Consider the following 47,371-nt stretch of genomic DNA (forward strand, 5'->3'; position numbering starts at 1 on the left):
GCTCACGACCAAGCGAAGGTTAGCTTCTGTAAGCATTTTCTTCGCTTCTTCATCGCCTTCTGCAATACGTTTAGCCAAAACTACTTCTTCTTCGGTGCTTAGAAGACCAACCCGGCCAATTCCCTTTAGATACATCCGCACAGAGTCATCTATCTTGACTCCTGGAGGTAGTAAATTAATATCTGCATCTGAATGAGTTTGCTCATTGTGTTCTTCGTTAGTCAAACTGTCGCCCCCCTAAAAGTATGCGTACGTATTCGAGCCGTTTTTTCCGGTATGTGAGTGAATTACTCATAATTGACAAAGAAAAAAGTCTATGATATGATTTATTTTAATTGCATGTAAAAATTAAGAGCACACACTATAGTAACATATACCTAGTAATTTTTCAATACTAATATTTGTATGTTGATCATACAATGAACCCCCCGGCATTCATGCCGGGGGGTTTTATGTTTCTCGTCTGTGAATTATGCTGCAAAGTGCTTATGATGGAGCTTTACGTTAATACGTGTCCGCCATCTACATGGATAACGGTACCGGTCACGAATGAATTCGTGAGTAGATACATCACGCTCTGCGCAGCATCTTCTGGAGTTCCTACACGCTGTACGGGAAGACGGCTTGCGATCGATTCATACAATTGCTGGCGTGCTTCTTCCGTCATCTTGCTTCGAGAAGGTGTATCCATGATTCCTGGTGATACAACGTTTACCCGAATTGGCGCAAGTTCCAACGCTAACGTCTTCCCCATATTGGATACAGCAGCATTGGCCGCGCCGAGAATAGATGAACCGATCATCGATTTATAGGCAACAACGCCGGAAAATAACACGATTGAGCCATTAGGAGACAGCTTTGGAGCGCCGTATTTGACTGCATAATATTGTCCCCAGAATTTATTCTCGAACAATTGTCTTGCCTGACTCGTATCCGTCTTCAGGAACGGGCCGCCAGACGTCTCTGCCGCACTTACGACAAGATGGTCAAATGATCCAATATTCTGAAAGAATTGCTCTACCTCATGTTCAATCGTGAGGTCAAGCTGTTGAACCGATGCTTTCATTCCAAGCTGTTCCTTGGCATGCTGCAGCTTGTTCTCGGAACGGCTTGCTATGACTACTTCAGCTCCATGAGCAATCGCTTGCTTAGCAGATTCAAGTCCGATGCCGGAGCTGCCACCGATAAATACAACCTTCTTATTGTGCAACATATTCATCTGTAAATACCTCCATTAAGTGCTGCTCAAGATTGGCAATATAGTGATCAATGTTCGGGTTCTTAATTACATCGTAGCAAGAAAAGCTTGGTAAAGGCTTCATACCGAGAAACTTGTGTATGCGATGAAGGTGACTTAGCACATTGTCCAAGCCCTCCCCTTCAAAGAATTGATCCTTTCTCTCAAATGCAGAGGATGGGGCGTTCCAAGTCGTGGAGAGCATGTATTTCTTGTCTGTCAGCAATCCACCTGCGCCATATTGTTCGGAACCAGTGAAGAATGTACCGTATGCATACACCTCATCCATATAGGTTTTCAGCAGACCTGGTACACTGAACCAATAGATTGGTGTCTGATAAATGACAACATCGGCCCAGTAAAATTTCTTCTGTTCTTCCTCGATGTTATAACCATTTTGGATAACTGTTGTATTGACATTATGGTGTGGACGTAACACACGAACCATGTTTTCCATTAAGGTGTTGTTCAGTTTCCCTTCAGAAGAACGGTATTGTTGATGACCGTTAATAATCAGAATATTTTTCATCAGATTCAGCTCCTTGAGTGTGAAGTATTGGCTGCAAGAACAGTATAATACTCAATAATTCCTTTAAGGAAGTACTGATATTTTATTCAGCTTATTTCCGTTAGGGAAGTATTGTGTTATGATGGGACGTAACATCTAAAAATTGTTGAGGAGGATCTTTCATGCTACATCCATCTGAACCTGTAACATTGACAAAAGGAACCCCTGGTCAAACCTGCCCCATCGCAAAAACGCTTGATATAATCGGTACGAAATGGACGTTTTTGATTATTCGTGACTTGTTGATCGAGGGAACAATGCGGTTTAGCGATTTATTGAAAGCAATGGATGGAATAAGTCCGAAGACACTCTCGCTTCGATTGAAGGAACTGGAGCAGCACGACATTGTGATGAGAAAAGTATACCCTGAGGTTCCTCCCCGCGTAGAGTATTCGCTAACAGAGAGAGGCAAACTACTGGAAGGGACATTCATTGAGCTGAAGAGATTCGGATTACAGTTATGAATGTAAATGAAGCCGGAGCAAGCACTGACTGCCTGACTCCGGCTATTGATGCAGAACTTCATTCGCGTCTGTTCACTTCAACGTGAGCTTCTTCTTCCATTTCCGTTCTTCACCAGCATCGTTGTGGAATACGAAGGTGACCTCACCATTCTCCCCCTTTAACTGTTCGTCATAGATAAATCCTGAAAATTGTCCATTTCCGCTAATATAGAAGCCATCCTCCCCATTTCCACCGTGTTCGATAGCTTGCTTTGTCGTATTGATAATGTTTGTCTTCTCTGATTTCCAACTCATCTCGGCTAGTGCATATCCTTTAGGGAGCTGCTCCACTTGAAAATAAAAGTGATGCTCGGATTGGCCTGGATTCGTCGTCTGATCGATGACGACCAAGATTGGATCTTTCTGCTTGACCTGCTCCTTCACGGCAGGCGTTGGTTGAACGTTCTTGCCTGAGTCTGCGGTTTCGGTTGTTCCGCATGCGGTCAGCAGTATAAACGATGCAAGACTAATAAGAAGCCAATGCGATTTAAACGTATTCATTATGGTCACCTACTTCACTTATTGATTGATCTACTGTGAAATAAAACAATACGCCATCCTTCGTGTTCTCTACCCCATACGAGCTGCCGTGCAGTTCAAGAATATGTCTGCATATCGCCAGCCCTAAGCCTGTTCCGCCAGATTTGCGATCCCTTGAGCACTCACCTCGGTAAAATTGCTCCCATACCCGTTGAAGCTGAATCCAATCATTTGAAACGCAATCGAGATACGCGCCTAGACATCATTATTCCGAGAGACATACATTGTCTTGACAATAGAATTATGACAATCGGAGCAGGCAAAATAATAATGAACTTCCACCCACGTATTTACTTATGTAGAACGACCATTGTTTTTGTCTATTGACGTTATGACGCGTTTCTGAGTTGTGTTCGCATAGGAGGTTATCGATACATGATGTCCAGTGAGGAACGTCTTTGTCGAAAGTTCGCAATGATCATTGGTGGCCAACCAGGATTTGCAGGTGGTAAATGCGTAGCTACGATATCTCGTCAGCAGATTCGGGCATTTATTTTAGGAAAGAAATTCGGCGTAACCTCTTCTTTTTCATTTGAATCCCTAAATAAGAGAACAGGCAGAGCTTTATGTTTAGGCAGAGTAGCCTTATTACAAAAAGAAACGAACCGCTTCCTATCCGCTATTCGCGAGCAAGGTATCCTCGTATCGTCTGTACACAGTGAATGGCTGTTTGAACGTCCACGCTTAGTCTATGTCAATATTGAGGCTGTTGAGAAACCATTGATCTTCGCAAGAAAGATCAGAAAAGCGTTGAATCTCAGCAAGCAGACTAGACTTGCACCAGCTAAGTAATGCAATTCCTTGTTGTAGGACGAGAGCCCAGTCCGCATGCTCATGGACTGGGCTCTCATAAGAGTACCTAACCTCGTGTATCTAAATTCTCGTGTATGGATGTCCAATTGTTCAGTATGTCCCGAAACACCTTCTGTACGATAAGCAGCTCATCTTCATTATAGGGATCTAGGATACCCAGAAATCGTTGTTCCAGTTCATGATGCACATCCTCATGCAGTACATTCAATTTCCTTCCCTTGGGATTTAAGCGGAAATAGACCTCTTTCTTGTTATCGCTTAGTTGGGTTCTTCGTATGATGTCCATAGATAAGAGCTTGGAGCATATTCGAGATACTGTCGCTTTAGATGTTCGTAATCGTTCCGCGAGCGCCGTCACATTAATAGGTTCATGCTCCCCAATACTGGATATAACGTGAAGTTCTGTGATATTCAGCTGCAGTCCCTCGTCGAATTCATCTCCTAGCTTTCTCATTTCATGAGCGATATGCTTCTGAATCAAATCCTCGTGCTGTTCCTGTTGATGAATAAGCTCAACAAATATGTTGTATATTGCGTGCTTGCCATAAGCTGAAGTTACCTGATCCATGCCCTTCCTCCAACTCGATCTAATGATTCTATTATACTCGATCAATCATCTGTAGAATAGCGAGGTGCATGCAATAGATCTGACTGGCAAGCTACGCTAGTTTTATGGTTCCGTGATTGGCATTCATCCTTTGTTGCAGCTTGGCAGCTCAAGGGCATCATGTTCAATAAAAAAGAGAGGGTATCCCCCTCTCTCAGACTCGACAAAATCCTGTCAAAAGTCTGACGCGACCCCTTAAGGGATCGCGTCTCAATCAATTAACTCTATAAATACTTTATCTCATTCACCATCTAGACAAGACGGAGCATCGCCTTCATATCTTCCTGCGCATCCCCGATAAGCTTCAGGCCGAACAGATCGGTCAGTACGTTCATCACGCCTTCCGAGATGAATTCCGGCGGCTTCGGCCCGATGCGAATATCACGGATGCCCAGACTGAACAAGCCAAGCAAAATCGCAACCGCCTTCTGCTCGAACCACGAGAGCACGATCGACACCGGCAGTTCATTGACACTACAGCCGAAGGCGTCTGCAAGCGCAGCTGCGATCTTGACCGTGGAGCCGGAATTATTGCACTGCCCCAGATCGATATAACGCGGAATGCCTGTATCCGCCACCGTACCGTAATCGACATCATTAAACCGGAATTTTCCGCACGAGGTCGTCAAAATAACAGTATCGTTCGGTAGTGATGTCGCGAGCTCCCGGTAATACTCGCCGCCCTTGCCTGGCGCATCGCAGCCCGCGATGACGAAGAAGCGCTTGATTTTGCCATCCTTAACGGCCTGAATAATTTCCGGCGCCAGCCCGAGCACCGTCTCGTGGTGATACCCCGTTGTCAATGTCTGCTCGCTCTCCACATCCGCCGCGGGCAGCACTAGCGCACGCTCAATCAGCGGCGAGAAATCGTCGTTCACGATCTTGGTCACACCTTCGAGTCCGGCCACGTCATAGGAGAAGATCCGATCGGCGTAGGTCCCCTTAATAGGCATTACACAGTTCGTCGTCGCAAGGATGGCGCCAGGATATTGCTCAAACAGACGGCGCTGGTCGTACCAGGCTTTGCCGATATTGCCTTTCAAGTGCGGATATTTCTTCAATGCCGGGTAACTATGCGCCGGAAGCATCTCGGAATGAGTGTAAATGTTGATTGCCTTGCCCTCCGTCTGCTTCAACAATTCCTCCAGCGCATACAAGTTGTGCCCTGTCACGACGATAGACTTGCCCTCTATCTTGTTCTGCGGGACAGTAACCGGAACCGGAACGCCGAAATGCTCCGTATGGGCCCGATCCAGCACATCCATAATGCGGATCGCCGCGCCCCCTACCTTCATCGCCATGTCCAGATGCTCCTGTAAGTTGAAATTCGAGTTAGTCAACGTCATATAAAGCGCTTCATGCGTAATCGCGTCAACCTCTTCATCGACATAACCCAACTGCCGCGCATGCGTCGCATACGCCGCGATGCCTTTCAACGCAAACACGATCGTATCTTGTAGACTAGCAATCGTCTCGTCCTTGCCGCACACTCCGACAACCATGCAGCCGCCCGACGGCGTCTGCTCGCATTGATGACAGAACATTGCGTTTCCCCCTGTCAAAATGATTTTCTATTTTCAACATACTACATGGGGAAGCACCCCCGAGTGCGTACGATCACATCAAATATTTCAAAATCATGAATATCGCGTCAATTTCACAATCTCGCCTCATGTCACAAAAAACAGCGCGTCCATAACGGATCACGCTGCCCATATGCGATAAGTGGGTATCCCTCTCTTTTATTGCTCTCGCTATTACAAATGTGATCCTCCGCTCGCGTCAATCAATTGTCCGGTTACCCAACGACTATCTTCTGAAGCTAGAAATGCGGCTATATCAGCTACATCTTCCGGTTCTCCCCATCTGTTGAAGGCCGACAGTCCAGCCGCATACCTCTGTCCTTCGGACTGGCTTAACGTGCCGGCGTTCATCTCTGTGTTAATGATCCCTGGCAGAATGGCGTTCACCGTAATTTGGCGTTTCCCAAGTTGCTTAGCGAGAGCGGATGTTAGTGTGTTGATCGCCCCCTTCGTCATGCTGTACGTAAAGACGACTGGCGACGCCGCTCGGGTGACAAAGGATGAAATATTAATGATGCGTCCGCCATCATTTAATCGCGGCAGCGCTTGTTGAATGACGAAAAAAGGCCCTTTGACATTGATGCTCATTACTTCATCGAACGATTCTTCCGTTGCCTCTTCCAGGCTCAATATTTGGCCGATTCCAGCGTTATTCACCAGAATATCGAAGCGATTATTCCCTGTATGCTTCTGCAGAGTGTCGTCTAGAGACCTATATAAATCATGAATCCCGCTCAATTGACTGATATCTGCGCCTATCTTAAAAGCCAAGCCACCCTGTTGTTGAATATGCCGTACCACTTCCTCAGCAAGTTCTTCTCTTCTCCCGAAATGCACCGCAACGAAGGCTCCTTCACGCGCAAGGCGCAGTGCAATGGCACGTCCGATTCCTCGACTAGCGCCGGTTACTACGGCGACTTTACCTTGTAAGCTGTTCATAGTTCATCTCCTTATGTATAGGGTCAACTATGTTATAGCACAAGGCATATTTTGAAATGTTGCTCTTTCATATATTCTGACCTAATGTCCGCTCATTGTTTATTTTCTTTGTACAAGACAGCTTTGACTGCGAAGCGCGGCAAAATCAATTGTCTCTTCCATCTCGACGGCTGATTAAGCAGCCGATGCAGCCATTCCAGATTCAGCTTCTGCCACACAGCAGGGGCTCTCTTGACCTTCCCTGCAACGATATCCAGACTTCCCCCGACGCCAATTGCTACGCGGGAATGGAGCTGATGCTTGTATTTATGTATCCACCGTTCAGCGTAAGGTGCTCCGAGTGCCACGATTAATACATCCGGCTTCACGGCAGCAATATCGTTGACTATCTTGGCTTCGTCCTCTGAATGGAAGAATCCATGATGCCTTCCTACAATATGCACATGAGGATAAGACTCCTGGATAACCTCAGCGGCTCTCTTACTCACAGTTTCTTCTGCACCAAGCAAGTAGAAAGACCACTTTCGCTGATTCCCTTCGCTTAAGAGATTGAATAATAAGTCACAGCCCGTCACCCGTTCAGGAAGCGGATTGCCCTTCAAGCGAGATACCATGACGATGCCGATACCGTCAGCTGTGAGCAGCCCAGCATCGTCAATGATTGCTCGCAGGTTCTTATCCTGTTGGCAGGCCATCGTAATCTCAGGATTTAGCGTCACTACATGGAACAATTGTTGATTCTCCATGCCCTCAGTATGAATGACATCGCTAATGATATGCACAGTCTCTGTCATCGTTATTTTAGGGACAGGTATTCCCATAATTCGAGTTTCATTCGACACAAAGATGCCTCCTTTTCCAAGTATATCCATATAGTAGCACAACTTCTGTACGGAATGCCGCAACATATGGAATATGATGGTATGATCCAGTCTTTTTGCATGGCGTCAACTTTTTTCAATTGCCCCTATTTATCTGACTTCGTGAAAAAAGGTTTCTATAGACCCACTCGATTTTCATCTGCTATGGTTGACTATGTTGGCAAGAATAAGTTGATGATAATGGTAAGGGTGATGATCTTGAACGGACAAAAGGTTGCATTTTTATCAGTTCTTAGCAATACAACTGTTGTGATATTAAAGCTGGTCGTAGGAATTCTGACGGGATCGATTGCCGTTATTTCAGAGGCGATCCACTCTTCCTTGGACTTGGCAGCGTCTGTAATTGCGTTTTTCTCCGTACGCATATCGAATCGTTCAGCCGATCGCAATCATCCCTATGGACATGGTAAGGTTGAAAATATTTCCGGTACGATCGAAACACTGCTCATCTTCGTTGCAGGCATTTGGATTATATATGAGTGTGTTCATAAGTTATTGCGGCCAGCAGAAATTGAGATGCCGTATCTTGGAATCGCGGTTATGTTTATTGGTGCTGGGATTAACTTGGTCGTTGCGAGGAAGGTTGGCAAGACCGCAGATGAGCTGCATTCTGTGGCGATGAAATCGAACGCACTGCATTTGCTTACTGACGTGTATACGTCACTTGGCGTAGGTGTAAGCTTGCTGCTCGTAACGCTGACAGGGTGGACAATCTTAGATCCGATTATTGGGATCCTTCTTGCGGTGTACATTATGAAGGAAGCATTCACGCTTATGAAGGAATCATTTCCTCCCCTGATTGATGCTAGATTGTCCGAAGAGGAAGAGCAGCAGCTTCAGCAGCTGATACTCTTGCACAAAGATAAGTATATTGAGTTTCACGATTTTCGTACGAGACGCTCCGGCCCTGTTGAATACGTGGACTTTCATCTCGTGGTACCTTCTGGAATGGATATTGCAACCGCGCATCATCTGTGTGATGAAATCGAGCATACGATTCAGGGCAGTTTCGAGCGGGCAGAAGTACTGATTCATATTGAGCCTGAGCATGAACGGAGAGATAGACTTGCTCAGCAATAAATAGATAGACAGGGCAGATCCCTTTCCCGGGATTGCCCTGTTTTTGTTTCATGCTTATTGGCGTATATCCATAAAATAAGTTATAGACTGACCTGAAAAATAGGAACAGCGACAGCTAAGGACAAGAAAATAAAGTCCTAGACTGTCGCCGTTCCATTGAACAGACGTGTCCCGTTAGAATGACAAATTTATGCTGGTTTTACCTCGTTTTAATGCGAGATAGTCGCTGGCTGCGCTGTTCAGTTAGCCAGTGCAGGGTTGTTGCCTGATTCCGCCTACTCAAAATACTTCGAGCGACCGAGCAGCCGTTAGGCTGCGATGCGTGAAAATGGTGTTATGCGATGGTCTGTTCTTCCTGAATCAACTACCAAGGCTCTATTCTTAAATCATTCCATTGCGCCTTCCATCGACTTACTTTCTTATCGTAGATCTCTTTAGTAATTTGTCGCTTATTTGGTCTTACAACTTTATTAAACAAATCATCCAATCCGTAAGGTGCATATACATCCCATTCATCGGAAGTTATTCTTATTCCTAAAGACGTAGCTGTCGTTGGCCATGTATCGATTGCTTCTTCCACTGACTGATAGGGCTTAATCTCATATCCAAACCGGCTCTTGTACCATAAATGAACTCTAGCTTCATTCTCTCACATCGATCTTAAATGGATAATTAGGAAACATCCTTTCTAGCTGTGATTTTACTTGATCTTCCTTCTCTTCAGATAAATCACTATCATCAAAATAGACTAAATCCACATCCTTAATTCCATGATCGAGGGGCAAATCACTTAAATAATTCCATGTTGTCTGAGTAATACATCCCGCGCCAACATAGTAATTATTTATCTTCAGTTCTTGAACTCTATCAAGAAATTCATATATAGCTTTATGTTTTCGTACGATTTGAGCTAGTTTTTCTACTTGATGATTTAATACATGAATTTGAATCACATCTTTCTTAATGGTCTTTGGCTTGTTTGTTCTAACAGACTTTTGCATACCGTCTTATTCACGAACTTCGTAAATAATTCCTTATGTAGGGTATTCGCGAAAACTTTGGACTATCCTGCTGGTATAGCTTAATGAAGTATCGTCAGTCTACAACTTTATTTTCTTTCAGAGAAGAAAGGGAAATAATCGAATTACTGCTTTGAACACCGATCATATTACTCAGCGTATGAGATATGAAATATTCCAATTCCTGCATATCTGCAACGAGTACCTTTAACTAAGTAGTCGTATTGGCCGGCTACATGATGACATTCGAGTACAGGCTCGCACGCGACAACTGCTTGCCTAACCATAAATACATAAATTTTAATGCTAGACTGTTTATTCATCTAAATTTATTAATTGAATCAGATATAAGTTGGCAATGTAGCTTAACATTTTAGTTGAAAAGGTTCATATAAAAAAGAACAGATTGGAAAGCACATTCTTTCCAATCTGTTCTTATCCAATTCCTATTCGGATTTAATGATTGCTAGAGGTCTATCGAGACCTACACATATTGCTTCATCCAGCCAACAATCCGGTTCAGACGCTCTACACGAAGCTCTGGGTGCCCGTTGCGCGATAGATCATGATTCGCATCAGGGAATCGCACGAGCTGCGTTGTCTTGCCCAGACGCTTCAAGGCCACATATAGCTGCTCAGCCTGCTCGATTGGACAGCGCAAATCCTGCTCTCCGTGCAAAATAAGGAGCGGTGTCTGCACATTGTCCACATAGGCGAGCGGTGAATGCTTCCAGAGCTTCTCCGGGTCTTCCCATGGCTGTGCACAGATCTGATACTCGGTAAAGAAATAACCGATATCGCTAACCCCATAGAATGAGAACCAGTTCGAGATCGAACGCTGTGTAACAGCTCCCTTGAAACGATTCGTATGGCCGACAACCCAGTTCGTCATGAATCCGCCATAGCTGCCGCCCGTAACGCCAAGTCTATCTTCATCGATGAAGTCGTAGCGGGCAATCGCCTGATCAACGGATTCCATAATGTCCTCGTAGTCCTTCCCGCCATAATCCCCACGGCAAGCATCCACGAACTTCTGGCCATAACCGAGGCTCCCGCGCGGATTTGAATAGAGAACCGCATAACCTTGAGCGGCAAGTAGTTGGAACTCATGCATGAAGGAATTCGCATACATCGTATGCGGGCCGCCATGAATTTCAACAATTGTCGGTACCTTATCGCCTGCTGACATTGCTGGTGGCTTCATGATCCAAGCTTGCACCTTCCAACCATCGGTTGTCTGGAACCAGAACGATTCCGGCTGGCTTAGCGTCAGTTCCGCTAGTAAACGTTCGTTCGGGGCTTCAATCAGCTGTTCTTGCCCTGTGCCCAAATTCTTGATGAATAGCTCTCCAGGCTGCAGCCTATCAGCCGAAATGAATACAATCTGCTCTCCGTCCTTCGTGATCGTAAATTGAGTTATCTCCCGATCACCGACCGTTACATATTCACAGCTACCTTCTAACGAGATCCGTGCGAGCTGTACATTGCCTTCAGCTGAGACAAGCGAGTATACAGCAGAACCATCTGATGTAAAGACGAGTGGCGAGGATCCAAGACCCTTCATATCGGTAACTGCTGCATTGCCTACGTACAGATCAAGGTCGGCAGTAACGCATTCAGGTGCTCCTCCTGCTGCTGGTACGGTGTATACCTTAAGCAGGGTGGCGTTCTCGTATTGTCGGTCATGTCCATAGAATGCAATCGATTGGCCGTCCGGCGAGAATGCAAGCTTCCCGATGACGAGACCAGATTCCGTTATACGGCGGCACACTCTATCCTCACAGTTTATGATATAAATGAATTGACTAAGAACCAGATCAGGGTCAACTTCTTTATCCTCAACACGATTCGTAGAAAAGGCCACTTCCTTCCCGTCTGGTGACCATACGGAATCATGGACATCATAATCTCCGGAAGTCAATTGAACGGATTGGCCTGTTTCGATATGATGAACAAATAAATGAGTGCGCTTGTCGTCCAGCAAGCCTCTTCCATCTGCCTTGCATCTTAACCGATCAACTACGATCACCTGCTTGGCTGACTTCTGACTGTCGTCCGCAAGCTGCTCCTTCTCTTCTTTCTTGGAAGAATCGATACTCGCTGTGTACAACAGTCGGGAACCATCCGGCGACCATGAGAATGCGCTTACTCCGAACTCCGCGCTTGTAATCGCCTCTGCTTCGCCGCCATCAGCTGCCATTGTCCATATCTGCTGGTGCTTATCCTTCTTGCGAAGAAAGGCCAGCTTCTGGCCATCCGGCGACCAGACCGGAGCGCTATCCTGCTCTCCATGGGTAAATACCTTGCTCTTCGTTCCATCTGCTGACGAGATATGTATGCGCGAGCGATAACCGCTCTTCTCTTCATTGACCTGCTTCGCTACATAAGCAATCGTTCCGTCTGTAGGATTGACATCCGGATCAGACAACCAGACGAACTGGTACAAATCTTCTGCTGTGATGGTACGACGTTCCATTGCAACACCTCCCATGATTGATATACATAGTATGGCATTCTTTTCCGGAAAAAGACAAGTGCATTCGAGCTAACTTCCGCCTATTGCTCCCAATCTCGCAACAGGCTAATAAACTCGACGTGTCTCTCTTTCCTCAACTAAATCGATATTGCTCCGACATTCCGTAAGAAAGCGTCAAGACGCCGCCATCCTTCACCAAGTCCGCTCCCTGCTCCTTCGCTTGGCAAATTACGTTGTAAATAGAGCTGACACTTATATATTGCTTGTATATGTCATCATCAAATTCTCCTGTACGGAAGCCCTCAAACAATGCAGCAGAAATCATAAAATAGCTGGCAAATTGAGTCCGATACACACGGAAGGATTCATCTCCCCTATACAAAAGCATCTCTTCGTTGTAAGTAAGCGTATCAAAAGCATGCTCTGCACAGATCTCAGGCAAAAAGGCGTATAGCTCTTGGGCTAAATCAGCATCCTGCAATCTCTCAGCCAATAAATCCGGGAAACTGTCGTACTTCTCCTGCGTATCGCACTCCATGAAGAGGCGTACCGCTGTATGCGTGGCATCCTCAATTTGCTCCGGCTGATATGGATACGGTGTATATGTGTCCTCCGACTGCTGTAAGAAAATAAACTGCTTCTGAGATGCAAAGCCTTCCACCTGCCAATTGTTTGCGATATCCGCTACCATTTGCCCCAGTTCCGGGCTCGAAATATCATTTATGCGGCATTCACCAGTAATGTCATCTCCGTGCTTTGCGGCATAGATTTTGATATAGCACAGCTTCTGATCGCCGATTCTCTTTGCGATTTCGTCCTTAAGCATTTCCCAATATGGGGATTCTTCCATCTCAGGTGATGATTCTCCCAGGCCGACGATATTGCTCTTATACGCCTTCCAGTGATGCACGGTGTCTCCGTAAGTCGTATGCAGCGTCTCAGGATTTCTGTCCTGCTCCATGGAGGCGATTCCTTCCATGAGGGAGAAGGCAAAGCCGCCTATTGCGGTACCGAATGCATTTTTTAGATTACTGCCGATGCCCGCCGTCGTTTCGAAAATATCGCGATCCCATTTCGGTGAACTCACTTGAAACTGTAGCATGACGGTCTGATCCGTCCACTTCGCCACATGAGGACGTATTGTAAGTTCCCATTTCGGGATGATGATACAGTCCCCTTCTATCATTTCCTCAGCCTCAAAAATTCCTCTCATCCCTTGATGAAGCAAAAAATGTGCGGGGTCATCAATTTTTTCTTCTTCCCAATCCAGCGCGATTTCTTGTTCTCTCGTCATCTTGCAGCTCCTCCCTTTATGTCTGCTTGCTCATATGCTTTATCAAAGGATACCATATTTCAGGGCTGTCGAGTGACACACAAAAAGAAAACAGCAGCATCGCTGATGCTGCCTCTATCCGTTTCACCTGTTTAATTTTTTGCTGCAACTATTTTTCAAAGAAAATATCCTCTAGCGTAACTTGCTTCGGCTCCAATTTATAAAGACGCACTTTGTTGTCCACCAACGTTTGCACGATATCAGGGATGGCTTCCTCATCAGTGATTGTGCAAGTGATTTCCCTTTCTGAAACAGCGAGGTTCTCTGCGATATCGATGAGTTGCTTTTTTATATTTTCCCCCTGCTCGGAAGACAAAGGACTGATTTTGCAGAATAATTCGATATGCTGCTGATATTCCTTTCTTAAGTCTTCCATCGTGCCGTATTTGGTAATGACGCCCCGTTCCATAATGGCGATTCTACTGCATAACATCTCCACTTCGTGGAGATTATGGGAGGTTAAAAAAATCGTCTTGCCTTGGATATGAAGGTTTCGAATGATTTGCTGAATATCGACTGCCGATTCGGGATCTAGTCCAGAAGTAGGTTCATCAAGGAAAATAAGTTCCGGGTCGCCGAGTAACGCTTGCGCTATACCGAGCTTTTTTTTCATGCCAAACGAAAACCCTCTTACCTTGCTTTCTTCATGTCCTCGCAAACCCACGCTTCCCAAGAGCTCAACGAGTTCATCCCGTTTCAATTTTGTTCGTTTCAATTCAGAAAAATAAATCAGGTGCCCAAGTGCGGTCATGTCATAATAATAATTAGCCGCATCCGGCATAACGCCAATCTTGCTTTTGATTTCGTTAATCCGGGCATGATTCTCCCCCAGTATATGAATACTGCCTTCCGTCGGACGAACAATACCGGTCAGCATATTGATAGTCGTTGACTTCCCCGCTCCGTTTTTGCCAAGAAATCCGAACAATTCCCCACGCTTTACTTCAAATGTAACCCCCTTAACGACATATGTATCTTTATATTTCTTTTTCAGACCATGTACCTCGAGCGCATTCATTATAAGTCCTTCCTCCTGAAAATGAAAATGGACACATATACAAACAGGATGGAAATCACGAACGGAAAATAGGACTTCCAGTTCGATTCAATGAGATAAAAATAAGGAGTTGCATATTTAACGAGCTGAGATGCTTGATTTTCCGTAAAAACGCTCCACATTCCAGCGGCTGGTAACAGTAATCCACACAGCAAACTCGCGAAAATCGAATAACTACCTTTGGGAATGATTGTGGATAACAGCATGTTCACTCCGACGGCAAATGAAATAAACACGATTAGTCGAATATATTCTAAAACATAAAGCTGCCCGATACTTAGGAAAATGACTATGAATGAACAGGCCAGACATACTGCCCAAAACAATAAAATGCCGAGATATTTCCCGAAAACGATGGATGTCTTCGGTACTTTAGTCACGACAAATCGAATGGTTTGGCTCTCCACTTCCCGATTAATCGTATCGTGGGAAAGGGTTAAGACAAATAAAAAACCAAGCCCCGTTACAAGGAAACGAATACCTGATACATAGGGATTTGATTCCTCTCCGAACATCAAACCTGGATTATTTTTCACGAAATTCGATATTGAGAAAGCAACGACACAAAACAATAGCACTATCGCAACAGATTTAAAGCTTTTGAATAGCGTCAAAAATTCCCTCTTTGCAATTGCGTACATGCCGGTCAGGCCGCCCCCTTTTCTTTATTTGTCATGATGCTCAACCTGATCTGCGCCTTTCTTTTTTCTGTTCCCCATGAACGCCATAACCAAGCCAACGATCATAATAACGACAAAAATATACTGATAAGGCGTGCTTGAGCGAAACACGATGTAACCAATAAGGCCGATAAGTATAATTAGATGCGCCATGTTATCTCCTCCCTTTTATTTCTTTTTCTGTTTGCCTGCCATCCAAATGCAATAATAATGAACACGTCAATGATTATATGAAAGTTGTAAATGAGAACTAACGCTAACAGGCATAATGCACTGTATAACGCAACTAGTTTCAACCTATGTACTTTTGAAATAGGGGGACTTGCAATACGGAATCGGGTGCCGATCAAATAGCAGAAATTTAAGTAAAGAAGGCTTTTTGCCAATACAATGATTGAAATGTCCATAAGCATGTATCTGTAAATGAAGCCGATTGATCCGAATAAACAGACAAACAGCAGCCCGCAGCTCTGTACGATCCTTCTTTCCACAAATGTGGAAACCGGAAAAAAACGCAGCAGCGAGTGCTTTTCAAGTAGAAAATTCAATCGAATCTCACTGAAGAAGTAAATACTCATAATATAGGCCATTACCATGAAGTTTATCGAGCTGTTCGTGTCCTCTCGCAGCATATAGCTAAACGTAGAATATGCTACGGTCAATGATGCGATAAGAGCATACTTCGATAAAATTTGAATATTTCGTACGTAAGCCAATAATTGATATCCCATAAGCGATTTCCATTGCGAAGGCATGACATAGATGTGGGAGAGCTTAGACATTGAACGGCTTAACCGAATTACGGCAGCGGGGACAGACTTTTTTTGAGCTACTAGCAATTTGGACACAATGATGGGGCAAATGATGGCGGTCAACACAAATCCAGATATTATTATTATATCGAAATAATGGATGAAAATCACCTGTATGTGATACTGAAGTTGTTTTGCATTGCTGACGAGTAAGCTGATAACCAGCAAAAGAACCGGAAACGCAAAATGATAAAGAAATTTTTCTTTATAAAATATGTAAACATACTCAATCGTCTGAGCTATAAAGAGCATGATGAACAGCCTTGTAAACAAAATCAGCACGTCTACCCACGCAACCTGGCACAAAAGAAAAACAAGAATGAAAACTGCATATAACAGCATTTGATCAAGATTTAAAACTTTGCATACATAATTCATCCTAATAATAAGTGCTTTTCTTAGAGGTGTCGTCTTTAGAAACGAAAACAAGTGGCCCATGTTCCCTTTTTTCGGGTCTTCCATAAAAATTGCAATGACGTGCAAAAAGAAAAGTATGGAAGGAATGGATTTCAAAACAAGCTCTGTATCTGTTACATACAATAAGGCTACGAACGCCAATCCACCTGCAATTAGAGCGCTGATAATCGACAGCGCCCACGAAAACGAATACCCAAGTATTCTCGAATAAAGCTGCCGATATTCCTTCATTAACATAACGTCTCTGTCCTCACTCGCTATTTGGCTATCTGCATAATCTGATTGTTCTCTATCCGGTACACAACTGTAGATACTGCTTCGAGCAAGTCTTGCAAATGAGTCGTAAATAATACAGACCTATTATTCCTAGCACGTTCTTGAAATAGACTGATCACGGCTTCCACTGAAGATTGATCAAGTCCCTCAAATATCTCATCACATATCAATAATGCAGGATCATATAATAACGCGCCTAGAAGCAGGGCTTTCTTTTTCGTTCCAAAAGACAATTCCTTCATTAACCGTTCAAGATGGGATTCTATTCCTAACTGTACAGAAAGCTCACTGGCGTAAAGCAGCGTTTCTTTTTCTGGCAACTGATAAACAGCGATTATGAATCGATAATATTCCAGGGGAGTCAGCAAGTCGCATAGGTCATGACCGTCAGACGGGATATAGGCGGAGTGCAGCCTAATCTGTTCACGATTGTTCAAATGGTGACCGGCAATCGTAACTTCTCCGTCATCGAACGGTTCATAACCTAATATGCATTTTAAAAATATGGTCTTCCCCATCCCATTCTTGCCGACGAGAGCGCAAATTTCTCCCGAGTGGATTTGAAGGTTTACGTTTTCGAATAACGATTGCTTTTGAAATGCCTTGGATAAATTAGAAACTTCTAAAGTAGAATGTGGCATATTTGAATTCTTCCTCAATATAATGTAATATGTGGTGACGGCAGCAAATATAGGTTGTCGGCAAATCGGATTTCAATACCAGGCAAAAGGAAGCAACCGGCAAGTTATTCCTTCTGCGGCATACCCGCTTAGCATGTGATGATGAACAAGTATCGATGACGCCTCTTCTTTTCTTGAACCGGCGATGATTGGTGCGAATCGTAGCGTGCTAAGCGATTTCTTTATTACAGCCCCAAAATGCGTGCAATAGCTTCCAACACGGACTGGCCGAAACCGGACAAGTAGTTCACCAGAGCATCGAATCCGTTCATAATTGCCTCAACGATCGCCGATCCTGCAATGTACTCAATTGCTTTCTTCGCCCAACTGCTGAGACCATTCCATCTATCAATCAAAAACCGAGCAATTCTTCTAACCAGAGCACCCATTTAAAAATCCCTCCATTTTCATAGTTTCAACCTATATTTGCTGCCTACCTCAAATATAAGGGTTACTATCCCGAAAATGGAATTAGGTGGAAAACGAATTTTTTGCTTCGGTATCCCGCAACAGTCTCTTCGGTATTACAACTTTTACTGATGAATGTTTCTACTCTTCATCATCTCAATACATTCCCCTCTTGAACGGACGCCCAGCTTTTCATAGATTCGCCTCAAGTAATTCTCGACGGTTCTGGTACTTACAAAAAGCTGTTTTGCAATTTGCATATTCGTAAATTTGCGGAGGACAAAAGACAAGATACGTTGTTCATGCACGGTCAGTGCTGTCATGCGGTCATTGGGAGAGTATAGTTGGGTTATGCTGGAGATGGGGACAATCGTTTCCCCATGCATAACTGTACTTATCATTCTGGTAATCTGATTCTTTTTCGATTTCCTAGGAAGAATACCGCTTAAACCCAGCTCTGACATGTGATAAAATGAGATATGATCTGAAAGTACAACGATTTTCGATGTGGGTAGAGTTTTATTTATGGTCGAAATGATGTCCAATTGATTATCGAATTCTTCCATAGCCACTAGCGCCACATCTATATTGACATTTGGCAATTGGTCAAATGCCGATTTATCAAGATCCTCCAATAACTTTGCCTCTGTAAGACTGACTCCTTCCACAATTTCTTTTAATGCAGATGCTTTTAAAGGGTGATCGCAAACAATTAACACTTTACAAACATCCACTATAATTGCAACCTCCTTATATCCTATGAATGTAAACACATATAGTGCTATATTAGGAAAATATCTCCATAGATATGGTAGTCCACTATCCTTCTTCTGTCAACAATATCTCGCTGTACAATTTGTATCATTTCCGATTTATCGTTTCCTGTCATGCATAATTAAAACGACTTCCTCATAAAGAAGTCGTTTTAATTATGTCCTCGTAATACTCATCATCAGAACGGTATGCTGTCTTACATTGCTCCAGTACGTTCCCACTGGTGAAGAAAGCCTTTATCCAGCCAGCTACCGCCGTCCACGGTAATCACGTCACCCGTAATGAAGGAAGAGTAGCGGGAGACCAAGAAAGCTGCGACAGAAGAAATTTCCTCTTTCGTCCCTAATCGCTTCAGTGCAACGTTATCAATTACCGCTTCCTTCATTTGCTCATTGGCCATCAGCTTCTCAATTCCGCCGGTTCCTTCAATCGGGCCTGGTGCGAGACAGTTGATGCGGATTCCGTATTTCCCCCATTCTGAAGCAAGCGTGCGCGACATGGCAATAACTCCAGCCTTCGCGGAAGCGGAATGCACGACTCCTGGACCTCCTGTCCAAGCATAACTGGCAACAATATTAAGAATCGCGCCTCCATTACCAGCCGCAATCATTTGTTTTCCAACTGCCTGACTGCAGTACCATGTTCCGTTAAGTACGATATTCTCCACTGCGTTCCAGCCATTCACGGTCAAATCCTCGGCCCTGCACACGAAATTGCCTGCCGCATTATTCACGAGAATGTCAATGCCGCCCCATGTCTGTACCGTTTCATGCACCATGGCTTGCACCGTTTCGGGATCACGTACATCGCACTCATATGCCTTTGCCTTTCCTCCATGCGATGTGATTTCTTCTACGACTGGACGCAATCGTTCCATGCTCCTACCACAAATCATGACTGAAGCTCCAAGACGAGCAAAGTAGAATGCCATATCCTTCCCCATCCCGGATGATCCTCCCGTAATTATAGCCACTTTACCCTGCAAAAGATCTTGCTCCATTTCTGCGTTCCCCCTTATTTGCTTCATCGCACACAGGTTTCTGCTTCCATTCTGAGCAGATCGGAAATGAGGCATCACACTAGGGAGTTCGCAATCCTATCCGATCGTCACCTTGTTGATATTATGCAAGCGAATACAATACATAATTTTACATTTACCATACCACACGTATTTATATCTGTAAACGCTCTCCCACTTATTTCATTTGAACATCGGTTACATGTACAGTTATATTGCCTCTATACATATTCCCAGCGGGGGATCGAACCGTATTGGCTGCTTGAGCACTTGAATGATTATATGCAGCAATGACGTAGGCATCTGCATTATCCATGTACACGGTGTTATTCATGAATTGATTGTTGATTCCCCATCCGGTTACAACCTCATGGAGCTGGAAAGCATCTACGATCACATTGTTGTTGCCCTGATATCCCACATTATTGCGTATGATGGCATCATTGCCCTTCACATCGATAAAGCTGTCCGCATAGTTCGCCCCACTGATTCCCTCGCCGTAAAATGTGCAATTTTCCACAATAGTTCCGATTGTTCTTTCCTTAATATCAACATGTTCAGCAGTGACATGAGGGCCGAATCCAACATTGCGTATGGTGTTGTAGTGCGTCTCTTGATTGTAGCCAGCCCCTTCAGCAGAACCCACGTATACACCTTCCCCATATCCAGGAGACGTTCTTCCTGTGTGATGGATGCTTGAGTTCTGTATCGTGTTGTATGAGCTGCCATCTCGGAAATGCACACCCTCCATGCCTGTATTGTACACTTCTACATCGCTGATGAGCGAATAATTGGAATGATCCAGGATGATACCCTTCTGTGCATTCGTAAATTTGAGATTGCGTATCTCCCAATAATCGCCTCGTACCCGTAGGGCATATCCCGATGAGGTTGAAGTTCCGGATAGTACAGCAGGATTGCCAGAATCAGCACTGCGAATTACAATAGGCTGGCCAGATGATCCATTAATGTCTGAGGAAAAACTACCCGTATATGTTCCCGGCGCAAGCACGATAGAGCTCCCTGGACTAACACTCTTCAATGCCTTGGATAAACAGGATGCCGTATTGCAAGTTATCTCCTTCACATCAATTCTGATGCTTGCTGATAATGGTTCCCCAGCACTACTGCTCCAAGCAAAAGCTTGGGTTGGTACTGAGCTAATTACTAGTAACAAAATCAGACCATACATCCATCCTCGTTGTGATCGCAACGTACACAGATCAGCTATTCGCATCCCCATTCCTCCTCATCGTATTGATACTTAAATATACTTTTCTGACAGAGGGTTCATACGATACAATTTACAATTGCAGCAGTTATAGCTATCGTGGATGTTATTCAGCTGAAAATCGTGCCATTACGATCGTGTTATAATAATGACCGTCTGACAAGAGCTTATCCTTTTTTAAAATTCCTTCTACCTCAAAGCCAAGCTTTTTGTAAAGGCGAATCGCACTTTCATTCGTTTCCAGCACATTCAACGTAATTTTCTTAATCCCGTTGGCTTCTGCCCATGCAATCGACTGCTGCATCAGGTTTTTGCCAATGCCGTATCCCCAATATTCTTTCAATACACATACTCCAAATTCAACTTTATGTGAGAATCGTTTCAAATAAGTTCCCGCGCATCTCGAAAATCCGACGATACGATTCTGCATAACAGCAACGAGAAACAAATTTCTTGAGCTCTCGGAGTCCGATTTGATTATCTGTTCGAATCCGCTGACATCGATGAAGGCCTCTCCTTGTTCGCGATCCATATTTTCGGTCTCCCCGTCAATTTGCATTCTTACTATAGATAACGCTGTCGCGTCGCTGTTCACCGCAGATCGAATCGTATAACTAAGACCGTTGACGTTGAATTCTCTATCATCTATTATCATTTCATATAATCCTCCTTGAAACCAGGTTACCGGAAAGCTAGAACCAAGCGTACTTTCTAAACAAAACAAACAAGGATGAGTCTTTAAGCTAGGGAAATGACCCTTTCTGGACTCATCCTTTTATAAAATCTATTTCCTATCGCTTCTTAAATGGAGTACTTGCGTATTCTCCGCCAAATGATTACCTCGTCATACTATTTTGACAGCTTCAAATGCAAGATCGGATAAGGGCGTCCGCTACTATCCGTTTGCGATTCGTCTACGATCGAGAATCCATTTTTCAGATAATACATTTTTGCACGCTCATTATCTGTATTGACATCAACTGAATTTACCCCAAACTCCTTGATAAGCAATTGAATGATTTGTGTTCCGTACCCTTTTCCGAACTCGTCGGGATCTAAAAACAACATCTCCAAATGATTCTCATTGGTACCCGAAAAGCCGACGAAAGAGCCTTCAACAAACCAAAGACGCACATCAAGATGAGGAAAATACAAAGGGATTTCTTTACGAATTTCCAGCTTATCTTCAAGTTTCAAAAAATGATGGGTAGCGGTTACGGATCTATCCCACAAATTCAAAATGAGCTCATGATCATTTACTGTTGCTTTTCTGTTTTTCATAATAACAATCCTCCTATTTTTTCATCACGCTCCTTTCATACGATTTATTAACGATCTTAATTACACAGCTCCAATCCATGTAAGACATCATCATATTCTCCCTTTGCCGTTCTAATCGGTTATTACAAAAGAACCTGCCTGTTTTCAATCATTTTATGTATCAGTTCTGCCCCATCGCTTCCAGACTCTCTGGAAGAAGCTGACCGCCATCAACGATGATGGTTTGGCCCGTAATATAACCTGCCTCCCTCGAAGCCAAAAAAAGAGCGGCGTAGGCGATATCTTCGACGCTTCCAAGCCGCTTGAGCGGAACGGACGCTGTCATCGTGTTCAGATAATGATCCCCAAGACCTTCCAAGCCTTCCGTCATGATGTTACCAGGCATGACAGCGTTAATTGTAATATTGTAACGCGCTAGCTCGAGCGCCGCACTGCGCATGAATCCAAGCTGAGCGGCTTTGCTCGCGCCGTAGTGCGACCATCCGACATAACCGGTGGCCGGTCCCGTAATGGAAGAGGTAACAATAATCCGGCCATACTCCGCTTTCTTCAAAAAAGGCAGGCAGGCTTGAAGGGAAAACAGCGTCCCGCGTGCATTCGTGTTCATCACCTGATCCCAATGCTCTCCGGTCATCTCCTCAATCGTTGCATTCGGAAAAATACCAGCATTGGCACAAAGCACGTCAATCCCCCCGAAAGTACTTGCCGTTTCGCTCGCAACGCTCTTCATCGATTCCAAATCGGCGACATTGCCTTCGAAGGCATGAGCAACGCCTCCGTTCTCTCGGATTTCAGTTGCGGTTTCCTCCGCTTTCGTCAGGCTGCGTGCGACAACTGCGACTTTCGCACCCTTTGCGGCGAATGTTCTCGCAATTCCTTTACCGATTCCTTTGCTTGCTCCAGTCACAACGACCGTCTTATCCTTCAGTGGCGTCAGCATGTAAAAGCGCTCCTATCCCCTGTAATATGTGCTACAATATCCCAGTACTTAGATTCCTTATTATCGTACTACATATCCAATTGTGGAGACAACTTGAGTTATAAACGCTTGAACGCTCATAAAATCCTCTGAAGTTTGAGCCCTGCTTCTTATGCAGTAATTTGCAGAGGGATGGTATCCCGATGAACATGTACACTCATGACCAAGCCAATCGTAAGCATGTTCGTAAGCAAGGAGCTTCCACCGTAACTAATGAACGGCAATGATAGCCCGGTTAGAGGGACAAGTCCGATGTGCATGCCTATATTCACGAACACCTGGAAGACGATCATGCCTACTAATCCAATTACGAGATAGCCTCCAGCCAGGTTCATGCTCATATTTGCAATGAGGACAATTCGATAGATAAGCATGAAGTACAGCAGAAGCAAGATGGAAGACCCGATAAACCCGTACTTTTCCCCAATAACAACATAGATGGAATCCGAATACGCATACGGAATGAAGCCCCGATCCATGTAAAATCCTTCACTTCCGCTTAGTCCGCCTGTCCCTATGGCACTCATTGCATTTTTCACATGCCATGACTTATCAGGGTCGCTGGTTGGATCAAGAAAGGTCTGAATCCTCGACATCTGATGCGGCTTTACAAGTTTGGCCAGCAAATCATGATCCACGAAATAGAGCCAGCAGATCGTTCCAACCGCAATTGCGATCACGGAGAGGCAAATGATCATGTAAGTCGCCTTCACATTTCCCATCCACAACATACTTATCATCACGGCGATAAATACGAGTGCGGTGCCTAAGTCCGGCTGCTTCATGATGATTACTGTGGGCAAGAGAAATACTGCGGCAAGTGGCAGGATGTCCTGTACGAAGCGAAGCTGATCCCCTCCCCGCTTCTGCAGCAGATGAGCCGCCAGCAATACTGTAGCAATCTTCATCATCTCTGACGGCTGCAGTTGGAAGCTTCCAATACTAACCCAGCGAACTGCTCCATTAATATTCTCCCCCTTGAACATGACGAGCAAGAGCAGCACAATACCTAATCCATACCATACATAGGATAGCTTCCCAACTAATATATTGTAGTCAATTGTTGCTAGAATCAGCATCGGGACACAGAATACGCCGAACAAGATGAGATTGTTAATATGAATGCCATGCAGCTTCGTATTTATCGTTGCCTCATACACGGCTAACGTACCAATAGCTACGAGACATCCGACGATAACGAGAGTCAGCTTGTCAACCTTACTAAGTTTACGCAAAAATATGATCATAGGTCTATTCCTTATGAATTCCTTTCCGACCGCTGCCTTGCAGCTGCTGTCTTCGATAATTATCACGAGAAATGCTAAGAATAATGCCCGTACTTGCCATACATAGAATTAAGGAGGAGCCTCCATAACTGACAAAGGGAAGCGGAACTCCAGTAATGGGAAGTAGACCGGTCACTGCTCCTAAGTTAAGCATGAACTGAATAAAGATCATACTGACGATTCCGGTACCTAGCATAATCGCAAATGGATCATCACTCCTCAGCGCAGACATGAAGCCTCTGACAACTAGGACAAAGAAAACGAATACAACCAGACATGAGCCAAGAAAGCCGAATTCTTCTCCGATGACCGCAAATATAAAATCCGTATGCGCTTCAGGTAAATAGAACAGCTTCTGAATTCCGTGACCAAATCCGGTTCCTGTTACACCACCATGTGCTAATGCATATATGGATTGAATCAGTTGATAGCCTGAACCCTGTTGGTCATCATACGGATTTATAAATGAAGCAATCCGTTGCAAGCGATAGCTCTGACTGAATGCCAAGAAGAAGAGGACAGGGAGAGCTGCAAGAAATAATACGGCTAGTTGACGCATATGTACACCGCCCACAATCATGACGGTAAGACAGATGAAGAGCATCATAAGCACTGCTCCGAAATCGGGCTGCTTCATAATGAGCAAGGAAATGAAGCTGACGACAATGAGAATAGGCAGCAGGCCTTTCTTGAAGCTTCGAATGCGTTCTCCCTTGTTACTGATAAGTGATGATATGTACATAATGAGGGCAAGCTTCGTAAATTCCACGGGTTGAAACTGAAATCCGCCCACAACAATCCATCTCCTCGCCCCATTCATACTGCTTCCGGCTGCCATTACGACAATCAGCATCACTACTGATAGCAGCACGAGATAGGGGGCAGTCTTCTTCCAGACACGTATTGGAATATTCATCATCACGAACATACTAAGGAGTCCAATGCAAGCGAACTTGACCTGTCTCGACGTGTAATACCATGGATCCTCATGCTTCAAGCTGCTTAATGCGGAACTAGCACTAAAGATCATAGCCATTCCAAAACATGCGAGCAGCACGACCGAAAGGAGTAAGAGGAAATCAGGTCGTCCTCTTGTGATTGTAGGTTCCATCTCGTATGCCTCCGTTCTTGCACGGGAGAGAATGCAAACTAATGCTTAGATTTTGGCTCCATCAATTGTTCAGCTGTAATAGCAGGATCAAGCCAGTTCGAAATGAGTTCACGCGCATACGCAAGATCCTTCTCGTCCAACTTGTAATACCATATATCATGCATCATCATACCTTCCCCATCTAATGCATAGGTACTGAACTGTGGAATGCTTTCCTTCATGAAAATGGACTTGGCTAGGTCAATCAGATCAGTAGGGGCAATATCTGTTGAGAAGTGATCGCCAGCGATATCGAGTATTTCTGGAATATGGCTGAATTTATCAAGCTGTACCGCCCGTTCTGCAACCGCCTGCAAAAAGATCCGATTGCGCATCATGCGATTCATATCGGAATCCTCGCGGTAGCGTACAAAGTTGAGCGCCTCAAGTCCGTTATAGATTGGCTTGTTCGCTTCAATTCTGAATTTGTCATGATTCCAGTTTTTATTTACGATATCCTCTGTTATCGGTAACTTAATTCCACCTAACGCATCCACGACGTTCTTGAATCCGGTGAAATTGATCGCTGCATAATGGGTAACGGGATGCTCAAGCAGCTGCTCGACACTGTCGATGCTCATCTTCGCCCCGCCAAATGCATAAGCGTGGGCGATTTTGTCTTGCTTGTTTTTACCTACAATCTCGGTGTAGCTATCGCGTGGAACGGATATTAACAGGATCCGATTCTCCTTGCGCCTCACGATGGAGTAGATCATGGAATCGGATCGTCCTACCTCCTTATCCCGCTGATCGATGCCGAGAAGCAGAACTGAAAATGGCTCGTCATGCACTAATGGGTCTTTGATCGTTATCGGCTTATATGTCTCCTCCAGCTTCTTCTCCACTTGATTCGAGAGGAACATGTCAAAAGTCAGGAGGGCAAGTTCCTTGCGCAGTACATATCCCACTGTCAGAACGAACACGAATGACAGCGAGATTACGATCCACTTTTTCTTGATTTTCATAGCTTCTCCTTTCTCTTTCATTCCCTACTTCTCTTGTGACTTCCCAGAATGATCCTCTTCATGGATATCAATTAGCCCGCTGTATGTTTTTTTGTCCCATAGTTTTATATCTTTATCTCTCCAGGTGTACACATCCAGTCCATTTTCTCCGCCACCCATTGTCCAACCCAATATGATTTCCGGCAAGCCGTCCTTGTTGACATCAGCCATACCTGCATAATCCAGTCCGTATCCATAGCCCTTCGTATTCCAGACAATGTTCCACTGCTTATTCTCATATCTGAGTAAGGCTGCTTTACGCATTTTCTCATTACGAACATTCTCTTCGTATACGATAATTGCTTCATCGTGGCCATCCCCATCAAAGTCGCCGTACGATATTCCTGTATTCCCTCCCCCATGCTTCGGGATTAATAATCGGGAACCGTCTGGTAATGCTCGGCGAACAGCAGCTTCATGGATATGACTGGCGGGTATCGGAGACTGAATGAGGTCGATTGGCGCTGCCGGAACACCACAGCCAACTGTCCAGATAAGAACACCCCAAATCAATACCTGCCGCACAATCTGTTTTTTCATTTGCTCACGCCCACTTTCCTTGCCTGTCCGTATTCCATGTACTAGTGTATATTTTCAATTCTATGAAAGGGTTATGAAATCGTTAAATTTCTCTGCCAATCTCGTGATGAATAGGAAGATAGATTCGAACTTCGGTACCAATGCCCTGCTCACTCTTCATCTCAATTCTGCCTTGATGTAGACGAATAATCTCTTCACTAATAGACAATCCCAGACCACTACCCGTCGGACTATTCTTCCCTTTGTAAAATTTCTTCATGACCATGCCCAGTTCATGCTCTTGAATACCGGAGCCTGTATCTCTGACACAAATCACGACTTCATGTTCAGAGGCACGCGCATTCAAATCAATCTCTCCCTGTTCGTTCGTAAATTTAAACGCGTTATCTAATAGGTTAATGAGTACTTGTCTCAGACGGTTCTCGTCAGCAGAGATTATAGGGAGCATAGGATCTGATTGAATATGAAGCTTAATTCCTAAGCGGTCAGCTCTCGGTGAGAGCAATATACCGATCTGTTGAACTAGACGTGGTACATCAACAAGGCTGAATGCTAATTCCAGCCTGCCGGCATCCAGCTTAGAGAAATCCAATAATTCATCTACCAATAGGGATAGGCGATCGGTCTCGGATTCAATAATATCCAGTCCTTCCGTTACTAACTCATCTTCACGTGTTCCACCTGCTTTCAACGTGACAGCCCATCCCTTAATATTCGTTAACGGGGTTCGAATCTCGTGCGAGACAGAGGAGATAAATTCATTCTTAAGCTGCTCATTGCGGCTAATTCGGGAAGCCATTGCATTCATCGTGTCTGCTAGTGTGCCTAATTCATCCCGGTACATCTTTTTCGCGCGGATTGAGAAATTGCCATCTGCCATGACTTCCGCTGCTTTTTTTAATTCGCGGATAGGCCCCGTAATGGTTCGAGATAGAAAAATACTAAGTATAGCTACAATGGCAACAACAAGTACTCCAGCCAATATGAACAAGATGGAAATATAGCGGACAGCATCGATTGTACCGGTCAGTGAGCTAATAAAGCGGACAATTCCAACAGTCTTGCCTTCGGATTGGAGCGGATAGGATACCGAAACAATATGCTCATTGGTGTCATCGACAAAACCGCGCCAAGTGCCTACCTCTCCATCAGCAGCTTGCTGTACATCGGTGTAATGAATGATCTCTTTGCCTGCATTCGTACCATATGAATCTTGAATGATGTGTCCAGCAGCATCCATGATCTGCACCTGTGCAGAAGTATGTTGGGAGAAAGCTCGTACGAGCTTCTCCGATTGTTCCGTTACTTCTTCCTCAGCAAAATATTGCTGGAAAAAGGCGGCTGAGACCTCCGCCTGATTGATGAGCGCTCGTTCTACATTGTAGTGATAATAATAGTTCACTGACGTAATCAAGATGACTTCTAAGATGCATACCGTTGTTAATATAACAGCTAAATAGCTGCCTACTAATCTCTGCTGGATACCTATCATTATTCGCCTCTCTTCCAGCGGTAGCCCATCCCCCATACCGTCTCAATTCGTCTTGGATTCGAGCTATCGTCCTCAATCTTCTCCCGCAGCTTGCGAACGTGCACATCGACGGTCTTCGGGTCACCGACAAAATCCTCTCCCCAAGCTAAATTCAATAATTCATCGCGCGATAATGCCTTGTCGGGATGTTCAAGAAATGCCTTAATCATGCCATACTCCTTCGGAGTCATCTCGATCCTCATCCCGTGCTTACATACTTTATTCGCATCCTTATCTAAGGTAATTGGCCCTGACTCAATTATTCTACTGGAAACAAGTGAGGACTGATTTGAGCGCCGCAATACCGTGTTGATTCTTGCGACAAGTTCCAGCGGGTTGAACGGCTTCACGATATAATCATCTGCACCGAGCTCTAACCCTTTAATTTTGTCGAAATCCTGTCCCTTCGCTGTCAGGAAGATGATGACCACTTCGGAATCCACATCTCTGATTTGCCGGCATATCTCGAAGCCTTCCATATCAGGCAGCATTATATCGAGAATGACAGCATCTGGTCGATTCGTTGTAAATTGCATCATTGCCTCACTGCCCATCGCAGCTTCACTCACTTGAAAGCCGTTCCGCTCCAAATTAATCGAAATAAAACGCCGTATATGATGGTCATCCTCTACCACGAGCACGTGATTGCGGATGGCTCCCTTTACTTCCATTGTGTTTTCCAATTTGTTCATCTCAGCTTATCCTCCTTAGGTAACGATACGGACGTAATTGTTGATTGCTCTTACGCGATAGTATGGTGCCAAACATAGCAAAAAGCCCTCCCTACCAAATGGGAGAGCTAGTATTGAGAATAGTTGCTGCAGCTGAGCATAATTCAAATAAGCTTCATTCCCCCTGGTACAGTTTTGGCACTATACAACGTAAAGAAGCTTGCCGCTTCTTAGCCACATTATGAAAAGCCTTAATCCGGCAATCCCTGTTCTACCCATTGGCATCTCTCGATGTTTCCGGGCAGTGGCCTGTATTCGTATAGGAGCCTCACCTAACGAGGACATATTCATCTTCCTGCATCTTACCTTCAATGTCCGAAACTGTCAATGAAGCGATCGGACAAGCTTCCATATTGGATGGATCTCGATTTAGAACAGCCAAAGAATGAGGCTGCACTTGATTCGAAGGGAGTTTCGATCACATTTAAAAAATTTTCTTCTCATCATCCTCATAGTTAAAGCGTATACATTTTTCTGTGTTCTGACGATGGGTCCCTTTTTCATCCGGTATAGACTCATCATGAGTTTTTAACTAATTTTTTGCACTGGAAATATCCAATGCCAGGAAAGAAGGTGTAACTTCACTAATCTACAACAACACGAATTAGCATTAGTTGTAAAATTATGCTCATTTGAAGGAGGAATATGATTTTGACAGCAACGTGTACGTGGAACGCAGGAATGCGCAAATGGTTGGTTACAGGTGGAATCATGCTCGCGATGTTCGTTGTCACGCTCTTGTTCTCGGGGACTGTATTGGCGCACGGTTACATTGACTCTCCCAGCAGCCGAGCTGATCTGTGCGCGAAGAAGGTGAACAAGAACTGCGGATTTATCATTTATGAACCGCAAAGCTTGGAAGCATATAAGGGGTTTCCAGCCGCAGGGCCGGCTGATGGCAAAATCGCCAGTGCTAACGGTGCATTTCCAGAGCTTGATCAACAATCGGCAACGCGCTGGAGCAAGGTGAACATTACCCCGGGAACGACTACGTTCCATTGGACGATTGAAGCTAACCACGCTACAACTAGCTGGAAATATTATATTACGAAGCAGGATTGGAATCCGAATGCGCCGCTTAGCCGCGCCTCCTTCGACTTGACTCCGTTCTGCAACGTGGATTATAAAGGCAAGCAGCCTCCGCATTCTTACTCCGACACGTGCAAGGTTCCAAGCCGGACGGGATACCAAGTAATCCTTGCCGTGTGGGAAATTGCAGACACCGCAAACGCGTTCTATAATGTCATCGATGTGGACTTTGGCGGCGGTTCCCCTGTCGATCCGACCCCGCCTACGGCACCATCGAATCTTGCCGTATCGAACGTTACGGCGTATACCGCCAAATTATCTTGGAATGCTTCCACCGACAACGTAGGCGTAACGGGGTATAACATTTATAAAGATTCCACACTCGTTGGATCAACGAATGGAAGCACTTTAGCATACGCGCTAACGGGACTAACGCCGAATACAACCTATACGTATACGGTGCGGGCCGTCGATGCCGCAGGCAATGAATCCACTAACAGTAACGCCGTATCCTTCAAGACGTCAGCACCGCAGCCGGATACGGAGCCGCCAACTGCCCCATCCCAATTAACCGCTTCGAATATTACTGCTACGAGTGTGAAGCTGTCTTGGACAGCATCAACGGACAATGTGGGCGTGGCTGGATACCGTGTTTATAGCGGATCGACCTTGGTGGCTACCACAAATGGGGTGACGCATACGGTGACCGAGCTTACGGCGAATACCGCTTACACATTCACGGTCATTGCTTATGATGCCGCCGGCAATGTGTCGCCGAGCAGCAATGCTGTAAGCGTCACAACAGCGCCTGCCCCAACGGCCACACCGTGGGCAGCCAATACCTCCTATGCGGCTGGCGCGCTCGTAACTTATAACGGTAAAACCTATGCGGCGCTTGTTGCTCATACGTCTCTTGTGGGATGGGAGCCGCCAAATGTTCCAGCTCTCTGGCTGTTGAAATCGTAATTTGCTATCTATTTTAAGGTAGCGTAGACAGGAGCCCCTGATTCGTCAGGGGCCTGTTATCGTATACCATTCTTCATGCTTCTCTGGATTGGTGAAGTACATATCCTCTGCCTCTAAGATGCTGCAGAATGGTCGGATGACTTGGGTCTGCTTCAATTTTTTCGCGAACTTTCTTGATGTAAATGTAGAGTACACCCTCGGAGGTATCCAACTGATCCGCAAGCTCCTGCGCTGATATTGGTTGTTCGTCTTGATGTACCAAATGATAGAGCAGCTTGAATTCCAGAGTCGATAAGACCTGTTCTTCTCCCTGCTTCTGTATGGAGTGATTTCCGATGTGAAATAGAGTGTGCTTATCACCCAGCATAACTGCTCCATCAATCTCTTTCGCTTGACTCCCCGTGATCGGCTCCTCCACGATGTCTACACCCAGCATTCCAGATATGGATTGTTCCCACATCATGATCTTCTTCAAGGTGTCCTTCTCATCTGGATTCACGATCATGATAGGCACCTTAGTCTCTGTCATCATGCGGGTGAAGCAAGTGTCATCCTCGATTTGATTCGAATCTAATAAGAATATGCTGCGGGTGGTTGCCTGGGCAATTGCTTCACGGAATTGGTGGCAGTCCTTAATATGAGTCAGCTTCATTCTGTCGTCGAATAGATGTCTGACATATGTAAAGAAAAATTGGTTGTTCGTATACACGGATAATTCCATATCGCTTCCCTCTCTTCGTCATTGCCTTGTTCGCATAGAAGCGTCCGGTTCTATTGTATATAGGGAGAGAAGCAATGTAAATTGTGAATCCAATATACAAATACAAGCCCTCCAACATGATTGGCAGGGCTTGTTCCTATATATAATCCGTTATCCTTCGAGAACGAGTTTGATTTGATTCCATGTTGACGCAGGAAGCTGAATGCCGCTCGCCGCTGCATTGTCATGAATCTGTTCTACTCGCTTCCCGCCAGGAATGACCGCATCCACGCCTGGCTGCTGCAGCAGCCAAGCAAGTGCGAGATTCGGCAGCGCAAGCTGCTGTTCACTTGCGATTGCCTTCAATTTTTCTACGCGGGCAAGATGCTGCGTGAACACATCGGGCTGGAACAGTTCTAAGTCCTTTCGCCAATCCCCATCATCCAGTGTCATATCAGGTTTGTATTTCCCACCCAATATTCCGAACGCAAGAGGCCCATAAGGAATAAACGAAATATCGTGCTCAAGACAGTACGGAAGTAGTTCCTGTTCTGCAGAACGATCGAGCATATGGTATGGGCTTTGCAATACACTGATTGCATTCGTTGCATTCGCTTCTTTCACTTGATCAACCCTCGCATTGGAAATACCGATTGCACGGATCTTTCCCTCCTCTTTCAGACGAGTAAGTTCGCCGATTGATTCACTTAGCGGAATGAGCTCATCGATAAAGTGAATATAATATATATCGATATAATCCGTCTGAAGCCGTTTCATGCTTGCTTCTACAGCACGTCTTAGATAGTGGGGATGATTATTGAAACGTATGCTGCCGTCTTCGAGCTTCTCGATTCCCCCCTTGGTTGCTAGTATGAGATTGTTCCGGCAATCTTGTACAACTTCCCCAATTAATTGTTCCGAACGCCCGAACCCATAGGCATCTGCTGTATCCAGTAACGTAATTCCCTGCTCAATGGCTTCTCGAACCGTTTGTTTCCCAATATCTTCATTTACATTGGTGTAATTGTTATGCCCACCTACTGCATTTGTTCCGAATCCAATCTCCGATATTTGGATGGAAGTTTTCTTTAATGTCGTGTATTTCATACGAATCTCTCCTTTTCTGAACTACTTCTTTATTACGATTACAGATAAGCTGCCTATAACGTTATCAATCTCAGCAACATCTGTCCTGATTCAGACGTTAAGCTTCGCCTTAATTTTTGTTAAGATATAGGATAGATATAGAAGTGGAACTCAGAGTGATATAGATATCATTCATCGTTTACAATCAGAATGATAATGGAGGGTTGCTTGTTGGAGACCAAAGAAATTATGCGAAATATTGAGGCATTCAAAAATTCCAAGGCGCTATGGAAAGAGTTCGAATATGAGGATTCTGACGCAAACTATTGGAAACGATATGCGGCAGCGATTGCGCTTCAGTATGATTGGAGAGAGGAGGATTATGATTTCATTCGATATTTGATGGAGAATGAAGTGGAGAGTCGTACCCATGATTCGTTCCAAGGATACGGGGATTCCCTGCTGCTCCTCTCTTATTTGCTGGCCAAATTCCGCAAGCTTGAAAATGTATGGATATTTGAGAAAGCTAAATCCGCAAATTTCGATACGTATTGTGGATATTTTGACGAATTTATCTTCTCAGCTGGAGTGGAACAAACGTGTACATACATAGAGGAAGTTGGTCTTACGGAATCGAACAGCTACCTTTACGAACGCAAGGATAATTTGAGATCCCTCTATACAGAGCAAGATATCGAATCATTTATGCAAAGAATGGCCCTATGGTTCCCAGACAGCATCGATAAAGAATCTACAGATAGTCTGTTGTCTCGGGCAATCGATTTTAAGGATGCTGAAGAGGCAGCACGACTGTTTGCCATTCTTGAACAGGACACTGAAGCTAGCACCACAACCTTATATTATCGTGCCAAAGAAATCGGAAATTATGAGAAGGCCATCTATTATAAACAAAAGGAACTAGATTCTATTAATGACCCAAGAGATAAGGCTTCTGCACTCCTTGATATTACTGAACTGCGCGTGATGAATAACGATTATGCTGAGGCTTATGAGACCGCGCAGCTATGGGAACAACTCCTATCCCAATTTGATAGTTGGCAGGAAACCGGACTGGGTAGATCGATGTGTGAAGCCTGGTTTGATATCTGTCTTGGCTTGAACAAAGAGCAGAAAATGACTACTGCGCTCCTCTGCTATGAAAATGGGAAGTGGATGATCAGCCGCACGAACGCTTGTTACTTAAACCTATTAAAAAAGGCATACGCATGCAGTGAAGTGCTCCAAAAAAAGAAAGATATGCGTTTCTATAAAATGAAATTAGTAAAGGAGAAAAAGAAGATAAACCGAAAAACAAGAAGATAATATACCTACTTATTCTATTCCATCTAATCGAAATGAGGTAATTTATGAATGGAGATTTCATATTGGAAAGGCAAGCGTATTCGGTTTCGTGCACCTGTTGCAGAGGATATCATCATTTTCGACAGTTTGGATGACAGCATACTGCAAAATATGGACTCGATTGCATTTCCACGGACACAAGCGCAATTGGAAGAATGGATCGAAGAAATCTCGCAGGGAGCTTCGGAAAATAGCCATGATTTCTACTGGATCGCCGAGGATGCCAATAAGGGAGACGTCGTCGGTACCATTGAGATTGATGGCACTGACTTCAAAAATGGAACCTTCGATTACGCAATATCTGTATTCCCTGCTTATCGGGGCAAGGGCTACGCCAGTGATATGATCCTAACCGTTTTGAAGCATTATTTCTTCGAGCTGAGATATCAAAAAGCAACCGTTTGCATTTATTCCTTCAACGAAGCTTCTATGAACCTGCATCGCAAGCTTGGTTTCATCCAGGAAGGCAGACTGCGCAGCATGATTTACACCAATGGGAAGTACCACGACGAGGTGTATTTCGGTATGACCAAAGAGGAATTTGAGGCATTATACATGAGATAAGGTATTGACAAATACATAACTCAGACGTTCTTAACAACGAGCTGTCGGGCGGTAGTAATCTACTTGCTTAACAGCTCTTTTGTTTTTTCAGTTTCACACATCTAGAATTTCTCCGTTCACAGTTGATATGCCATACATACGTTTTCTCCCCTATTCTCCATCGATACTCACTTAACACGATAATCATAACGATCATCCCCCCTCTTTTTCGTTCTAACCAGACAGTTTTAACCAGGGATTTAAAAAACGGGCTTCAAAAAAGATTGACTCCTGATGAGATCAAATATAAACTGAAGCAGTAATTTAGTAAATTAGTAATTTAGTAAATACAAAATTGAAAAGAGGGAGAAAATGAAAATACCTACTACGTTAAAACACAAGCCTGTTGTCGTGTCGAATAATTATGAGCAAGTTGATGGCCCCTTCGCCAGAAGCACTGATGTGAAAGGTCTTTCCCTGGGATTGGCTCAGTGGAATGACAGCGGCAAGGTCGATATTTCCGCCAAGGTATGGAGACATACGGGAGAGAAATGGTCGCAGAATTCGGAGGAACTTCCCCTTCATCGTGTGCTTGACTTGTCCATTTTGATTTGCCTCTCTGTAGCTCATTTTCATGAAGCATACCGGTATGAGCATTTATATGACGCGCAGGAACCTGTCATCGACCGGATTGGCCTGCAAGGAGACGCCATGACCGTGGCAATTGATACGGAAAATGAGCTAATCAATGAGGACATTAAGCTGTTCAGTCAAGCGCTGAGTGACAATGATGAAATGATCAGCGAGCGCCTTCGCAATTTATCAAAAATCTTAAAGGATATTGGGTATTGACGATGTTGTCCAATCGATATGTTCGAACCGTGATTCTCTCCCGGGTGCTGCTGCAACTCGGAATTTGGATCCGGAATTATGCGGTTCTGCTGTATGTTACCGAATTAACGAACAATAATCCGATTTATGTATCGCTGATTTCAGTCGCGGAATTTGCTCCGATTTTCCTATTCGGACTCATTGGCGGAACCTTTGCCGACCGATGGAAGCCGAAGCGAACGATGGTATGGAGTGATCTGCTGTCTGCCTTGTCCGTTGTAGCTGTGTTGATTGCCGTTTTGAATAACGGATGGATTGCCCTCCTCATCGGATCATTTATTTCGGCCAGTCTGTCCCAGTTTTCCCAGCCTTCGGCCATGAAACTATTCAAGCGGCATGTGCCAGGTGAACAACTGCAAGGCGTGATGGCGATGTTTCAAACGCTTGTTGCCATCTTCACGGTATTGGGACCTATCATCGGCACGTTTTTATTTATTCAATTTGGAATTAACGTATCTCTAATTTTGACGGGTGTTTTCTTCCTGGGAGCTTCGTTCATATTGTACACACTCCCTCGCGATAAGGAAGAACCGAAATCGACCGATGCTCGCAGCTTCTTCAAGGAGCTTACGGCCGGGCTGCGCTATATTGGGGCGAATCAATCGTTACGCACACTTTGCATGACCTTCGCAGCTGTCGGAATAGCGTCAGGTCTGACTCAACCGCTTCAAATCTTCCTTGTCATCGAGAAATTGGGATTGAACAAACAAGATTTGCAGTGGTTTGTGATGGCCAACGGAGCAGCCATGTTCGTAGGCGGAATTGCCATTATGGGGATCGCCAAAAAAGTAAAGCCACAGTTGCTGCTTATGATCGGCTTGCTTGTCGCCGCCGTTTGTACGATGGGTATTGGTGCGTCTAGTCTGATTTGGCTGACTGTTGTTCTCTTAGTGATTAGCGGCTTGTTTTACCCTTGTATTCATGGCGGCATTCAGACGCTTATTGTACGCAATACGGAAAGTGCATTTATGGGCCGAGTATCCGGTGTGATCACGCCAGTTTTTATGGGCATGATGGTCATGGGCATGTTTTTATCCGGTTATTTGAAGGAAATGTTTTCACTTCTCACTGTATATCTGTTGAGCGGTGTTTTGATTATTGTGGGAACCCTTTTGCTCTCCCCACTCCTGATTGAAAAAAAACAAACGATAAACGAAAATCTGCATCATGATAGATAGGAGAATCATGAAATGAATGTACATGAAAACTATGTCTTGTCCCCTGCAAGACAACTGACGGATGAAGAGAACAGGCTGATTTGGAAAAAGCCTTCCTCCCATCAGGTCAGCGAAGAAGAACAGCGAATATGTAAAGAAGTAAAACGCAATTGGAATCGCGGGGAAATGAAAATTGCTAATATTCTGTTAGAAGGCGATGCCGGTTCCGGTAAAACTCAACTTGCCAAAGCATTGTCTGCGAATTTCAGATTGCCGTATACGAAAATAACCTGCTTTGCCGATATGGATAAATCAGATATTATCGGCGCTATATTGCCCGTCATTCCTTCTGAGCAATTTGAGAAGCTGGAGCCTGAGGAGCAACGCATTTGGCAAGCAATCTATGATAGCGATAGTTTGCATCACATTACTGAAGTGCTTATGAATGCGCTACAGATTACACAGGAACAGGCCGCCTTACAAATGAAGCAGATGCTAAATCGTGCAGCAGAATACACCGAGGGCGAAGCGGTTGAGTACCGATTTTACCCATCTGAAATCGTTAGAGCGTATCAAAAAGGATATCTTCTGGAAATTCAAGAACCAAACGTGATTCGAGATGCGGCGGTATTGATGGCGTTAAACTCTGCTCTGGAGCTGGATGGAAGCATGAACCTCCCTACCGAGATCATACACAGGCATTCGGACTTCATCGCAGTCATTACAACAAATCGCAGTTATGCAGGGGCAAGGCCATTAAATGAAGCACTGCGCGACAGGGTTCAACACTCGGAAAAGATGGATCTGCCCGGCAAAGAGGTCATGATAGAACGCGCGATATCCAAAACAAGCTATCAGGATGAAAAGGTGCTGAGCATGTTAGCAGATGTTATTATCATTTTGGATCGAACAGCTCGGGCAAATGCCATCAAAGGCGTGGCTGGAATGCGTTCCTTTTTCTACTGGGCAGATGCAGTTGCTGGAGGAGCCTCCGTCAAAGAATCCCTATATCATAAGGTCATCTATAAAATAACAACCGATGACGAAGAAATTAAGATTCTGGAAGAGGCACTTGAGAAGAATGGTGTGCTTGCTAGCTTAGAGGACGTTGCGAATCAGGTAAAAAAAAACAAAAATTCGGTGAACCAATAGAAATTAAGACATGGGGAAATATCGACTCGGATCTTGATTATGATGCTGACAGCCTTACCGAGGAAAAAGGCATAGCACTTAGAAAATCTGCGGATAGTGAGGATCGTTCATCACTAACATCTGCGGATTCTCACGGCGATATGAAAAGTACAGATACGGGTGAAGACGGCTCCCCCCAATATCATCAGGCCAATCCAGCGCCAATGACTGAGGATGAAAAAAAAAAAGAGCGAGATTTCCGAAAAAAACTGAATCGTGCCGCAAGGGAAATGGTGACTAATACGATTCATGAAAAGGTGAAGCTTATCGTTCACCGACCAGACTATACGCTAGAAGATCAGCACAATTACGATCGTCTCAGCAGAGGACTCATGCCAATCGTAAGGGAGATTGCCAGAAAAACACTCCCACTTCTGGAACACGAGGTGTCTTCCGAATATACAAGGAATCGTTACTATGGAAGTAAGTTTCAGGCAGATAGCGTGGCTTACAGGGATTATCGGTATTTTGCCAAAAAACGCCCTCCATCTGAGTCCCCTTCTCTAGTGGTTGGCCTCAGGATTGACGAATCCGCTTCAATGTCTGCGTTTGGCAGATTGGAGGCAGCAAAACAAGCAGTAATAGCAGTCTACGAATTTTGTCAGATTTGTCAGATACCTTTACTCATCTACGGTGATACGGCTGATGTTTCTAGGATGGAGCAAATGTCGGTCTTTGCTTACACTGACTTTGAGAAGCCAGATCCAAGCGATCGATTCAGGCTTATGAGCATCCAGGCCAGGAGTAATAATCGCGATGGAATGGCGCTTCGAATGATGGCGGAACGGTTAGCGGTGTCACCTCAACAAACCAAGCTGCTCATCAGCATTAGTGACGGACAGCCCAAAGCAATGGACGATTACACAGGAAATTATGCAATAAATGACATGCAGCAAACGATTGAGGAATATGAGCAAAAGGGAGTCCGGTTCCTTGCAGCTGCTATCGGTCAAGATAAGGACATAATCCAGACAATCTACGGGAATGACAGATTTTTGGATATTACGAATTTGCATGAGCTGCCCGCTAAATTAGTTCGGATTATCGCCCGGTATATATAATAATTCACATCACTCTTCATACTTGAAAAGGAGACAAACAACATGGATATGAATAAACGCAAGGAGCTTATTGAAGCTTACAAACAAATCAAGACTTACATGGGAGTTGTCCAGATCAAGAACAACACAAACGGTAAAATCTTCATTGACAGCTACCCCAATTTAAAAAATAAATGGTTCACGCTGCAAATGCAGCTGGACATGGGCAGATTTGCGAATGCTCAGCTGCAGAAAGATTGGAAGGAATTCGGATCTGATGCCTTCACCTATGAGGTGCTGGAGCAGAAGGAAGCCGATAAGGTGACTGACATCCGCTGGGAAGTGAAGCAAATCATAAAGCCATGGCTTGAAAAGTTGCAGCCCTATGGAGACAAAGGATATAACAAGCCACCTAAGGAATAAGTTGTTGGCGTTCATTGCAAGAATTGGCGGGGAGGCTTCCCCGCCCTTTCTCATATTACCCAGATTTCCTGGCAGATTGACTATCGTTGATATTCAAGATAAGATGAAACAGTCATTTAGTAAATTAGTAAATGAAAAGAGGGTCAAAACATGAAAATACCTACTACGTTAAAACATAAACCTGTTGTCGTGTCAGAAAATTATGAGCAGATTGATGGCCGACTCGCTCCCGATACAGATGCCAAAGGCCTCTCGTTAGGTTTGGCCCAATGGAACGATAGAGGAAAGATTGATATTTCTGCTAAGGTGTGGAGATACACAGGAGAGAAGTGGTCCAGACAGTCAGAAGAGCTCCCTCTTCATCGTGTACTTGATTTGTCTATTCTGATTTGTCGTTCATTGGAGCATTTTCGTGAAGCTTACCGATATGAGCATCTTTATGATCCCGAGCAGCCTATCATCGACCGAGTTGGCCTACAAGGAGATGCCATGACTGTGGCGGTATGTACGGACAATGAGCGAATTAATGAGGATATTAAGCTGTTCAGCCAAGCGCTGAGCAATGACGATGAAATGATAGGCGAACGTTTGCGTACGCTATCTAAAATCTTGAAAGATATGGGGTACTAAAGAAGTTTATCTGATGCATATATTTGCTGAATCAGCAGTGCCACAAACGATGTGAGGCTTGTTTGTTCGGCAGATACGAAGTCTACATGTTAAGAAAAAGGTGCCTAAAAAAGGCGCCTTTTTCTATAAACACACTTCCAGCTCGCCACAGGTCAAGAGTCTGCGATCATAAGAGATTAATTGGGTGTAAAGGCACCTGTTCCAGCGCTTGAACCATTGCCTACCACAGAAATCGTACCGGTGTCTGTGGTGCGATAGTTGCTGGTAGAGCCTGAATTATGAATTGGATCGCCTGTAAACAACGTGCCGTAATTGGCAGGACTTGCATAATAGTTAAGCGTATTATTTCCTCCTGAATACCAGATGTCGCTCCATTGGAATGGGAACCCGTACATGGCCGCGGCCCACCATGCCATTTTTAATTTATCTGTCGTATTATCTGTTGGTAATGCACTATTCGGCGCATTTGTGGCAATAACGGCCGTTTCAATACCTTTAATTCTTTTATATGTCAAACATTTATCAGCTTTTGCTGACCAATCAGAGATTGATAAATACGTATTGGAAGATATAAGCCAACTTTCAGCAAGATACCAGTCACCAACTCCGACATGGGTCGGCTGGTAAACTCCATTTTCGTTCAGATCTCCTCCAATTTGATCTGGATTCCAGGCGTTCATGAACACCTTGAGACCCTTCGCGTGTGCATAATCAGTGACATCATTCTGGATTGTTCTTGTTACAGAGTAGTCAAATCCTGCGCAGTCAAGGAACACACCATATACGCTCATACCACTCCATTTGTTGATTTTTTGCTTAATCGCTGTTGTATCAGGGTTCGGAGTACATCCTAAATTCACGTACCCAAAAACTTTCTTGCCGCCGAGTGCATTTAGATTGTTTATAATCGCGACTGTGTTCGCATGGTCGCCATGTGTCGTTTCTTCAAGCCCTGCTCCAAACACGATGATATCAAACAGAGCAAAGGTGTTCGTTGCAGTTGTTACATTTCCACCCGCACCGTTTACGACAGAAGGCCAACCATAATAAATAGCCAGCCGTTGCTGAGGAGTTATAGCTTCAGATGCTCCGGCAGACGGAATAAAACTTGCCAATCCAATGCAAAAAGCAAGCAGAATCAACCATTGATTTTTCTTCATGCCTCTCTACCTTTCTCTCTTCGTATTTGAAATTTATACAACGATATCACTTTCATCCGATGTAGCTGCACTCCCCCTTTTATTCTTGTGACTGACTAGCTGGCATCTCGAGATCATCGCTTACACCATCTGCATCCCAAAAAAGACCGCTACAATAATAGTAGCGGCTCATGGTCTTCATTAATACTTTTTATTTTTTTGGTAAACGTGAAATTTATCTCACTTGCAATATGATTTTCCCTGTATTGCGATTCTCTTCCATATGGATGTGCGCATCACTTACCTTCTCAAGCGGGAAGATGGTATCAATAATTGGTTTTATGCTGCTGTTATCGAAATAGGCCAGAACATTAGCTGCAAAATCCTGCGTAAGCCGCGCCTTGTATTCATCACTTCTCGGCGTTAACAGGGTACCTGTCAGCTGAACACATTTTGACATTAAGGCAAACAAATTCATTTGCTCTACCTTCACTCCACCAAGAACGCCGATGAGTACCCAACGACCTTCCTTCTTAATGCTGGCAAGATTCTTCGCCCAATAATCCGCCCCTACAAAGTCCAGAATTACATCTGCTCCCTGCCCATTCGTAGCCCGAAGCACCTCTTCGTCAAAGGATTGCTCCTTATAATTGATGAGCACATCAGCACCCAGTTCTCGACAGAAATCCAGCTTCTCCGCAGAACCAGCAGTTACAATTACGGTTGCCTTGCTGATCTGTTTCGCAAGTTGAATCGCCGCTGTGCCTACTCCGCTGGCACCTGCATGAATAAGCACAGTCTCGCCTTGTTGTAGCTTGCCAATCCAGTATAACGTCTGGTACGCAGTTAAGAATACTTCTGGAATTGCCGCCGCATCAGCAAATGAGAAGGAGTCGGGAATCGGGATCGCCCGATCCATTGGCATGACCGCATATTCGGCATATCCTCCCCCATTTACTAGACCCATTACTCGATCACCAACCGTATAGGTGCTCTCACCATTGACTTCGATGACCGTTCCAGCAACTTCTACCCCTAGAATAGGGTTCGTCGCATATCCGGCCTTGCCTTCACGCATGACAATATCTGTTCGGTTCACTGCAGCAGCATGAATTTCGATTAGCAGCTCTCCTGCTTGCGGCTGTGGGCTCGGCAACTCTGTTATCTCCAGCTGGTCTGGTCCACCTGGTTTGTTTACGATTACACCCTTCATTGAGAGCCTCCTTGTTTATTATCTCTTCACGTTGTTTGATAGTTATGAAACTATCATATTTAAGACAACCCTTAAAGTCAAGATTATGGTATCGGAGTTCGTTTCTAGGGTATTTTCATGACATCCCGCCACTTTGTTCTTCTAACCATTGATTTAGAAGCTTGAGCTGTTTTTGATGGGCGTCATCTATAGTCCGAAAAGATTTATTGCTTGAGTCTGCATACCCATGAAGTAAAATCTCGCCTCCTTCAGACATGATATAGGACACCAAATCACCCTTTTCTCCATAGAAAGATAGCAAATAGGCTGGGTATTCGGGGAAATTGGATGCCGAGAAGTCATTTCGAACCCGAATATCTTGAAGTGTACTCATAATGAGCTCAATTTGTTTGTTATCAGTGATGTGAGCATAATTATTGCCTTCGTTATCCCCTGACATAAACTTCTTCAGAAAAATAGATTCGATCTTGGCTTCATTTACATAATCCATGACTAAATCATGTAGTGAATACGTAATTCGTGTCTGATACACATGATTACCTAGTACGCCTGAAATCAACAACAGGGCAACAATCATAATTGGCATTTTGTATCGTGACATTCCAACCGCCCCCACTATCGTTCTAGTTTTCGTATCTACGTAAATACTACCAGATTATAGAATTCAATAGAGCTACTCTTTTTTTGAAACAAGTTATAAATGTAAATGAAGTTATTGATCAGATGACGGGATCGCAGATATTTCCCACATGGTAACTGAGGAATGACAGTATGAACAGGTGCAATTGTGTGAACACTGATTCAGAAGCATTGATCCTATTAGCTAATTTGAGGTGTGAATACTTGAATAACCATTTCTCAATCCGTTTTCTATATCTATATGTATTCATCACGGGCGCTTCCGTCATGGCGATCGAAATTGCGGCTTCCCGCTTCCTGGCGCCATACTTCGGTACTTCGATGATTGTGTGGGCGAACATTATTGGACTTATCCTTCTATCACTCTCTCTCGGATATTGGGTTGGTGGCAAATGGGCCGATCGTTGGCCGAGCGGCAAGTTGTTAATGATGCTGTCACTACTGTCCGGTGTCCTTGTGTCCTTATTGCCCTTATGGGGTAGCTTCATATTTCAGTTTCTTACCAATGGCATAATGAATACACCCGTCTGGATCATTTTCTGTTCGTTCTTCGCCGTTTTAATCGTATTTGCTCCCCCTGTATTTTTACTGGCGATGGTGAGTCCGTTTGCAATTCGGTTAGTATCCGATCAATCGAAGGACATTGGCCGTGTAGCTGGCAATCTGTATGCGTGCTCCACATTAGGGAGTTTATTGGGCACATTCGGCACTGCTATGATTACGATCCCATTGTTGGGAGCAAGAGAGTCAATTTATATTTGGTCTGCTGCTCTGATTGTAATTAGCGGTTGGGGACTGCGACATACGAAGCAGCGTTGGTTGGTTTTGCTTCTACTTGTTCCTGTGCTTTCCTATTTCTTCATCAATGACAACGTGTCTACTTCCGCAAATGAGAAAGTCCTCTGGTCCAAGGATACGTTCTACCAATATGTCAGAGTCGTCGAGGCTTCTAATGGAGATATTTCTTTAGTATACAACGAGGGCGGTGGTGTTCAATCGATCCAGAGGGCTAAGCCAGGATTGCATACTGGCGACTACTACAATGATTATTTAGTACTCCCCTATTTGACCAACTCGCCGGATCAGCTGCTTGTATTGGGTTCCGCTGGTGGTACGATTCCTCGGTTGTTGGCTGAGTATGTGAAGCCACAATTTCCAAATATGAATGTTACTGGTGTAGAACTAGATCCCGAGGTTATTGCGCTTAGTTATCAATTTATGGGGTCGAAGCCTGAAGATGCTCAGATTGTGAATCAGGATGCTCGTGTATTTATTAGTAATACGAATCGGAAATACGATATCATAGTTGTCGACTGCTACTCGCAGCAAATCTATATTCCTGCTCATTTATCGACTGTGCAATTTTTTGATACCCTTCGAATGCATCTGAATCCAGATGGGTTCACTGCTTTAAATGTGAACGTGACAACACCCGATTCTCCACTGCTCTTAGCGATGGCGAAGACAGTGAAGCAGGTATTTCCCAACACGTACATCGTGAAGTCGTCAGGGCAATACAACTACATGATCATCGGATCCATACGCCCGCTGCGAACAGATAATCTCAATCAAATACATCTGAATAGTCCCATTCACCCGCTTCTCGAACAATGGCAGAAAGGGCTAAAGGAAGTGAATGATGAGCTGCTTGCCAACGCACAAGTATTGACTGACAACCACGCTCCAACTGAAATGCTAACAGATTCGATGATTTTTGGGTCAATTCCAGATCGCCCTTAATCCTTGTATACGAATAAAGCCACTATACTGAACAATGAATGTTCAATTACAGTGGCTTCTATTGTTGCACCAACATATCTGCTATAGGATTCAATTTCTCTAAGTCGGAGATCAGTTCTCTCGTCTTTGCCTTTCTCGTGATGTTCCTGACGGGATACGCATGGCTTTATGAAGTTGTGGTGAAGAAAACCGTATATACTGCACTTTGAGTTATATTGGGAGAAGCAAAAAGTGATACCCCATTATTCCTTACGACTGTATTTCCAGGGATGACACTCGTCCATGAGATTGTTGCCGGTGCCGTTGAGACTGTAGGATTATACACGTAAACTGGCTGTGCACCAATATCTGTTGGACTGATCGAAAACACGATAGAGCCAGTTATGACAGCTGTGGTTGCAAGCGTTATCGTTGATATAATGTTGCCTGGAGATGGTGAGGTAGCGTTGTTAGCTACGTTAGCACATATCTGAAATAAATAGGAGCCTACTGATAAATTGTTTACATTGATGGAGCCTGAAAAACCAGATACATTACCTGCGCCGAGCACAACATATGGTATCTCATTGGACACAGCGCCTGGAGAACCAGAGATTCGTTGAAACCCTGAGTTCGCCCCGCCAAATAATATAGCTTTCGTGGAAACTGTGGATGATGGCCCCGTCGCTCCAGTTGCTCCGGTTGCTCCGGTTGTACCGGTGGTTCCTGTAATACCAGTAGCCCCAGTTCTTCCTGTTGCTCCTGTCGTTCCGGTGATGCCTGTTACCCCGGTCGTTCCTGTCGCACCAGTCGAACCAGTTGCTCCGGTGACGCCTGTGACTCCAGTACTTCCCGTCGTACCAGTCGAGCCGGTTGCTCCGGTGATGCCTGTGACTCCAGTACTTCCCGTCGTACCAGTCGAGCCGGTTGCTCCGATGATACCTGTTACTCCAGTACTTCCCGTCGTACCAGTTGAACCAGTTGCTCCGGTTACACCTGTTGATCCGCTCGTTCCCGTCGCACCAGTTGAACCAGTTGCTCCGGTTACACCTGTTACTCCGCTCGTTCCCGTCGTACCGGTCGAGCCAGTTGCTCCGGTTACACCTGTTACTCCGCTCGTTCCCGTCGTACCTGTCGAGCCAGTTGCTCCGGTGACGCCTGTTACTCCGCTCGTTCCCGTCGCTCCAGTCGAACCGGTTACTCCGGTGATGCCTGTTACTCCGGGCGTTCCCGTCGCACCTGCTGAACCGGTTGCTCCGGTGATGCCTGTTACTCCGCTCGTTCCTGTCGCACCAGTTGAACCAGTTGAACCAGTTGCTCCGGTGACGCCTGTTACTCCGCTCGTTCCTGTCGCTCCAGTCGAACCAGTTACTCCCGTGACGCCTGTTACTCCGCTCGTTCCTGTCGCTCCAGTCGAACCAGTTACTCCCGTGACACCTGTGATTCCGGGCGTTCCCGTCGCACCTGCTGAACCGGTTGCTCCAGGGAATCCTGTACTTCCCGTTGCCCCGGTTTCACCTACGGCACCTGTTGCTCCTGTTTCGCCTGCGGCTCCGGTTGCTCCCGGTGTACCAGTACTTCCCGTTGCTCCGGTTTCACCTACGGTACCTGTTGCACCTGTCACCCCGGTACTTCCCGTTGCCCCGGTTTCACCTGCGGCTCCGGTTGCTCCCGGCGTACCAGTACTTCCTGTCGCTCCAGCACTTCCCGTTGCTCCTGTCACTCCAGTACTTCCAGTTGCCCCGGTTTCACCTACAGCACCTGTAGCTCCTGTCGTTCCAGTACTTCCGGTTGCTCCGGTTTCACCTACGGCACCTGTGGCTCCTGTCGCTCCAGTACTTCCCGTTGCTCCTGTTTCACCTGCGGCACCTGTTGCTCCTGTCACACCAGTACTTCCCGTTTCCCCGGTTTCACCTACGGCACCTGTTGCTCCTGTCGCTCCAGTACTTCCTGTCACTCCGGTTTCACCTACAGCACCCGTCGCTCCTGTCGCTCCAGTACTTCCTGTCACTCCAGTTTCACCTACGGCTCCGGTTGCTCCTGTCGCTCCAGTACTTCCCGTTGCTCCAGTTTCACCTGCGGCACCTGTTACTCCTGTCACTCCCGTACTTCCCGTTGCTCCGGTTTCACCTACTGCTCCGGTTGTTCCTGTCGCTCCAGCACTACCCGTTGCTCCGGTTTCACCTACGGCACCTGTTGCTCCTGTCGT

The 47,371-nt window shown here is 45.0% G+C and carries 51 protein-coding genes, 1 pseudogene and 1 riboswitch (1 of these 53 running past the window's edge); of the genes and pseudogenes, 13 read left to right on the forward strand and 39 right to left on the reverse strand.

The features are described 5' to 3' along the window. From rpoD to BLS15_RS17745, 3 genes are all read right to left on the reverse strand, one after another. Positions 1-225, reverse strand: partial view of an RNA polymerase sigma factor RpoD gene (gene rpoD, locus BLS15_RS17735; RefSeq protein ID WP_021252391.1) — the 5' portion only. 672 nt of this gene lie to the left of the window's left edge; only the first 225 of its 897 coding nucleotides appear in the window; it begins with the start codon at positions 223-225; its stop codon lies off the left edge, out of view. A gap of 274 nt (positions 226-499) precedes the next feature. Continuing rightward, positions 500-1,213 carry an SDR family oxidoreductase gene (locus BLS15_RS17740; RefSeq protein ID WP_028532740.1) on the reverse strand — a complete coding sequence of 238 codons (714 nt, stop codon included), beginning with the start codon at positions 1,211-1,213 and terminating at the stop codon, positions 500-502. After that, complete coding sequence (locus BLS15_RS17745) at positions 1,200-1,766, reverse strand: NAD(P)H-dependent oxidoreductase (protein ID WP_021252393.1); 567 nt, start codon at positions 1,764-1,766, stop codon at positions 1,200-1,202. The genes BLS15_RS17740 and BLS15_RS17745 overlap by 14 nt, the downstream gene beginning before the upstream one ends. 161 nt (positions 1,767-1,927) lie before the next feature. Here BLS15_RS17745 and BLS15_RS17750 point away from each other — a divergent pair, with 161 nt between their 5' ends. After that, a complete protein-coding gene (locus BLS15_RS17750) occupies positions 1,928-2,269 on the forward strand; it encodes a winged helix-turn-helix transcriptional regulator (protein WP_021252394.1) in 342 nt (113 codons plus the stop codon). A 72-nt stretch (positions 2,270-2,341) separates the two neighbouring features. Here BLS15_RS17750 and BLS15_RS17755 read toward each other — a convergent pair whose 3' ends face one another. Continuing rightward, complete coding sequence (locus tag BLS15_RS17755; RefSeq protein WP_021252395.1) at positions 2,342-2,809, reverse strand: hypothetical protein; 468 nt, start codon at positions 2,807-2,809, stop codon at positions 2,342-2,344. Continuing rightward, a pseudogene (locus BLS15_RS17760) lies at positions 2,796-3,008 on the reverse strand (ATP-binding protein); the annotation flags it as partial. The gene BLS15_RS17755 and the pseudogene BLS15_RS17760, both read right to left, overlap by 14 nt. Before the next feature lie 215 nt (positions 3,009-3,223). On the opposite strand from BLS15_RS17760, the gene BLS15_RS17765 reads away from it, so the two are divergent. After that, positions 3,224-3,640: a DUF1259 domain-containing protein gene (locus BLS15_RS17765; RefSeq protein ID WP_021252396.1), complete on the forward strand. Its 417-nt coding sequence runs from the start codon at positions 3,224-3,226 to the stop codon at positions 3,638-3,640. Between the two features lie 67 nt (positions 3,641-3,707). On the opposite strand, the gene BLS15_RS17770 is transcribed toward BLS15_RS17765, so the two are convergent. The 4 genes from BLS15_RS17770 to BLS15_RS17785 form a co-directional block, all read right to left on the reverse strand. Continuing rightward, complete coding sequence (locus BLS15_RS17770; RefSeq protein WP_021252397.1) at positions 3,708-4,229, reverse strand: MarR family transcriptional regulator; 522 nt, start codon at positions 4,227-4,229, stop codon at positions 3,708-3,710. 290 nt (positions 4,230-4,519) lie between these two features. Continuing rightward, positions 4,520-5,812 (reverse strand): hydroxylamine reductase, encoded by a 1,293-nt coding sequence (hcp, locus tag BLS15_RS17775; protein WP_090513072.1) that lies wholly within the window; start codon positions 5,810-5,812, stop codon positions 4,520-4,522. Positions 5,813-6,025: 213 nt separating this feature from the next. Then, complete coding sequence (locus BLS15_RS17780; protein ID WP_021252399.1) at positions 6,026-6,790, reverse strand: SDR family oxidoreductase; 765 nt, start codon at positions 6,788-6,790, stop codon at positions 6,026-6,028. 92 nt (positions 6,791-6,882) lie between these two features. Next, complete coding sequence (locus BLS15_RS17785) at positions 6,883-7,632, reverse strand: WecB/TagA/CpsF family glycosyltransferase (protein ID WP_021252400.1); 750 nt, start codon at positions 7,630-7,632, stop codon at positions 6,883-6,885. A gap of 231 nt (positions 7,633-7,863) precedes the next feature. Here BLS15_RS17785 and BLS15_RS17790 point away from each other — a divergent pair, with 231 nt between their 5' ends. Then, positions 7,864-8,751, forward strand: a complete 888-nt coding sequence (locus BLS15_RS17790) for a cation diffusion facilitator family transporter (RefSeq protein WP_036590240.1) — start codon at positions 7,864-7,866, stop codon at positions 8,749-8,751. A gap of 364 nt (positions 8,752-9,115) precedes the next feature. Here the strand turns inward: BLS15_RS17790 and BLS15_RS30030 are convergent, their stop codons facing one another. From BLS15_RS30030 to BLS15_RS17900, 24 genes are all read right to left on the reverse strand, one after another. Beyond that, complete coding sequence (locus BLS15_RS30030) at positions 9,116-9,349, reverse strand: nucleotidyltransferase family protein (protein ID WP_368087130.1); 234 nt, start codon at positions 9,347-9,349, stop codon at positions 9,116-9,118. A gap of 43 nt (positions 9,350-9,392) precedes the next feature. Beyond that, a complete protein-coding gene (locus BLS15_RS17800; protein WP_090513080.1) occupies positions 9,393-9,752 on the reverse strand; it encodes a nucleotidyltransferase family protein in 360 nt (119 codons plus the stop codon). 94 nt (positions 9,753-9,846) lie between these two features. Next, a complete protein-coding gene (locus BLS15_RS30035) occupies positions 9,847-9,960 on the reverse strand; it encodes a hypothetical protein (RefSeq protein ID WP_231515129.1) in 114 nt (37 codons plus the stop codon). Further along, the gene (locus tag BLS15_RS30040) at positions 9,920-10,093 is read right to left on the reverse strand and encodes an Lrp/AsnC ligand binding domain-containing protein (protein WP_327194865.1); all 174 of its coding nucleotides are present in this window, start codon (positions 10,091-10,093) and stop codon (positions 9,920-9,922) included. Before BLS15_RS30040 ends, BLS15_RS30035 begins: the two co-directional genes overlap by 41 nt. Before the next feature lie 161 nt (positions 10,094-10,254). After that, on the reverse strand, positions 10,255-12,246 hold the full coding sequence (locus BLS15_RS17810; RefSeq protein ID WP_090513084.1) for a S9 family peptidase: 1,992 nt from the start codon (positions 12,244-12,246) through the stop codon (positions 10,255-10,257). Between the two features lie 133 nt (positions 12,247-12,379). Next, positions 12,380-13,540, reverse strand: a complete 1,161-nt coding sequence (locus BLS15_RS17815; protein WP_021252404.1) for a DUF6348 family protein — start codon at positions 13,538-13,540, stop codon at positions 12,380-12,382. 148 nt (positions 13,541-13,688) lie between these two features. Beyond that, positions 13,689-14,597: an ABC transporter ATP-binding protein gene (locus BLS15_RS17820; protein ID WP_028532737.1), complete on the reverse strand. Its 909-nt coding sequence runs from the start codon at positions 14,595-14,597 to the stop codon at positions 13,689-13,691. After that, entirely contained in the window at positions 14,597-15,277 is a 681-nt protein-coding gene (locus BLS15_RS17825; RefSeq protein ID WP_021252406.1) for an ABC transporter permease, read from the reverse strand. Before BLS15_RS17825 ends, BLS15_RS17820 begins: the two co-directional genes overlap by 1 nt. Before the next feature lie 24 nt (positions 15,278-15,301). After that, positions 15,302-15,469: a hypothetical protein gene (locus BLS15_RS29070; RefSeq protein WP_021252407.1), complete on the reverse strand. Its 168-nt coding sequence runs from the start codon at positions 15,467-15,469 to the stop codon at positions 15,302-15,304. After that, entirely contained in the window at positions 15,457-16,782 is a 1,326-nt protein-coding gene (locus BLS15_RS17830) for a hypothetical protein (protein WP_021252408.1), read from the reverse strand. The genes BLS15_RS29070 and BLS15_RS17830 overlap by 13 nt, the downstream gene beginning before the upstream one ends. 20 nt (positions 16,783-16,802) lie before the next feature. Continuing rightward, complete coding sequence (locus BLS15_RS17835; RefSeq protein WP_021252409.1) at positions 16,803-17,462, reverse strand: ATP-binding cassette domain-containing protein; 660 nt, start codon at positions 17,460-17,462, stop codon at positions 16,803-16,805. A 224-nt stretch (positions 17,463-17,686) separates the two neighbouring features. Next, entirely contained in the window at positions 17,687-17,890 is a 204-nt protein-coding gene (locus BLS15_RS17840; protein WP_021252410.1) for a hypothetical protein, read from the reverse strand. A 144-nt stretch (positions 17,891-18,034) separates the two neighbouring features. Further along, positions 18,035-18,643, reverse strand: coding sequence for a helix-turn-helix transcriptional regulator (locus tag BLS15_RS17845; protein WP_021252411.1), 609 nt, complete (start codon positions 18,641-18,643; stop codon positions 18,035-18,037). Positions 18,644-18,879: 236 nt separating this feature from the next. Further along, the gene (gene fadH, locus BLS15_RS17850; RefSeq protein WP_021252412.1) at positions 18,880-19,683 is read right to left on the reverse strand and encodes a 2,4-dienoyl-CoA reductase; all 804 of its coding nucleotides are present in this window, start codon (positions 19,681-19,683) and stop codon (positions 18,880-18,882) included. A gap of 196 nt (positions 19,684-19,879) precedes the next feature. Next, positions 19,880-20,938 (reverse strand): right-handed parallel beta-helix repeat-containing protein, encoded by a 1,059-nt coding sequence (locus BLS15_RS17855; protein ID WP_021252413.1) that lies wholly within the window; start codon positions 20,936-20,938, stop codon positions 19,880-19,882. A 100-nt stretch (positions 20,939-21,038) separates the two neighbouring features. Then, positions 21,039-21,587, reverse strand: coding sequence for a GNAT family N-acetyltransferase (locus BLS15_RS17860; protein WP_021252414.1), 549 nt, complete (start codon positions 21,585-21,587; stop codon positions 21,039-21,041). 194 nt (positions 21,588-21,781) lie between these two features. After that, on the reverse strand, positions 21,782-22,213 hold the full coding sequence (locus BLS15_RS17865; protein WP_021252415.1) for a GNAT family N-acetyltransferase: 432 nt from the start codon (positions 22,211-22,213) through the stop codon (positions 21,782-21,784). A gap of 160 nt (positions 22,214-22,373) precedes the next feature. Next, positions 22,374-23,153: a 3-oxoacyl-ACP reductase FabG gene (fabG, locus tag BLS15_RS17870; protein WP_028532735.1), complete on the reverse strand. Its 780-nt coding sequence runs from the start codon at positions 23,151-23,153 to the stop codon at positions 22,374-22,376. A 149-nt stretch (positions 23,154-23,302) separates the two neighbouring features. Next, the gene (locus BLS15_RS17875; RefSeq protein WP_021252417.1) at positions 23,303-24,439 is read right to left on the reverse strand and encodes an FtsW/RodA/SpoVE family cell cycle protein; all 1,137 of its coding nucleotides are present in this window, start codon (positions 24,437-24,439) and stop codon (positions 23,303-23,305) included. 4 nt (positions 24,440-24,443) lie between these two features. Beyond that, positions 24,444-25,589 (reverse strand): putative lipid II flippase FtsW, encoded by a 1,146-nt coding sequence (gene ftsW / locus BLS15_RS17880; protein WP_028532733.1) that lies wholly within the window; start codon positions 25,587-25,589, stop codon positions 24,444-24,446. 38 nt (positions 25,590-25,627) lie between these two features. Beyond that, positions 25,628-26,614 carry an LCP family protein gene (locus BLS15_RS17885; protein WP_021252419.1) on the reverse strand — a complete coding sequence of 329 codons (987 nt, stop codon included), beginning with the start codon at positions 26,612-26,614 and terminating at the stop codon, positions 25,628-25,630. A gap of 3 nt (positions 26,615-26,617) precedes the next feature. Beyond that, entirely contained in the window at positions 26,618-27,172 is a 555-nt protein-coding gene (locus BLS15_RS17890) for an FG-GAP repeat domain-containing protein (RefSeq protein ID WP_021252420.1), read from the reverse strand. 82 nt (positions 27,173-27,254) lie between these two features. After that, positions 27,255-28,664 carry a sensor histidine kinase gene (locus BLS15_RS17895; protein ID WP_036667228.1) on the reverse strand — a complete coding sequence of 470 codons (1,410 nt, stop codon included), beginning with the start codon at positions 28,662-28,664 and terminating at the stop codon, positions 27,255-27,257. Then, entirely contained in the window at positions 28,664-29,395 is a 732-nt protein-coding gene (locus BLS15_RS17900) for a response regulator transcription factor (protein ID WP_021252422.1), read from the reverse strand. Before BLS15_RS17900 ends, BLS15_RS17895 begins: the two co-directional genes overlap by 1 nt. A 153-nt stretch (positions 29,396-29,548) precedes the next feature. Continuing rightward, positions 29,549-29,721: riboswitch (M-box (ykoK) riboswitch) on the reverse strand. A 358-nt stretch (positions 29,722-30,079) separates the two neighbouring features. Between BLS15_RS17900 and BLS15_RS17905 the strand changes: the two genes are divergently transcribed. Then, positions 30,080-31,429 (forward strand): lytic polysaccharide monooxygenase, encoded by a 1,350-nt coding sequence (locus BLS15_RS17905; RefSeq protein WP_235074777.1) that lies wholly within the window; start codon positions 30,080-30,082, stop codon positions 31,427-31,429. Between the two features lie 73 nt (positions 31,430-31,502). On the opposite strand, the gene BLS15_RS17910 is transcribed toward BLS15_RS17905, so the two are convergent. Both BLS15_RS17910 and BLS15_RS17915 read right to left on the reverse strand, forming a co-directional pair. Next, entirely contained in the window at positions 31,503-32,150 is a 648-nt protein-coding gene (locus tag BLS15_RS17910) for a winged helix-turn-helix domain-containing protein (protein ID WP_021252424.1), read from the reverse strand. Positions 32,151-32,300: 150 nt separating this feature from the next. Then, positions 32,301-33,236, reverse strand: coding sequence for an aldo/keto reductase (locus BLS15_RS17915; RefSeq protein WP_021252425.1), 936 nt, complete (start codon positions 33,234-33,236; stop codon positions 32,301-32,303). Positions 33,237-33,446: 210 nt separating this feature from the next. On the opposite strand from BLS15_RS17915, the gene BLS15_RS17920 reads away from it, so the two are divergent. From BLS15_RS17920 to BLS15_RS17955, 8 genes are all read left to right on the forward strand, one after another. Continuing rightward, positions 33,447-34,538 carry a hypothetical protein gene (locus tag BLS15_RS17920; RefSeq protein ID WP_021252426.1) on the forward strand — a complete coding sequence of 364 codons (1,092 nt, stop codon included), beginning with the start codon at positions 33,447-33,449 and terminating at the stop codon, positions 34,536-34,538. A 48-nt stretch (positions 34,539-34,586) separates the two neighbouring features. Next, the gene (locus BLS15_RS17925) at positions 34,587-35,141 is read left to right on the forward strand and encodes a GNAT family N-acetyltransferase (protein ID WP_021252427.1); all 555 of its coding nucleotides are present in this window, start codon (positions 34,587-34,589) and stop codon (positions 35,139-35,141) included. A gap of 351 nt (positions 35,142-35,492) precedes the next feature. Next, positions 35,493-35,972 (forward strand): DUF6530 family protein, encoded by a 480-nt coding sequence (locus BLS15_RS17930; protein WP_021252428.1) that lies wholly within the window; start codon positions 35,493-35,495, stop codon positions 35,970-35,972. A 2-nt stretch (positions 35,973-35,974) separates the two neighbouring features. Further along, positions 35,975-37,189, forward strand: a complete 1,215-nt coding sequence (locus tag BLS15_RS17935) for an MFS transporter (protein WP_028532727.1) — start codon at positions 35,975-35,977, stop codon at positions 37,187-37,189. A 12-nt stretch (positions 37,190-37,201) separates the two neighbouring features. After that, positions 37,202-38,320 (forward strand): AAA family ATPase, encoded by a 1,119-nt coding sequence (locus tag BLS15_RS17940; protein ID WP_028532726.1) that lies wholly within the window; start codon positions 37,202-37,204, stop codon positions 38,318-38,320. A 140-nt stretch (positions 38,321-38,460) separates the two neighbouring features. Continuing rightward, positions 38,461-39,420: a vWA domain-containing protein gene (locus BLS15_RS17945; RefSeq protein ID WP_231515128.1), complete on the forward strand. Its 960-nt coding sequence runs from the start codon at positions 38,461-38,463 to the stop codon at positions 39,418-39,420. A gap of 42 nt (positions 39,421-39,462) precedes the next feature. Continuing rightward, positions 39,463-39,822, forward strand: coding sequence for a GIY-YIG nuclease family protein (locus tag BLS15_RS17950; protein ID WP_028532724.1), 360 nt, complete (start codon positions 39,463-39,465; stop codon positions 39,820-39,822). Between the two features lie 150 nt (positions 39,823-39,972). After that, positions 39,973-40,452, forward strand: coding sequence for a DUF6530 family protein (locus tag BLS15_RS17955; RefSeq protein ID WP_021252431.1), 480 nt, complete (start codon positions 39,973-39,975; stop codon positions 40,450-40,452). A gap of 176 nt (positions 40,453-40,628) precedes the next feature. Here the strand turns inward: BLS15_RS17955 and BLS15_RS17960 are convergent, their stop codons facing one another. The 3 genes from BLS15_RS17960 to BLS15_RS17970 all read right to left on the reverse strand — a co-directional run bounded on the left by BLS15_RS17960 (position 40,629) and on the right by BLS15_RS17970 (position 43,405). Beyond that, a complete protein-coding gene (locus tag BLS15_RS17960; protein WP_028532723.1) occupies positions 40,629-41,612 on the reverse strand; it encodes a hypothetical protein in 984 nt (327 codons plus the stop codon). 214 nt (positions 41,613-41,826) lie between these two features. Next, positions 41,827-42,804 (reverse strand): NAD(P)H-quinone oxidoreductase, encoded by a 978-nt coding sequence (locus BLS15_RS17965; RefSeq protein WP_090513088.1) that lies wholly within the window; start codon positions 42,802-42,804, stop codon positions 41,827-41,829. A gap of 115 nt (positions 42,805-42,919) precedes the next feature. After that, the gene (locus BLS15_RS17970) at positions 42,920-43,405 is read right to left on the reverse strand and encodes a hypothetical protein (RefSeq protein WP_021252434.1); all 486 of its coding nucleotides are present in this window, start codon (positions 43,403-43,405) and stop codon (positions 42,920-42,922) included. Between the two features lie 242 nt (positions 43,406-43,647). On the opposite strand from BLS15_RS17970, the gene BLS15_RS17975 reads away from it, so the two are divergent. Then, positions 43,648-45,183 (forward strand): fused MFS/spermidine synthase, encoded by a 1,536-nt coding sequence (locus tag BLS15_RS17975; protein ID WP_175460797.1) that lies wholly within the window; start codon positions 43,648-43,650, stop codon positions 45,181-45,183. A gap of 166 nt (positions 45,184-45,349) precedes the next feature. Here BLS15_RS17975 and BLS15_RS17980 read toward each other — a convergent pair. Continuing rightward, positions 45,350-47,371: beta strand repeat-containing protein (locus tag BLS15_RS17980; RefSeq protein ID WP_175460798.1), on the reverse strand; the 2,022-nt coding region annotated here is incomplete at its 5' end.

Source organism: Paenibacillus sp. cl6col, from assembly GCF_900102125.1.
Lineage (GTDB): Bacteria > Bacillota > Bacilli > Paenibacillales > Paenibacillaceae > Paenibacillus_B > Paenibacillus_B suaedae.

Excerpts from the sequence above, each read along its gene's own strand:
- hcp (WP_090513072.1), bottom strand. The coding sequence starts at position 5,812 with ATGTTCTGTCATCAATGCGAGCAGACGCCGTCGGGCGGCTGCATGGTT.
- BLS15_RS17830 (WP_021252408.1), bottom strand. The coding sequence starts at position 16,782 with ATGTTAATGAAGGAATATCGGCAGCTTTATTCGAGAATACTTGGGTAT.
- BLS15_RS17800 (WP_090513080.1), bottom strand. The coding sequence starts at position 9,752 with ATGCAAAAGTCTGTTAGAACAAACAAGCCAAAGACCATTAAGAAAGAT.
- BLS15_RS17855 (WP_021252413.1), bottom strand. The coding sequence starts at position 20,938 with ATGCGAATAGCTGATCTGTGTACGTTGCGATCACAACGAGGATGGATG.
- fadH (WP_021252412.1), bottom strand. The coding sequence starts at position 19,683 with ATGGAGCAAGATCTTTTGCAGGGTAAAGTGGCTATAATTACGGGAGGA.
- BLS15_RS17895 (WP_036667228.1), bottom strand. The coding sequence starts at position 28,664 with ATGATAGGTATCCAGCAGAGATTAGTAGGCAGCTATTTAGCTGTTATA.
- BLS15_RS17875 (WP_021252417.1), bottom strand. The coding sequence starts at position 24,439 with ATGATCATATTTTTGCGTAAACTTAGTAAGGTTGACAAGCTGACTCTC.
- BLS15_RS17930 (WP_021252428.1), top strand. The coding sequence starts at position 35,493 with ATGAAAATACCTACTACGTTAAAACACAAGCCTGTTGTCGTGTCGAAT.
- BLS15_RS17935 (WP_028532727.1), top strand. The coding sequence starts at position 35,975 with ATGTTGTCCAATCGATATGTTCGAACCGTGATTCTCTCCCGGGTGCTG.
- BLS15_RS17955 (WP_021252431.1), top strand. The coding sequence starts at position 39,973 with ATGAAAATACCTACTACGTTAAAACATAAACCTGTTGTCGTGTCAGAA.
- BLS15_RS17815 (WP_021252404.1), bottom strand. The coding sequence starts at position 13,540 with ATGACGAGAGAACAAGAAATCGCGCTGGATTGGGAAGAAGAAAAAATT.
- BLS15_RS17970 (WP_021252434.1), bottom strand. The coding sequence starts at position 43,405 with ATGTCACGATACAAAATGCCAATTATGATTGTTGCCCTGTTGTTGATT.
- BLS15_RS17750 (WP_021252394.1), top strand. The coding sequence starts at position 1,928 with ATGCTACATCCATCTGAACCTGTAACATTGACAAAAGGAACCCCTGGT.
- BLS15_RS17940 (WP_028532726.1), top strand. The coding sequence starts at position 37,202 with ATGAATGTACATGAAAACTATGTCTTGTCCCCTGCAAGACAACTGACG.
- BLS15_RS17950 (WP_028532724.1), top strand. The coding sequence starts at position 39,463 with ATGGATATGAATAAACGCAAGGAGCTTATTGAAGCTTACAAACAAATC.
- BLS15_RS17820 (WP_028532737.1), bottom strand. The coding sequence starts at position 14,597 with ATGAATGCGCTCGAGGTACATGGTCTGAAAAAGAAATATAAAGATACA.
- BLS15_RS17925 (WP_021252427.1), top strand. The coding sequence starts at position 34,587 with ATGGAGATTTCATATTGGAAAGGCAAGCGTATTCGGTTTCGTGCACCT.
- BLS15_RS17905 (WP_235074777.1), top strand. The coding sequence starts at position 30,080 with ATGATTTTGACAGCAACGTGTACGTGGAACGCAGGAATGCGCAAATGG.
- BLS15_RS17740 (WP_028532740.1), bottom strand. The coding sequence starts at position 1,213 with ATGTTGCACAATAAGAAGGTTGTATTTATCGGTGGCAGCTCCGGCATC.
- BLS15_RS17810 (WP_090513084.1), bottom strand. The coding sequence starts at position 12,246 with ATGGAACGTCGTACCATCACAGCAGAAGATTTGTACCAGTTCGTCTGG.
- BLS15_RS17960 (WP_028532723.1), bottom strand. The coding sequence starts at position 41,612 with ATGAAGAAAAATCAATGGTTGATTCTGCTTGCTTTTTGCATTGGATTG.
- BLS15_RS17765 (WP_021252396.1), top strand. The coding sequence starts at position 3,224 with ATGATGTCCAGTGAGGAACGTCTTTGTCGAAAGTTCGCAATGATCATT.
- BLS15_RS17770 (WP_021252397.1), bottom strand. The coding sequence starts at position 4,229 with ATGGATCAGGTAACTTCAGCTTATGGCAAGCACGCAATATACAACATA.
- BLS15_RS17910 (WP_021252424.1), bottom strand. The coding sequence starts at position 32,150 with ATGGAATTATCCGTGTATACGAACAACCAATTTTTCTTTACATATGTC.
- BLS15_RS17745 (WP_021252393.1), bottom strand. The coding sequence starts at position 1,766 with ATGAAAAATATTCTGATTATTAACGGTCATCAACAATACCGTTCTTCT.
- BLS15_RS17825 (WP_021252406.1), bottom strand. The coding sequence starts at position 15,277 with ATGTACGCAATTGCAAAGAGGGAATTTTTGACGCTATTCAAAAGCTTT.
- BLS15_RS17835 (WP_021252409.1), bottom strand. The coding sequence starts at position 17,462 with ATGCCACATTCTACTTTAGAAGTTTCTAATTTATCCAAGGCATTTCAA.
- BLS15_RS30035 (WP_231515129.1), bottom strand. The coding sequence starts at position 9,960 with ATGCAGGAATTGGAATATTTCATATCTCATACGCTGAGTAATATGATC.
- BLS15_RS17900 (WP_021252422.1), bottom strand. The coding sequence starts at position 29,395 with ATGAACAAATTGGAAAACACAATGGAAGTAAAGGGAGCCATCCGCAAT.
- BLS15_RS17865 (WP_021252415.1), bottom strand. The coding sequence starts at position 22,213 with ATGAAAAACAGAAAAGCAACAGTAAATGATCATGAGCTCATTTTGAAT.
- fabG (WP_028532735.1), bottom strand. The coding sequence starts at position 23,153 with ATGCTGACGCCACTGAAGGATAAGACGGTCGTTGTGACTGGAGCAAGC.
- ftsW (WP_028532733.1), bottom strand. The coding sequence starts at position 25,589 with ATGGAACCTACAATCACAAGAGGACGACCTGATTTCCTCTTACTCCTT.
- BLS15_RS17790 (WP_036590240.1), top strand. The coding sequence starts at position 7,864 with ATGATCTTGAACGGACAAAAGGTTGCATTTTTATCAGTTCTTAGCAAT.
- BLS15_RS17755 (WP_021252395.1), bottom strand. The coding sequence starts at position 2,809 with ATGAATACGTTTAAATCGCATTGGCTTCTTATTAGTCTTGCATCGTTT.
- BLS15_RS17915 (WP_021252425.1), bottom strand. The coding sequence starts at position 33,236 with ATGAAATACACGACATTAAAGAAAACTTCCATCCAAATATCGGAGATT.
- BLS15_RS17890 (WP_021252420.1), bottom strand. The coding sequence starts at position 27,172 with ATGAAAAAACAGATTGTGCGGCAGGTATTGATTTGGGGTGTTCTTATC.
- BLS15_RS17840 (WP_021252410.1), bottom strand. The coding sequence starts at position 17,890 with ATGGGTGCTCTGGTTAGAAGAATTGCTCGGTTTTTGATTGATAGATGG.
- BLS15_RS17860 (WP_021252414.1), bottom strand. The coding sequence starts at position 21,587 with ATGATAATAGATGATAGAGAATTCAACGTCAACGGTCTTAGTTATACG.
- BLS15_RS29070 (WP_021252407.1), bottom strand. The coding sequence starts at position 15,469 with ATGGCGCATCTAATTATACTTATCGGCCTTATTGGTTACATCGTGTTT.
- BLS15_RS30040 (WP_327194865.1), bottom strand. The coding sequence starts at position 10,093 with ATGAATAAACAGTCTAGCATTAAAATTTATGTATTTATGGTTAGGCAA.
- BLS15_RS17780 (WP_021252399.1), bottom strand. The coding sequence starts at position 6,790 with ATGAACAGCTTACAAGGTAAAGTCGCCGTAGTAACCGGCGCTAGTCGA.
- BLS15_RS17885 (WP_021252419.1), bottom strand. The coding sequence starts at position 26,614 with ATGAAAGAGAAAGGAGAAGCTATGAAAATCAAGAAAAAGTGGATCGTA.
- BLS15_RS17945 (WP_231515128.1), top strand. The coding sequence starts at position 38,461 with ATGAAAAGTACAGATACGGGTGAAGACGGCTCCCCCCAATATCATCAG.
- BLS15_RS17965 (WP_090513088.1), bottom strand. The coding sequence starts at position 42,804 with ATGAAGGGTGTAATCGTAAACAAACCAGGTGGACCAGACCAGCTGGAG.